This is a genomic window from Sphingomonas sp. 8AM (assembly GCF_902506455.1).
Lineage (GTDB): Bacteria > Pseudomonadota > Alphaproteobacteria > Sphingomonadales > Sphingomonadaceae > Sphingomonas.
Genome location: NZ_LR733844.1, coordinates 3,557,177 through 3,613,018 on the forward strand (window position 1 = coordinate 3,557,177; position 55,842 = coordinate 3,613,018).

The following is a 55,842-nucleotide window of genomic DNA, read 5'->3' on the forward strand; positions in this document are numbered from 1 at the left end:
AACGAGAAAGCGACCGACAGCCCGACATAGCCGGCGTAGAGCGTCGGTGGGTGGAAGGCGAGGCCGGGGTCCTGCAGCAGCGGGTTGAGCCCTGCGCCATCGGCGGGCGTGGGATTGAGCCGCGCGAACGGGTTGGAAGCGAACAGCAGGAAGGCGTAGAAGCCGAGCGCGATCGCCGCCTGCGCCGCCAGCGTCGCGACGAGGGTGGGCTGCGCGAGGCGATGCTCGAACTTCGCGACCGCCGCCCCGGCGACGCCGAGGATCGTCACCCACAGCAGCATCGAGCCTTCGTGATTGCCCCACGCCCCCGCGAATTTGTAGAGCCACGGCTTCATCGAATGGCTGTTGGCGGCAACCAGCGCGACCGACAGGTCGGTGTCGAGGAACGCGCGGATCAGCGCCGCCAGCGCGACCGCGGCGAGCGCGCCCTGCACTATTGCGACCGCGCGGATCGCGCCGACCGCCTGCGGCATGTCGCGCCGCAGCGCGAGCACGCCGAGCAGCACCTGCAACGCGGCCAGCGCGGCGGCGAGCCACAGCGCGGCGAGGCCGGTCTCGGCGGTCATGCGGAAAAATGCCGTTGAATCACCTGCCCGCCTTACGCCGGTTCGCGGGCGCGCGTCGAGACATTCGCCACTGTCGCCCACATACCGTCATCCCGAATTCGATCCGGGATCCCGCTTCTTCATCGGCGGTGAGACGGAGCGCTGCTCCTAGTCCGTCATTGCGAGCGCAGGGAAGCAACCCAGGACGTCCTGATCCGGCACTGGATTGCGTCGCTGCGCTCGCAATGACGGGGTCGCCGGATGCAGGTCAGCGCAGCGAAGGAAGCGAAGTCCCGAATGAAGTTCGGGCGAAAGATAAGGACAGGCCCCTCCGTCTTTCCCGCGCAGGCGGGAATCCAGAACCTCCAGTGTGGCGGATCTTGCGAGGGCCTGCGCGTCTGAATCTCCGCCTTCGCGGGAATGACGCAAGAAGCCTCAAATCCGCCGGTGCTTCCCGCCGTAATGCTGGCCGATGTAATCCTTGATCCGCGCCATTTCGGTCGCGGCGGCGCGGGTCGCCTCGGCGCAGCACGGCAGCGGGTCGCGCTCTGCGGCGGAAGCGCGCATCGCGACGCGCTCGCACAGCGTCTCGACGTCGGCGCGCGACAGCACGTTCTTCTCGCGCAGCACGCACAACAAGCTCTGAAGAATCACCAGGCTTTCTTCGCCTGCATGCGCGTCCGGGGTGACCATGGCCTCGTCCTCTCCGTCGTTTTTCCACGACAGGGTACGCCGATCACCACCGGACGCAAGGGGCCTTAGCGATCGGCGGTCGCCGGCGCCTCGCCTGCCAAACCGCCGCCCAGCGCGCGGTACAGCTCGATCAGGTTGTTGGCCTGCGTCAGCCGGGTCGTCACCAGCTGCTGCTGCGCCGAATAGGCGGTACGCTGGGCGTCCAGCGAGGTCAGGAACGAATCGACCCCGGCGCGATAGCGTGCGTCGGATAGCCGCGCCGCCACCGACGCCGCGTTCGCCCGCGCGCCCTGCGCCGACAGCTGCTCCCCGATCGTGCCACGCTGCGCGAGCGCATCGGCAACCTCGCGGAAGGCGGTCTGGATCGCCTTTTCATAGGTCGCGACCGCCGCCTCGCGCGACGCCTTGGCATAGTCGAGGTTGCCGGCGTTGCGCCCGCCGTCGAACAGCGGCAGCTGCACCGACGGTGCGGCATTGTAGTTGAACGTCCCGCCGCCGAAGAGCCCCGACAGCGCCGAGGAGATCGTCCCGATCGTCGCGGTCAGCGAGATGCGCGGGAAGAACGCCGCACGCGCTGCGCCGATATTGGCGTTCTGCGCGATCAGCTGATGCTCGGCCTGCAACACATCGGGCCGCCGCAGCAGCACCGCCGACGACACGTCGCCGGGCAGCGCGTCACGCGTGAAAGCGACGGTGCCGATTGAAGCAGGCAGTTGCTCCGCGGCGATGGTGGTGCCCGCCAGCAGGTTGAGCGCATTCTGGTCGCGCGCGACCTGCGCGGTCAGCGTCGCGATGTCGTTGCGCGCCGCCTGATAGTTGGTCTCGGCCTGCCGCGCCTCCAACTCGGAGGCGACCCCGATGCGGAACTGCGCGCTGGTGAGACGAACCGTTTCCTCGAAGGTCTTGAGCGTCTCGCGGCTGAGCCGGAGCTGCTCCTGATCGGCGGCGAGCTGCAGCCATGCGCTCGCCACTTCGGCGATCAGGCTGATCCGCGTACTGCGCTGCGCTTCCTCGGTCGCGAAATATTGCTCGAGCGCGGCACGGTTGAGGTTGCGGACGCGCCCGAACAGGTCGAGCTCGAATGCCGAGAAGCCGACGTTCGCCGAGTAGAACTGGATGTTCGACGAGCTTTCGCCGACCGCCCCTCCGGCTGCTGCGCCCGTGCCGCCGCCGGTGCTGCCAGTACCAGTGCCGGTGCCGACCCCTGCGCCGGTGCCCGTACCCGTACCCGTCCCGGTGCCACCACCGGCGCCGCCGCCGGCCGCGCCGATCGCGCCAAACAGATTGTTGGTATAGGTCGCCGAGCCGGTGACGCCGGTGGTCGGCACGATTGCCGACCGCTGGACGCGATATTGCGCGCGTGCCTGCAACACATTGGCCGCCGCGACGCGCAGGTCGCGGTTGTTGGCGAGCGACGTCTCGATCACCTGCCGCAGCCGGGGGTCGAGGAAGAAGTCGCGCCAGCCGATCTGCGTCACGTCGGGCGCGTCGCTGGCGGCGCGCGGGTACACGCCACCCTTCGGCAGGGCGAGCGGCACCGCGCCGGTCGGGCGTTCGTATTTGGGTGCCATGTTGCACCCGGCGAGCGCGCTGGTCAGCGCCAGCGCGGCGAGGATTGAACTACTCTTCACGTCAGGCCCCCTGATGGGCGGTGTCGCCCGTGGGATGATCGTCATGGGCGGGCGCGTCGTCGTGCGGCTTCTTCTCGTCCTTGCCGTGCCCGAACAGGCGCAGCACGACGACGAAGAACATCGGCACGAAGAAGATCGCCAGCACCGTCGCGGACAACATGCCCCCGACCACGGCGCGGCCGATCGCATTCTGGCCACCCGCACCCGCGCCGGTCGAGATCGCGAGCGGCATCACGCCGAACACGAAGGCGAGGCTGGTCATCAGGATCGGACGCAGGCGCAGCTTGGCCGCTTCCACCGCCGCGTCGAAGGCGCTCATCCCCTCGGCGATCCGCTCTTCGGCGAATTCGACGATCAGGATCGCGTTCTTGGCGGACACGCCGATCGTGGTGATGAGCCCAACCTGCAGGTAGATGTCCTTGTTCAGCCCGGTCAGCCACGCCGCGAGCACCGCACCGATGATGCCGAGCGGCACGACCAGCAGCACCGAGATCGGCACCGACCAGCTTTCGTAGAGCGCCGCGAGGCAGAGGAAGACGATCAGCAGCGACAGCCCGTAGAGCGCCGGCGCCTGCCCGCCCGACAGCCGTTCCTCATAGGAAAGGCCGGTCCATTCCAGCGTCGTGCCCGGAGGCAGCTTGGCGTGAATCTCCTGCAACGCGTCCATCGCGACGCCGGTGCTCTGCCCCGGTCCCGGCGAGCCCTGCAGCTGCATCGCCGGCTGCCCGTTGTAACGGGTTAGCGAGACGGGGGCATTGGCCCATTCGAGCGTCGAGAAGGCGGTGAACGGCGCCATCTGCCCGTTCGCGCCGCGGACGTACAGCTCACCGACATTCTCGGGCGACATGCGATACGGCGCGTCGTTCTGGACATAGACGCGCTTCACGCGACCGCGATCGATGAAGTCGTTGATGTAGCCGCCGCCCCAGGCGGTCGCGATCGTCGAATTGACCGCCGACAGATCGAGGCCGAGCGCACGCGCCTTGTCCTCGTCGATCTTGACCTTGAGCTGCGGTGCGTCCTCGAGGCTGAGCGGGCGGACCTGAGCCAGCCGCGGATCCTGCGCGGCCATGCCGAGCATCATGTTGCGCGCCTGCACCAGCTTTTCGTGCCCGATGCCGCCCGTATCCACCAGCTGCACGTCGAAGCCGGTGGCATTGCCCAGCTCCTGCACCGCCGGCGGGATCAGCGCGAAGATCAGCCCGTCCTTATATTGCGAGAGCGCCCCCATCGCACGGCCGACGATCGCCTGTGCACGATTGTCGCCGCCCGACCGGTCTTCCCACGGCTTCAGGTTGACGAAGACGAGGCCGGTGTTCTGGCCCTGACCCGCGAAGCTGAAACCGTTGATCGTGAAGACGCCCTGGACGTTCTTGCCCTCCTGTTTCAGGAAGTGTTCGCGGGTGAGCGCCAACCCCTTTTCGGTGCGTGCAGTGCTCGCACCCGCCGGCCCCTGAACCAAAGCGAGGACGAAGCCCTGGTCCTCGTCCGGCAGGAAGCCCGAAGGCAGCCGGATGAAGATCAGCGCCATGCCCGCGACGATCAGCAGATAGACGAACAGCGAGCGCTTCCAGTGGCGCGCAGTGCTCTTCACCCCGCCCTCGTAGCGATGCTGCGCACGATCGAACTTGTCGTTGAACCAGCGGAAGAAGCGCGCCAGCGGGCCGGTGCCTTCCTGCTTGTTCGGGTCGTGCGGCTTGAGGATCGTCGCGCAGAGCGCCGGTGTCAGGATCAACGCGACCAGCACCGAGAGCACCATCGCCGAGACGATCGTGATCGAGAACTGGCGATAGATCACGCCGGTCGACCCGCCGAAGAACGCCATCGGCAGGAACACCGCCGACAGCACGAGGCCGATGCCGACCAGCGCGCTGCTGATCTCGTCCATCGACTTGCGCGCGGCTTCCTTCGGGCTGAGATGCTCGGTGACGATCAGGCGCTCGACGTTCTCGACGACGACGATTGCGTCGTCGACGAGCAGGCCGATCGCCAACACCATGCCGAACAAAGTCAGCGTGTTGATCGTATAGCCGGCCAACGCCATCACCGCGAAGGTGCCGAGCAGCACGACCGGCACTGCGATCGTCGGGATCAGCGTCGCGCGCCAGTTCTGGAGGAACAGGAACATGACGAGGAAGACGAGCACCACCGCCTCGATCAGCGTGTGGATCACCTGTTCCACCGACAGCCGCACGAACGGCGTGATGTCGTAGGGATAGATGACCTTCACGTCGGGCGGCAGCGTCTTGCCGATGTCCGCCACGCGCGCCTTGAGCAGGTCGACGGTATCGAGTGCGTTAGCGCCCGCCGCCAGCCTTACGCCGAAACCCGATGCCGGCTTGCCGTTATACTGCACGTCGAAGCCGTAATTCTCGGCGCCGATCTCGATCCGCGCGACGTCGCGCAGGCGAACCACCGACCCGTCCGTCCCGGTCTTCAACCGGATGTTGCCGAACTGCTCGGGGGTCTGGAGCCGCGACTGCACTGAGACGGTCGCGTTGAGCATCTGCTCCTTGGGCGCCGGTTGCGCACCAATCTGACCGGCGGAAACCTGCGCGTTCTGCGCCTGCACCGCGGAGGTAACATCGGCGACGGTCAGCGCGTAATTGTTGAGCTTGAGCGGATCGAGCCAGATACGCATCGCATATTGCGATCCGAACACCTGAAGCTCGCCGACGCCGTTGATGCGGCTGACGGGATCCTGGAACTTCGACACGACCATGTCGGCCAGATCGTTGTTGCTGTGCGAGCCATCGGTGGAGACGAGCCCGACGACAGCGAGGAAGCTGGCCGCCGACTTGGTCACCTGAATGCCCTGCCGCTGCACTTCCTGCGGCAACAGCGGGGTCGCCGCCTGCAACTTGTTCTGAACCTGCACCTGCGCGATGTCAGGATCGGTGCCCTGTTCGAAGGTCAGCGTGATCGTGACCACGCCCGCCGACGAGGACGACGACGAGAAATAGCGCAGGTTGTCGATGCCGCGCAGCTGCTGCTCGATGATCTGCGTGGTGGTGCGCTCGAGCGTTTCGGCGTCTGCGCCCGGATAGCTGGCGGCGATCGCGACCGCCGGGGGCGCGATCTCGGGGAACTGGGCGATCGGCAGGCTGCGGATCGCGATGATCCCCGCCAGCATGAGCACCATGGCGATGACCCATGCGAAGATGGGCCGGTCGATGAAAAAGCGCGACATGCGGGGTTACTTTCCCTGGGCCGGCTGGCCCTGCGCCGCGCCGCCCGGCGCACCGGGCTGGGCGGGCTTGGCATTCGGATTGTACGGAACGGCCTTCACCGGCATGCCGGGGCGCAGCATCATCGCGCCCTCCATGACCACCTTGTCACCGGGGTTGAGCCCGGCGGTGACCAGCCAGTCGTCACCGATCGTGCGCGGTGCCGTCAGCGAACGCGGTTGAAGCTTGCCGTCGGCACCGACGACCAGCACGCCGGGATTGCCGCGCTCGTCGCGCGTCACGGCGCGCTGCGGCACCAGGATCGCGTTGTTCTTCGTCCCCTCGACCAGCTCGGCGCGGACGTACATGCCCGGCAGCAGCAGCCCCTTCGGGTTCGGGAACAAGGCGCGGATCGTCTGGGTGCCGGTGTTCGGATCAACGCTGACGTCGGCGAACTGCAGCTTGCCCTCGATCGGATAGATCGACCCATCCTCCAACCGGAGCCGGACGCGCGCCGCGGTGCCGCCGCGTGCCAGATCGCCCGCGGCGATCTGCTGGCGCAGCTTGAGCAAATCGGCGCTCGACTGCGAAACGTCGACATAGATCGGGTCGAGCCGCTGGATTGTCGTCAGCGGGTTGGTCTGCGCGGCGCTGACCAGCGCGCCGGTGGTCGTCACCGAGCGGCCGATCCGTCCCGAGATCGGCGCGCGGATCGTGGTGCGCGCGAGATCGATCTGCGCCGAGCGCAGCGCCGCCTGCTGCGCGGCGACGTCCGCCTGCGCCTGCGCGGCGGTGGTGACGGCGTTCTCGTAATCCTGTCGCGCGATCGCGTTGATCTTGACCAGCTCGCCATAGCGGCGCTGGAGCGCGGCGCTCGACGCGATTGCGGCGCGGGCACGCGCTACCGCGGCGCGCGCGCTGGCGACCTGCGCCTGATAGGGCTGCGAGTCGATGCGATAGAGTGGCTGCCCGGCGCGGACCAGATCGCCCTCGGTAAAGAGCCGCGCAGTGACGAGGCCGTTCACCTGCGGACGCACCTCCGACGTTTCGAAGGCGGTGGTCCGCCCCGGCAACGTCGAGGTCAGCGTCACCGATTGCGGCTGCACCGCCAGTACGCTCACTTGCGGCGGCCCGGCCTGCGCCTGCTGCTGTTGCTGCTTTTCCGCGTCGTTTCCGCCGCCGCAGGCCGCGAGCGGCACCAGCATCATCGCGGCAACCGCGAACCCCGTTTTCGGCCCCATTTTCGGCATGGACATCTCTTATGAAGTGTGTGAGTGATCGCTCACTCACGAATGCTGCTACTGCGAAGAGCTGGCACCGTCAAGCTGGGAAGAACATGGTCGGCGCGAATTGATACAGCATTGTAAAGAAGGGTGTCCCGATACCGACACCGCCTTCCCCCGCGACCGGAGCGGGAAAGCAAACGCACGTCGCACGAAAATAGTTCAGGCGGCGCGGGAACTTTTTGCCGAGCACGGCTTCCACGCCACCAGCATGGCGAAACTGTCGGAGCGGTCGGGTGTGCTGGTCGGGCAGATCTATCGCGACTTCGCCAACAAGGAGGCGATCGTCGCCGCCTTGGTCGAGCACGATCTCGACGAGTTTCTCGCCGGTGACGAACTGTGTGCGGCGCGCTGCACCGCCGACCGCACGATGGTGCGTGACTGGATTGCGCGCTTCATCGCCTGCAACGACCTCAACGACACGCGCCTGATCGCCGAAATCATGGCCGAGGCGAACCGCAACCAGCGGATCGCCGAAATCTTCGACGCGATGGACGACCGGCTGCGCGGACAATTGGTACGCGCGCTGAGGATCATCGCACCGGGTGCGACCGACGAGGGCCGCATCGCCCGACTCGGCGAGTCGATCCTCATCATGGCCGGTGGCATGTGCCAGCGGCGACTGATGAACGCGCGGTGCACCGATCCTGCCGTGCTGAACCTGCTGATGGACTTCATCGACAGCGAGATCGCCGCGATCGAGCGCGAACAGCGCTGATCGCGCGAACTGCGACCATGACCTGCATTGCAGCGCAGCGCCGACCGCTTATGAAGAACTCGAACAAAGCGGGGACATGACGCGGTGGCGACGGCGATGAAGCTGGCCGATCTGGCCGTAATGGCAGGGGTTTCGACGGCGACCGTCTCGCGGGCGCTGTCGGGACACCCGTCCGTCAGCAAGACGACGCAGGAGCGGATCCGCGCGATGGCCCGCGAACATGGCGTCCGCCCGAACCAGCTGGCGCGCAACCTGCGGCTGCGCAGCACCGGCGCGATCGCGCTTGCCATGCCGCTCGGTCATGCGCGCACCCAGCATCTGACCGACCCGTTCTTCCTCAGCCTGCTTGGCTTCCTTGCCGACCTGCTCGTCGATCGCGGATATGACATCCTGTTGTCGCGGGTGTTGCCGGAGAATGACGAATGGCTCGACCGGCTGGTCGATAGCGGCCGGGTCGATGGCGTGCTGCTGGTGGGCCAGTCCGATCAATATGCTACGATCGAGCACGTCGCGGGACGTTACGCGCCGCTGGTCGTCTGGGGCGTCAACCGTCCCGGGCAACGGCATCTGACGATCGGCTCCGACAATATCCTTGGAGGACGGATCGCCGCCGAGCATCTGCGCGGTCTGGGGCGCCAGCGCCTGCTGTTCCTCGGCGACCCTGCGCCGCCCGAGTTTGCCGACCGGCTTGCGGGCTTCCGCGCGGCAGCCGATACGCAGCCGGTCGAGGTCCTCGCTTGCGAAATGGACCCGGATGCGGTCCACGTTGCGGTGCGGGAGCGGCTGGCGGCGGGCACCCCACCCGACGCAATCTTCGCTGCGTCCGACGTCGCGGCGATGAGCGCATTGCGCGCGCTGACCGAGGCCGGGCTGGACGTACCCGGCGACGTCGCCGTGATCGGCTACGACGACGTGACGCTTGCGGCGCATACTTCCCCCCCGCTCACCACCATCCGGCAGGATCTGGTGACCGGCACCCGCCTGATGGTCGACACCCTGCTGCGCCGGATCGCGGGTGAGCCCGCAACCAGCGCGATCGTCCCGCCCGAATTGATCGTACGCAGCTCCGCCTGATCATCCGACACCCGCGCCGCCGAGTGCCTTGCAATCGATTGCGGAGATGCTATGCCTCCGTCGGCGCTCGAAGAAGCGATGCGGCAGAGGGATCGGCGGACAATGACGATGGAGCAGCGCCTCGCGGCGGTCGGACCGCGACTTCGCCGCCAGCTCGCGCGATTGTACCCCGGTCATGATGGCCTTGCGCTGTGGCGACAGATCGAAACGCTCCTCCATGCCCGTGCGGCCGAGCGGTCCGAGGCGATGCAGGCGCTCGACGCGGCACGTGTTGCCGATCCTGAGTGGTTCGTGCGCGCCGACATGCTCGGCTATTCGACCTATGTCGATCGCTTCGGCGGGACGGTCGACGGTCTCGCCGCTCATGTCGACCATCTCGAAGCACTCGGGGTTCGCTACCTCCATGTCCTCGCGCTGCTCAAGGCGCGCGCGGGCGACAGCGACGGCGGATTCGCGGTCGCCGATTACCTGAGCATCGAGCCGTTGCTGGGCACGATGGCGGATGTCGAGCGGCTGACCGAACGGCTGCGTGCGGCGAAGATCAGCCTGTGCGTCGACCTTGCGCTAAACCACACCGCCGACGACCACGAATGGGCGAAGGCGGCGCGGGCGGGTGATCCGTTTTACCGCGATTTTTATATGGTCGTCGACGATGCCGAAGCGGCGGCGCGCGACGCCGAGCTGCCGCAGGTCTTCCCGACCACCGCGCCGGGCAATTTCACGTATGTGCCAGAGATGGGCGGAAACGTCTGGACGACCTTCTATCCGTTCCAGTGGGATCTGAACTGGCGCAACCCGCAGGTGTTCGTCGCGATCCTCGACGCCGCGCTGCGGCTCGCCAATCACGGGTTCGAGGCGTTCCGGCTCGACAGCACCGCCTTCCTGTGGAAGCAGCCGGGCACGACCTGCCGCAACCTTCCGCAGGCGCATTTTATCGTCCGGGCCTTGCGCGCCGCGCTCGACATCGTCGCGCCCGCCACCTTGCTGAAGGCGGAGGCGATCGTGCCGACCGCGTTCGTCCCGCCCTATTTCGGGATGGACGAAGGCGACGGTTTCGAGCCCGAATGCCATTTGGTCTACAACAATTCGCTGATGGTGGCGGGCTGGGTCGGGCTTGCCGAGCGATCCGCGCAACTGCCCGCCGCAATCGTCGCGGCGAGCGGCGGGCTGCCGGCGGGGGCGAACTGGCTGAGCTATGCGCGATGCCACGACGATATCGGCTGGGGCGCGGTGCTGGGCGACCTGCGCGCGATCGATCCGGCCCCCGAGACCCGGCTGCGGGCCGCCGCCGCCTTCCTGCACGGCACGGGCGATAGCTGGGCGCGGGGGGTGCCATTCCAGTCGGACGGTGCGGCGCTCCACGGCACCAACGGCACGCTCGCCTCGCTGGCCGGGCTGGAAGCGGCGAAGGACGATGCGGCGCGCGAGGCGGCGTTGCGCCGGATCGCGCTGCTCAACACGCTGTCGATCGCCAGCGGCGGGCTCGCCACTACCTATATGGGCGACGAGGCCGGGCTGCTGAACGATTACGACTATGCCGGCGAGCCCGAGCTGGCGCATGAAGGGCGCTGGGTGCATCGGCCCGCGATGGACTGGTGGGCGCTGGAGACCCCGGCGGCCCTGCGGATCAGCGCCGATCTCGTCGCGCTGCGCGATGCGCGGATCGCGAGCGGGGGTGCGGGGGCGCCGACCTTGATCGAGACGGGGGACGGGGCGTTGCTGGGGATTGCGTGCGGGAGCGACCGGGTGTTCCTCAACTTCGCCGATCGCGAAATGGCGCTGCCTGACGCGGGACGTGACCGGCTGACGGACGCTGCTGTCGAAGCTGTGCCGGCATGGGGAGTCGTATGGCTGGAAGGCGGCGCATGACTAACGCCCACCCGTCATTCCCGCGCAAGCGGGAATCCAGACGCGCGACGGTTGCGCTTCCTGCCGTGAGGTCGGAGGTTCTGGATTTCCGCCTTCGCGGGAATGGCGGGAGGGATGTGGCGGGCGCTCCGGGCTTTTCCGCATCCGCCCAGGCAGGAGCCGTGCGATGAGCAAACCGCGCCTGTCGCTGGCCCGGATCGTCGAGATGAACCTCGGCTTCCTCGGGCTGCAATTCTCGTTCGGGCTGCAACAGGCCAATATGGCGCCGATCTACGGCTATCTCGGCGCCGACGAGGCCACCCTGCCGCTGCTCTGGCTCGCCGGTCCGGTAACGGGGCTGCTCGTCCAGCCGCTGATCGGCGCGATGAGCGACCGGACCAATACGCGGCTCGGCCGTCGCACGCCCTATTTCCTGATCGGTGCGGTGCTGTGCAGCCTGTGTCTGTTCGCGATGCCGTACAGCCGCGCACTGTGGATCGCGGCCAGCCTGCTCTGGATCCTCGACGCGGCCAACAACGTCACGATGGAGCCGTATCGCGCCTATGTCGGCGACCGGCTGGCGGAGGATCAGCGCGCGACCGGGTTCCTGACCCAATCGGCGTTCACCGGGCTGGCGCAGACATTGTCGTATCTCGCGCCGTCGCTGCTGGTGTGGATCGGGTTCGACAAGGATGCGGTCGACGCCAACGGCATCCCCGATATCACGCGCATCGCGTTCCTGATCGGCGCGGTGCTGTCGCTGTCGACGATCCTGTGGTCGGTGTGGCGCGTCCCCGAGCTGCCCTTGCCGCCGGAGGAACAAGCGCGGCTGGCGGCCGAGCCACTGACGCTGCGCGCGACGCTGGCCGATCTGAAGTCGGCCCTGGTCGAGATGCCGAAGCCGATGCGGCAGCTCGCGCTGGCCATGCTGTGCCAATGGTATGCGATGTTCGCGTACTGGCAATTCATCACCTTCTCACTGGCGCGTTCGCTGCACGGCACCGTCGAGGCCGGCAGCACCGCGTTCCGCGACACCGTGCTGACGGTCGGGCAACTCGGCGCGTTCTACAATGCGGTCGCGTTCGTCGCGGCGCTGGCGTTAATGCCGCTGGCGAGGCGCCATGGCGCGAAGGCGGTCCATGCCTGTTGCCTCGCCGCCTCGGGCGCGGCGATGCTGGCGATCCCGGCCTTGCCGTCGGAGGGCTGGTTGTTTGTCGCGATGATCGGCATCGGGATCGGCTGGGCGGGGATGATGGGCAATCCGTACATCATGCTGACGAGCATGATCCCGCCCGCGCGCAACGGCGTCTATATGGGCATCTTCAACATGTTCATCGTTATCCCGATGATGATCGAGAGCCTGTCGATCCCGCTGTTCTACAAGAGCCTGCTCGGCGGCGATGCGCGCGGGGTGATCGTGCTCGGCGGGGTGCTGATGCTCGTCGGCGCGGTCGCTACGGTGATGGTCGGGCGGGGCGCGCGGGAGCGGGTGGTGGCGTAGGCGCGTCCTCCAAACCCGTCATTGCGAGCGTAGCGAAGCAATCCAGCGCGTCCTGGTCCGGCTCTGGATTGCTTCGCTACGCTCGCAATGACGAATACGGCTCACTCCGCATCCGGCTGTCGCTCCGGCGCGGCGGCGGCGAAGGCCGGCAGCGCGAGACACGCCGCTTCGACCGCCAGCAAGCGCGGCCAGACCAGCTCGACCCCGAACCGCCGCGCGTTAAACAATTGCGGGACGAGGCACAGATCGGCGAGCGTCACCTGCGCGCCGAAGCAATACGGCCCTTGCCCGTCCGCGATCAGTGCCTCGCACGCGACGAGCCCATCGGAGATCGTGTCGCGCGCCCACGCATTCACCGCCGGCTCGTCCAGCCCGGCGCTACGCAGCCGTCGCAGCACGCGCAGATTCTGCACCGGGTGGGTGTCGCACGCGATCACCTGCGCGAACGCCCGCACCTGCGCGCGCGCGACCGGATCGGCGGGGAGCAGCGGCGGTGCGGGGATGCGCTCGTCGAGATATTCGCAGATCGCGAGGCTCTGCGTCAGCACCGCGCCATCCCACTCCAGCGCCGGCACCAGCCCCTGCGGGTTGAGCCGCAGGTAATCGGGCGCGCGCTGTTCGCCGTGACGCAAATGGTGGAAGGCGTCGCGCCATGCCACCTGCTTGAGATTGAGCGCGATCCGCACGCGGCAGGCAGCGGTCGAGCGGAAATAGCCGTGAAGCACCGGCCGGTCGGCTGTCGCGGTCATCCATCCTCCCCTGTGTTCGGGGCAGTCTAGGCGCGTCGCGTCAGTTGCGCAGCAACGGAATGATCCGCCTGCGCCGCCCCTCGCCATCGGCCGCCGCGCGCAACGCCGCGGCTTCCGCCGCCAGCCGCTGCGCCTCGCCGAGCGATAGCGCGTCGCGCGCCTTCGCCTCCAGCGCCGCCGCCCGCTCGCGCGCAATCACGCGATGGTCCGCCCACCAGCCACGCCAGCGACGCCAGAGCATCGACGCGACGGAGCGGTAGCGGGACGGAGCCTTCATTCCTCCCCAACGCGCAACGGCGTTATCGGTGGCGTGCCAATACCGCCGAAATGGCGGAATAGATTCGGTCGAGATCGTCGGCGGTGATGCAATAGGGCGGCATGACGTACAGCGTGTCGCCGAGCGGACGCAGCAGCACGTCGCGCTCGCGGAACGCCGCCATCAGGCGCGGTGCGCGGTCGGAAAGATAGCCCTCGCCAGCGCCGATCTCAAACGCCGCGATCGTGCCCAGCACGCGCGGGTTGTGGATGCCGTCGAGCCTCGCCAGCCGCGCCGCCTGCGCCGCGCCGAGCCGTGCGACCCGCTCCAGCACCGGCTCTTCGCGCCAGATCGCGAGATTGGCCGCAGCGGCGGCGCACGCGATCGGGTTGGCGGTGTAGCTTGACGAGTGGAAGAACATCGTCGCGCGGTCGGTCGACCAATGCGCGGCGAAGATCGGCTCGCTCGCCATCGTCACCGCCAGCGGCAGCGCCCCACCGGTCAGCCCCTTGGACAGACAAAGAATGTCCGGCGCCACGCCCGCCTGTTCGCACGCCAGCAACGTGCCGGTGCGGCCCCAGCCGGTCATCACCTCATCGGCGATGAACAGCACGCCGTGCCGCGTGCAGATGTCGCGCATCTGCCGGAGGATTTCGGGCGTGTAGAACAGCATCCCGCCCGCGCCGAGCACCAGCGGCTCGACGATGAACGCCGCCGCGCCCGCCGCACAGGCACGGTCGAGCGCGTCGAGCGTCGCCTGCTCCGCGCCGGCGGCAGGAAAGGGGATCGTCTCGACATCGAACAGCAGCGGCGCATAGGCGCGGTTGAATACGCCGCGCTGCCCGACCGACATCGCGCCGATCGTGTCGCCGTGATAGCCATGCTCCATGACGAGGATGCGGTGGCGCGCCTCGCCCCGCGCCGGCCAGTACCCCAGCGCCATTTTCAGCGCGACCTCGACACTGGTCGATCCCGAATCGGAGAAGAACACCCGCGTCAGCGATGGCGGCATGATCGCGCGCAACCCGGCGGCGACCTCCTCGGCGGGCTCGTGCGTCCAGCCGGCGAAGATCATCTGGTCGAGCCGTTCGGCCTGCGCGCGGATCGCGGCGGCGATCCTGGGGTGCGCATGGCCGTGCGTCGTCACCCACCACGACGAGATCGCGTCGATCACGCGCCGCCCGTCGGCGGTGTGCAGCACCGCGCCCTCGCCGCGTACGACGCACGGGATCGGTTCCTGAAGCCCGTGCTGGGTGAAGGGATGCCAGACCGAACTCACCGGAAATCCTCGACATCGAAATGCGCGGCGAAGGCGGCGGCGAGCGTCACGGCGTTCAGGTCGGCGAGGCGTGGCAGCCGCCCGAGCCGACGCACCTTGCCGATCTCGGCGATCACCGCCTCGCTGTCCTCGACCGCGTCACCGATGAACGCGACGCCGAGCAGCGGCACGCCGCGCGCGCGCAACGCCTCGATCGACAACAGGCTGTGGTTGATCGTGCCCAGAGCGGTGCGCGCGACCAGCACAACCGGCTGCCCCCAGGCGGCGGCCTGATCGCCGAACGACCACGCCCGGGTCAGCGGCACCAGCACCCCGCCCGCGCCCTCGACGACCAGCGGCCCGTCACCCGGCAACGCGAGCCGCGCCGGGTCGATCGTCACGCCATCGATCTCGGCGGCGCGGTGCGGCGAGCACGGCGTGTTCAACCGATACGCCTCGGGCACCACCTTCGCCGGATCGACGCCAAGTTCCACCACGCTGCCCGCGTCGCTGCCGTCCGCCAGCCCGGCCTGCACCGGCTTCCAGTAACGCGCGCCGAGCGCGACGGCCAGCGCGGCGGCGAACACGGTCTTGCCGACATCGGTGTCGGTCCCGGTGACGACGATCGTCCCGCTCATGGCAGCACCTCCTTCAACACATCCGCCAGCGCGGCAATTTCCGCCTCGGTGACGTGGAGCGTCAGCGCGATCCGCAGCCGCGCGGTGCCCGCCGGGACGGTCGGCGGGCGGATGCCGCGCACGTCGAACCCCGCCGCCCGCACCGCCGCCGCGACGCGCATCGTCTCGTGGTCGTCGCCGATCACCAGCGGCACGATCTGCGACTCGACGCGCGCGCCGAGCGGAGCCAGATGCCGCCGCGCCGCCTCGATCAGCGCGTGGAGGCTCGCGCGCCGTTCGGGCTCGTCGGCGACGATGCGCAGGCTCTCGCGCGCCACCGCCGCGCCGAGCGGCGACGGCGCGGTCGAAAAGATGAATGGCCGCGCGCGCGCCACCAGAAAGTCGCGAACGATCGCCGCGCCGCACAGTACCGCGCCCTCGCAGCCAAGCGCCTTGCCGAAGGTGTTGAGCGTCACGAGGTTTTCGCGCCCGTGCCACGCCTCCGCCACGCCGCGCCCGCGCGCGCCCCACACGCCGGTGGCGTGCGCTTCGTCGACGACCAGCATCGCCTCGTGCCGGTCGGCGACCGCCAGATAGGCGGCGACATCGGTGAGGTCGCCGTCCATGCTGTAGAGGCTCTCGACCGCGATCCATGGCGTGCCGGTGCCGCCACCCGCGCGCCACGCCGCAATCGCATCGTCGACGGCCTGCGCGTCGCCATGCGCCGCCGCAACGCAGGTCGCCCGCCCGAGCCGCATCCCGTCGTGCATGCTCGCGTGCACCAGCGCGTCATGGACGAGCAGGTCGCCGGGCTGCGGCACCGACGACAGCAGCGCGGTGTTCGCCGCATAGCCGGAGCCGAACGACAGTGCCGCCTCTGCGCCGAAGAACGCCGCCGCTTCCGCTTCCAGCGCCTCATGCTCGGCATCGTTGCCGCGCAACAGCCGCGACCCGCCCGAGCCGAGCGCGACGCCCTGCGCCAAGGCCGCCTGCGCCGCCGCCACCAGCCGCGGGGCGGTCGACAGCGCGAGATAGTCGTTCGAGGACAGATCGACGCCGTGCCGCGGCGCCAGCGTGCGCAGGCGGCCGGCATCGGCGAGCGCGGAGAGATGGGCGCGTTGGGCGACAAGCTGCATCGGCGCGGCTATGCCGTCGCGGGTGCCGCTTGGCCAGTATCCGTGCCACCGATCGCGCGGCTCGGGCGTTGGCAGCGCTCGATCGACGGACGCAGAGGGAGCTGACCGATGAACCGCAACACGAAGATCGCGCTGGGCGGCGCGGCGGTCGCCGCCGGCGCGGTCGCCTGGCTGGCGGCGCGCGAACGCAACAGCGATGCCCCCGCCAGCTACCCGCCGCTCGACGTGCTCAAGCCGTTCGGCAAGGATGTGTGGATCGTCGACAGCGGGCCGATGATCGCCTCCGGCTTGTCGCTGCCGATCCGCATGACGGTGCTGCGGCTCGCCGACCGCTCGCTGATGCTGCATTCGCCGACGCGCTTCACCCCGGCGCTGGCGGCGGCGCTCGCCGAGCTGGGCGTGGTGCGGCACCTGATCGCGCCGAACATCGCGCACTGGACGCGGCTGCCGGCGTGGCAGCGCGCCTATCCCAAGGCGCTGCTGTGGGCGGCGCCGGGGCTGGGCGAGCGGGGACAGGTGCAGCGCAGCGGGTTGCGGATCGACCGCGAACTCGGCGCGGTGCCGCCCCCCGAATGGGCCGAGGCGGTTGATCAGGGGCTGATCGCGGGCGCGGCGGGGTTCAGCGAAGTGTGGTTCCACCACCGCGCGTCGCGCACGCTCGTCCTCACCGACGTCGTCCAGCACATGGAGCCCGAGCGGCTGCCGCCGATCACCGCCTTCATCGCGCGGCTGAGCGGCGGGGCGTGGGGGACGACGCCGCGCTATCTGCGCCCGGTGCTGCGCTTCGGCGGGCGCGATCTGCGCGCGGCGGTGGCGACGCTGGTCGCGCTCGCGCCCGAGCGGGTGGTGTTCGCGCATGGCCGGCCGTTCACCGAGGATGCCACCGGGCAGTTGCGCCGCGCGCTCGCCTGGGCCGAGTAACCGCGGCTTGCTCCTGCCGCGCGCATCCGCCTAAGCTGCGGCATGACAGCGGGGGGCGTGGTGGAGAGAAGCGGGCGGCGCGGGCCGGCGCATGTGACGATCGCGCACGATCTGGGTGTCGCGATCGTCACCGGACGGCATCCGGCCAGCGTCACGCTGCCTGGTGAGCTGGAACTGGCCGAGCAGTTCGGCGTCTCGCGCAGCGTGATCCGCGAATCGCTCAGGATGCTCAGCGCCAAGGGGCTGGTCGAGAGCCGGCCGAAGGCGGGGACGCGGGTGCGCGACCGCGCGCACTGGAATCTGCTCGATCCCGACATGCTGGCGTGGATGTTCGAAGGCGCGCCGTCGCTCGATTTCGTGCGCAGCCTGTTCCAGCTGCGCCTGATCGTCGAGCCCGCCGCCGCCGAGCTGGCCGCGCTTCAGCGCAGCGCCGCCGAGCTGTCGCGAATGGGTCATGCGCTGGAGATCATGGCAATTCATGGCTTGCGGACGCAGGAGGGGCAGAGCGCCGACCAGCGTTTCCACGCGACGATCCTCCACGCGACGCGCAACGAGTTGCTGGTCAGCCTGTCGAGCAGCATCGCCGCAGCGGTGCGCTGGACGACCTTCTTCAAATACCGGACGCCCGCGCAATATCAGGACCCGATCCCGCTCCACCGCGCCCTGTTCGAGGCGATCGCGAATGGCGACGGCCCGGGCGCGCGCTCGGTGACCGAGCGGCTTATCGGGCAGGCACAGCGCGATACCGAGGTGGCGCTGGCGGCCTGACGGCAAGCGCGAGGCGTCGCCGCGGTAAGCGGTGCGGGTTGTTATGAAACGGAAAGGGCGGTCCTGCGGGGCCGCCCTTTTTTGTTCACGCGGAGGCGCGGAGGCGCGGAGCTGTTCCGCCCGGCGCCGCAGGCATGTTAAAAGTGAAGCCACATCCGTCATTGCGAGCGCAGCGAAGCAATCCAGAGCCGGATCAGGACGCCCTGGATTGCTTCGCTGCGCTCGCAATGACGAAATGGTGTTCGGCACGGCCCGGCAAGCGCGCCCGCTCTGCGCCTCCGCGTCTCTGCGCGAGATCAACCCACGCGAAGCCGCGAACAAAAAGATGTCGAGTAGGCAGCACCGTGCCACGTGCACCGCTTCTTCGCGGCTGCGCATGCAGCAGTTTTTGCGCGCAGAGACGCAGAGGCGCAGAGAGGTCGGGAGCGACGCATCGTTCAGGTCATCAAAGCAATGATAGAGGCTGCTGACGCAGCCGGGAGGGTCGCCACGAGCAACCCTCCGCGTCTCCGCGCCTCCGCATGAACCACGTCGTCAGTGGTTGTCGCGCGGCAGCCCCATCGTTTGCGCGATGCGCTGGTACTTCTCGGCCCCTTCGAGGATCGCTCCGGTGCTCATCTGCCCGACGGTCGCGCGCTGGATCTCCTGCCACGGCGTCTGCGAGGCCGGGTACGCAAATCCGCCTGCCGCCTCCAGCGCCGCACGCCGCTCGGCCAGTTCCGCCTCCGGGATCAGCACGTTGGCCGTGCCCTTCGACAGATCGACCCGCACCCGGTCGCCGGTCTTCAGCAGCGCCAGCCCGCCCATCGCCGCCGCCTCGGGGCTCGCATTGAGGATCGACGGCGAGCCGCTCGTCCCCGATTGCCGCCCGTCGCCGATGCACGGCAAGGCATGGACGCCTTCGGTGATGAGGTACGCCGGCGGCCGCATGTTGACGACCTNTCCGCGACCATTGCGCCTCGCTCAACTCGTACCGCTTAATCCCCATCACTCGCTCCGAGCCTCGACACGGATGCCTATGAATCAGCCTTCACGGCGTTTGGGAATCCTGAATGTCGATCCGGCCTAGGACGCGCGCGCCTTGGCGATGGCGTCCTGCAAGCGGTCGAGCGGGAGCGCGCCGCTCAGCAACTGGTCGCCGACCACCCAGGCGGGTGTGCCGGAAATGCCTAGCTTCTGGGCCAGTTCGAGGTTGGTGCGCAGCGTGTCGTCCGCGTCGGCGGGGGCCTTCGTCAGATCAACCCCGCTGGCGTGGGCGGCTTGCGCGATCGTCGCGTCGCTGACCGGGCCGGCGGCGTAGAGCGCGTCGTGGAAGCGCTTGAATTTGCCCTGCGATGCGGCGGCGAGCGAGGCGCGCGCGGCGGTGCGGCTGGTTTCCGCGAGCACCGGCAGTTCCTTGAAAACGACGCGCAGGTTCTTGTCGGCGGCGACCAGTTTCTCGATCGTGGGCAAGCTGGCGCGGCAGAAGCCGCAATTATAGTCGTAATATTCGACCAGGGTGACATCGGCGTTCGGATTTCCGATCCACGCGTTGCCATAGGGTGTCTCGATCGCGCCGCGATTAGCAGCGATCGCGCGGGTCGCGTCGCGCTGTTGCAGCCGTTCGATCGCCTCGGGGATCAGTTCGGGATGCGCCAGGACATATTCGCGCACGACGCGGCCGATCCGCGCCTCGTCCGTCGCACCGACCGGCGCCGCGCGATCCGCGAGCCACATGCCGCCGGCGCCGAACAACAGTCCGATCGCCACCAGACCCAACACCATCAAGCGGTTCAACGGCGCTTCTTCTTTCCATTCTTGTCGACGGCGTTCTGCGCGGTCATCGCAATGTCCTGCGCGCGGATCCAGTCGGGGGTGTTCCTGGGGATGCCTGCCATCGCGTAGCGGGCACGGTCGGCAGCGGTGCGATCGTCGCCGATCATGCTCGCGCGCTCGGCGCTGGCGAGCGCCGCCCGCGGCTCATCGCCGGTCAGTTCGTAGACGGTGCCGAGCTGGAACCACGCAAACGGGTTCTCGTCGTCACGTGCCACCGCCGTGCGCAGCACGCGCTTGGCCTCGTCATAATGCGTCGGATCTTCGGTGGCGATCAGCGCATGGCCATAGGTCGTCGCGATCAGCGGGTTGGCGCGCGAACCCTCGGTCGCCCGCTTGAGCGGGGCGAGCGCCAGCTTCGGCTTGCCGGCCTCAAGCAGGATCTGTCCCATGATCTCCTGGAAATAGGGATCGTCGGGTTCGTTCGCGACCAGCGCCTCGGCCTCGGCATCCGCCTTTTCGGGATAGCCGGCGCGGTGATAGGCATAGGCGCGCGCATAATGCGCATAGACCGTCTGGTCGCTGTCGGGATATTTCTGGAGCGCCTGCGGCGGCGGCATCAGATAGCCGTCGAGCTTGGCGCGGACACGCAGGAAGCGTTCCTGAAGCGCGCTGTTGGCGGGCTTGCTCCAGGCTTTCGACGCCTGCACGTCGGCCGTCAGCGTCTGGATGCGCGTGCCCGACAGCGGGTGCGACTGCATGAAAGGGTCGATGTTCTTCGTGCCGTAGCGATATTCCTGCTGTTGCAGTTTCTTGAAGAACTCGAGCATCCCCTTGCCGGTGATCCCGGCGGTATCGAGATAGCGCACCGCCGAGGCGTCGGCGGTCGCTTCCTGCACGCGGCTGAAGGCGAGATACTTGCCCATCGCCACCTGTTGCCCGGCGGCGAGAATGCCCGCGCCGGCCTCGCCGCCACCTGCCGCCATCGCCGCGAGCCCGAGCACCATCGAGAGCAGATAGACACCCATCGCCGGCTTTTGCGCCTGCGCGCCGGTGATGACATGGCCGTCGGCGATATGGCCGAGCTCGTGAGCGATGACGCCCTGCACCTGATTGGCGCTGTCGGCCTGCTGGAGCAGCCCGGTATGGATATAGACGGTCTGGCCGCCGGCCACGAAGGCGTTGATCGAATCGTCGTTGACCAGCGCGAACGACACGTCGGCGGGGCGGAGCCCGGCGGCAGTGACGAGCGGCGCGGACATGTCCTTGAGCAGTGCCTCGGTCTCGGCATCGCGCAGCAGCGACTGCGCCTGCGCGGGCTGCGCGAGGAGCAGGACGGTGGTGGCGACGGCGGCGATCAGGCGGCGCATGGGGTGGGTCTTAGGCCAGTTGGCGACGCTGTTGAACCCTGCGTCCGGTTCATACTGGGCTTGGCGAAGCGCGGGGCACGGAACACGCCCTTCGACAGGCTCAGGGCGAACGGGGTTGGAGGGCTGGCTTCGAAAGAGATGACTCGCGGCACGGCGGCGATCAGGCGACGGGTACTGGGGTGCGACGACATCGGCCCGGAGCCTCCGTTCTTCATTGCGAGCGTAGCGGAGCAATCGAGGGACGGATCAGGACGCCCTGGATTGCTTCGCTACGCGCGCAATGACGATGTGGGTGCAGGCAAATGCATGTCATCGGCCGGGCCTTGCGACGGTTCGACTGAACCGCCGCTGAAGCCCGGCCGATTGCATCACGCGCCGAACGTGCGCTGCCACCAGCCACGGCGCGGCTGCGCGCCGGACTGGTCGGCGTCCGCAGCCGGTTCATCGGCGGCAGGCGCCTCGTCCGCAGCGGCAGGCTCGTCCGCGGCCACCGGCTCGGGCGCGCTGTCCTCGGCGACCTTTTTGCGGCGCGTACGCTTCGGCTTGGCCGGGGCTTCCTCGGCAACCGGCTCGGGGGCGGGCAGGCCGTCGTTGACCGGCCCGGCATCGCCGGCCTCGATCACCGGTTCGGCGACCTTCTTGCGGCGGGTGCGCTTCGGCTTGGCCGGCGCCTCCTCGGCAACCGGTTCCGCGGGTGCGACCGGCTCTGGCGCCGGTTCGGCAGCAGGGGCCACCGCTGGCCTGCGACCACGCTTCGGCGCGGGCACAGGCGTCGGCTCGGCGGCGACGCGCGCGCGGGGACGGCGGCGCGTCTTGGGCGCAGCGGGCTCCTCGACCACCGGCGCTTCCACGACGACCTCGTCGGCCACGACAGGCTCGGGCTCGATCGTGGCGTCATCGACGACCTCGACCTCGGCGCCAGCCGTCGGCTCGGCCTGCTCGCCACCACGCTCACCATCACGACGGCGACCGCGGCGTCCGCGGCGACGACGGCGACCGCCTTCGCGCTCGGCTTCCTCGGTGGTCTCGGCGTCGACGGCGGTTTCCGCCTCGGCTTCGGCCGGTTCGGTTTCGTCAGCCTCGTCCTCGCCGGTCTCGTCCTCACCGGTCTCGTCGGCCTGATCCTCACCCTCGACACGATCGCGACCGCGACGCCCGCGACGGCGACGGCGACGACGCCCGCCGCGGCCACTGTCGCCCTCGGGTGCGGCAACCTGCTCGACGGTGTCCTCGTCCTCGGCCTCTTCCTCCTCGTCGATCTCGTCCTCGACCAGATCGTCCTCGGGCTCCTCGACGATCGGGCGATCGAACTTCGGCGGATGCGCGGGCGGCGGGCCGCTGGCCTCGACCGACATGCGCGCGCCTTCCTCCTCGCCATCGGGGATGATCTCGACGGTGACGCCGTAGCGGTCCTCGATCTCGGCGATATCGGCGCGCTTGCGGTTGAGCACGTAGAAGGCCGCTTCCTGGCTGCACCGCAGCGTCAGCACCGAGCCGCGCCCGCGTGCCGCTTCATCCTCCAGCAAGCGCAGCGCCGACAGACCCGACGACGAGGCGGTGCGGACGAAGCCGGTGCCTTCGCAATGCGGGCAGGGGCGCGTCGAGGCTTCGAGCACGCCGGTGCGCAGCCGCTGGCGGCTCATCTCCATGAGGCCGAAGCCCGAGATGCGGCCAACCTGGATGCGGGCGCGGTCGTTCTTGAGCGCCTCCTTCATCGCCTTCTCGACCTTACGGACGTTCGATCCGTTATCCATGTCGATGAAGTCGATGACGATCAGCCCGGCCATGTCGCGCAGGCGAAGCTGGCGCGCGATTTCCTGCGCCGCTTCGAGATTGGTCGCGGTGGCGGTCTGCTCGATATTGTGTTCGCGGGTCGAGCGGCCGGAGTTGATGTCGATCGACACCAAGGCCTCGGTCGGGTTGATGACCAGATATCCGCCCGACTTGAGCTGGACGACCGGGTGGTACATCGCGGCGAGCTGATCCTCGACGCCGGCGCGCTGGTAGAGCGGCACCGGGTCGCTGTAATGCTTCACCTTCTTGGCGTGCGTCGGCATCAGCAGGCGCATGAACTCGCGCGCCTGACGATAGCCGTCGTCGCCCTCGACGATGACCTCGTCGATGTCCTTGTTGTAGATGTCGCGGATCGCGCGCTTCATCAGGTCGCTGTCGCCATAGACCAGAGCAGGCGCACTCGACGTCAGCGTCTTCTCGCGGATCTCGTCCCACAGCCGGGCGAGATAGTCGAAGTCGCGCTTGATCTCGGTCTTGGTGCGCTGCAGCCCGGCGGTGCGGACGATGCAGCCCATCGACGACGGCAATTGCAGATCGGCCATGATCGTCTTGAGCCGCTTGCGGTCGGCGGCGTTGCTGATCTTCCGGCTGATCCCACCGCCATGCGACGTGTTGGGCATCAGCACGCAATAGCGGCCCGCCAGCGACAGATACGTGGTCAGCGCCGCGCCCTTGTTGCCGCGCTCCTCCTTGACGACCTGCACCAGCAACACCTGACGGCGATGGATGACGTCCTGAATCTTGTAGCGGCGGCGCAGGTTCATGCGACGCTGGCGCAGCGCCTCGACCTGATCGTCGTTGCTTCCCGACCGGCCGCGACGGCGCGGGGCGGGGGCGTCGCCCTCTTCCGCGTCGTGATCGTGCTCGTCATGGTCGTGATCGACGTCGTCGTGATCCTCGCCCTCGGCATCGTCGGCGAAGTCACCGTCGTCGATCGCATCCTGCTCGGCGCGCAGCGCAGCTTCCTCGGCGGCGTGCTCCGCCTCCTCGCGCAGCAGCGCCTCGCGATCCTCCTTGGGGATCTGGTAATAATCCGGGTGAATCTCGCTGAACGCCAGGAAGCCGTGGCGATTGCCGCCGTAATCGACGAACGCCGCCTGCAGCGACGGCTCGACGCGCGTCACCTTGGCGAGATAGATGTTACCCTTGAGTTGCTTGCGCTCGGCACTCTCGAAATCGAATTCCTCGATCCGGTTACCCTTGACGACCGCCACGCGGGTTTCTTCCCGGTGGCGTGCGTCGATCAGCATACGCGTGGTCATTGAAAACTCTCCACGCGCCGCCCTCCGCGAAAGGGGAAGGGGCGCGACGATAAGGCGCGGCCGACCGCCCGATGGGGTCTGCCGCGCGGATGATGATGATGTCTGCTGCGGTTCGCTTTGCCGCCCGCTCCATCGAGCGGGTAAGGCCGTCCGCGATCGTGCCGCCGCCGGCACGGGCCGGGCGGAACAGCGATCGGGCGGAATGCGGCATTGCGAACGTCAACCTGATGACCCCGGGGCCGGCACGTCGCCGGGCGGGGGGTGGCACCGAAAGCTGCGTCGCGCGACCTTCGCGCAACATTTCCGGTCATCGCGACACGTAGCATCGCTTCGCCCGCGCTTCAACCGGGTCGTTTTTATGATTCGAATACGTTAACCACGCGGGAACGCTGACACGGTAGCGCTACGATCACGGTGGCGCGCGAGCATGGGAAAGGGGCGATGAAGGGCAGGACGGGAGCGATGATCGCGGCGATGCTGCTGGCGTTGGTCGCGCCGGCCGCGAGCGGCGACCCGGTGCCGCAGCTCGACTTCCTGCCGTGGAAGTCGCACCGCGAGGCGGCGCCGCGCACGGTGACGGTGCGCGTGCCGCCGCCGGCGCGCGGGGTGCGGCTGCCGCGGATCGCCGGGCCGGCGGGACGTCCGTTGGTGGTGATCGACGCCGGGCATGGCGGGGGCGATCCCGGCGCGATCAACCCGGCCGCCGGGCTGCGCGAAAAGGATGTGACGCTGAAGATCGCGCGCGCGATCCGCGATGCGCTGGTCGACAGCGGCCGGGTGCGGGTGGCGCTGACGCGCGAGGACGATCGCTTCATCATTCTGCGCGAGCGGTTCGGGATCGCGCGGCGGCTGAAGGCGGACCTGTTCATCTCGGTCCATTGCGACAGCGTCGGCACGGGTACGCCGACCGGCGCGACAGCCTATACCTTGTCCGACGTTGCCTCCGATCGCGAGGCGGCGCGGCTGGCGGCGCGCGAGAACCGTGCCGACGTGATCGCCGGGGTGACGCTCGATCGCGACCCGGACGTGTCGTCGATCCTGATCGACCTGACGCAGCGGGAGACGATGAACGCCTCGGCCGGGTTCGCGCGGCTGCTGGGGCGCGAGGCGCGACCGCTGATCCCGATCAAGAGCAACTTCCACCGGACCGCCTCGCTGATGGTGCTCAAGGCGCCGGACATGCCGTCGATCCTGTTCGAGACGGGGTATATCTCGACCGCGTCGGATGCGGCGTTCCTCGACAGCAAGGAGGGGCGCGAGAAGATCGCCGAGAGCGTGCGGCGCGCGGTTGACGTCTATTTCGCCCGACGGATGGCAGAACGGTAGGGGTTCTGCTTCGAAGCGGGATGTCAGAGGTTCTGGATCCCGCCTCCGCGGGGATGACGGTTGGTTGTGACAAGGCGCGCGGGGTGGACTCGCGGGCGATCACCGCCTAACGGACCCGCCGCGCAAGCCTCTTACGGGTTTCCGGCCGCTGCGCTTTTCCGAACGAGCCCGCAATCAAGGAGATCCCCGCAATGGCGTGGCTCATCCTCGGCGTCGCCGTGGTTACCGAAATCGTCTGGGCGCTCAGCCTCAAATGGGCCGCCACGCAAGGATCGTGGCTGGCGTCCGCGATCCCGATCACGCTCAGCTTCGTCAACATGGGGCTGCTCGCGATGGCGATGCGCGGACTGCCGGCGGGGACCGCCTATGCGGTGTGGACCGGGCTGGGCGCGGTCGGCGTCACGATCTTCGGCGTTTTCCTCTTCGGCGAGAAGCTCGCGCCCGCGCAGATCGGGTTTATCGCGCTCATCATCGTCGGGGTCGTCGGCACGAAACTGTTCGCCCCCGCCTGAGCGAGTTGCCGTTTGGCGGGCGAGACCGTACACGCCGAAACCGACATGGCTTCCGATCCGACCGCTGCCGTGCCTGTTGGGCGTACTTCTCCCCGCGCGCTGTGGCGCCGCTGGTGGGTGCGCTGGGGCACCTATCTGCTGGGACTGCTGGCGGTGGCGCTCGGCGTCTTCTGGCTGGTGTTCGCGCGCGACCTGCCGTCGGTCGACAAGCTGAAGGCGTATGAGCCGCCACTGCCGACCAACGTGCGCGGCGCCGACGGTGCGCCGATCTATTCCTACGCCCGCGAACGTCGCGTCGAACTCGCCTTCAACGAATATCCGCCGCTGCTGGTGAAGGCGTTCCTCGCCGCCGAGGACAAGACCTTCTTCGAGCATCATGGTGTCGATTTCCCCGGGCTGGCGGGCGCGGTGTTCGATTATGCGCGAAAGTTCGGCAGCGGGCAGCGCGCGCGCGGCGGATCGACGATCACGCAGCAGGTCGCAAAGAACCTGCTGATCGGCAACGAATATTCCCCGACTCGCAAGATCCGCGAGGCGTTGCTGGCGTATAAGATCGAGGAGACGCTGACCAAGCCGCAGATCATCGAGCTGTACCTCAACCAGATCTTCCTCGGGCGTAACGCCTACGGCGTCGAAGCGGCGAGCCATGCCTATTTCGACAAGGAGTTGAGTGAGCTGACGCTGGGGCAGCTCGCCTATCTGGCGATCCTGCCCAAGGGCCCGTCGAACTACGACCCGTTCCGCGACACCGATCGCGCGCTCGAACGCCGCAACTACGTGCTGCGCGAGATGGTGAAGAACGGCTTCGTCACGGCGGCGCAGGCGCAGGTCGCCGCAGCCGAGCCGATCGGCGCGATCACGCACCGCACGCCGAAGTTCGAGCGCGTCGGCGGCTATTTCGTCGAGGAAGTGCGCCGCGACCTGATCGCGAAGTTCGGCGAGCAATCCGAGGACGGGCCGCACAGCGTCTATGCCGGCGGACTGTGGGTGCGGACCTCGCTCGACAGGAACATCCAGCAATATGCGGCCGAAGCGCTGCGCAACGGCCTGTTGCGCTTCGACGCCGGACGCGGCTGGTCGGGGCCGTTGCGCCACATCGATATCGAGGGTGACGCGTGGCAAGGGCCGCTGATCGGCACCAATATCATGATCGACCATGGAAACTGGCGCGCCGCGATCGCGATTGCGCGTGACGGTGATGCGTGGCGGCTGGGCTTCGCTGACGGATCGACGGGGACGATGGCGCGCGACGCGGCGCAGATGCCGGTCCGCAACCAGGGCGGCGCCGCCTTCGCCGCGATCAAGTCCGGGGACATCATCGCGGTCGCGCCGGCCGGGGCGGGGCGGTTCGCACTCCGCTCGGTCCCGCGCATCTCGGGCGGGTTCGTGGTGCAGGAGCCTGCGACCGGGCGCATCCTGGCGATGCAGGGCGGGTTCGAGGCGAGCGTCCAGTCGTTCAACCGCGCGACGCAGGCGTTTCGCCAGCCCGGTTCGACGATCAAGCCGATCGTCTATTCGGCGGCGCTGGAGAACGGCATGACCCCGGCGTCGATCATCGTCGACGGGCCGTTCTGCGTCGACCAGGGCGCACGGCTGGGGCAGAAATGCTTTCGCAACTTCGGCAACTCGCGCGGGGCGGGGCCGCATACGATGCGTTGGGGCATCGAGCAGTCGCGCAACCTGATGACGGTGCGCACCGCCGCGCAGACCGGCATGGGGCGCGTCGTCAAGCTGATCAAGGCGATGGGGGTCGGCGACTATTCGCCCTATCTCTCCTATGCGCTGGGCGCCGGCGAGACGACCGTGACGAAGATGGTCAACGCTTACGGCGTGCTCGCCAATTGGGGGCGCTGGCATGATCCGTCGCTGATCGACGTCGCGCAGGACCGGCACGGGCAGGTGATCTGGCCCGAGAACTGGCGCGCCTGTGACGGGTGCAACGCGCGCGACTGGAACGGCCGCGCGATGCCGCGACCGGCGACTGGCGGGCGGCAGGTGCTCGACGCGATGAGCGCCTATCAGATGGTGCATATCACCGAGGGCGTGATCCAGCGCGGTACCGCGACGGGCCTGCGCGATCTCAAGCGCCCGATGTTCGGCAAGACGGGCACCAACAATGGCCCGACCGATGTGTGGTTCATCGGCGGCACGCCGCAGATGATCGCCGGGCTCTACATGGGCTTCGACAGCCCGCGCAGCCTGGGCGGCTATGCGCAGGGCGGGACGGTGGCGGTGCCCGTGTTCAAGGAATGGGCGCAGAAGGCCTATGCGGGGATGCCGGCGATCCCGTTCCGTGCGCCGCCGGGCATCCGCATGGTACGGATCGACCGCGCGAGCGGGCGGCCGGTGTTCGGCACTTTCCCGACCGACAGTGATCCCAAGCCGGCGGTGATCTGGGAAGCGTTCAAGCCGCAAAGCGAGGCGCGCCGCGCGCGTCGCGCTGCCCCGACCGCCGCGCCCGCCGCCCGCCCGAGCGCGCGTGCGACCGGCACCACCGCCAGCGACAGCGACTTCTTGCAGAGGCAGGGGGGCATCTACTAAGTCGTCGCCAGAACGTTCTTTCGTCGTCCCAGCCAGTCGCCGGGATTCCCCGGTCACGCAGCTCCGCTCGTGCCGGTCGGGATTTCGCGCTGGTCGGCCTGACGTGACCTTGGAGTAAAGTTATGCGCGCCGAAGCGCAGGCCCATGTCGACAGCATCAACGAGGCGCTGGCGCTGCTGCGCCGTTTCCTCGACTGGGACCGCGCGTTGCGTCGCCTCGACGAACTCAACGCGCGCGTCGAGGATCAGGCGCTGTGGAACAACCCCAAGGAAGCGCAGGCGGTGATGCGCGAGCGTCGCCGGCTCGACGAGGCGATCACGGCGACGCGCGACATCGAGCGCGAACTGTCCGACACCGCCGAGCTGATCGAGATGGCCGACGCCGAGGGCGATACCGAGATGGCCGACGAGGGCGTCGCCGCGCTCAAGTCGCTCGCCGATCGCGCGCAGGCCGACAAGGTCAAGGCGCTGCTGGCGGGCGAGGCCGACGCCAACGACAGCTATATCGAGATCAACGCCGGAGCGGGCGGGACCGAGAGCCAGGATTGGGCCGGGATGCTCCAGCGCATGTACACGCGCTGGGCCGAGCGGCGCGGCATGAAGGTCGAGCTGGTCGACTATCACGCGGGCGAGCAGGCCGGGATCAAGAGCGCGACGCTGCTGGTCAAGGGCGAGAACGCCTATGGCTATGCGAAGGTTGAGTCCGGCGTGCACCGGCTGGTGCGGATCAGCCCGTACGACAGCGCCGCGCGCCGCCACACCAGCTTCTCCAGCGTGTGGGTGTATCCGGTGATCGACGACAATATCGAGGTCGAGATCAACGAAGGCGATCTGCGCATCGACACCTATCGCGCATCGGGCGCGGGCGGGCAGCACATCAACACAACCGACTCCGCAGTGCGGATCACGCACTTGCCGACCGGGATCGTCGTGCAGTGCCAGAACCAGCGGTCGCAGCACAAGAACAAGGCCGAGGCCTATAACCAGCTCCGCGCCCGCCTCTATGAGCGCGAACTGGCCGAGCGCGAGGCGGTTGCCAATGCCGAGAACGCCACCAAGACCGACATCGGCTGGGGCCATCAGATCCGCAGCTACGTGCTCCAGCCGTATCAGCTGGTGAAGGACCTTCGCACCGGCGCAACCAGCACTGCACCCGGCGATGTGCTGGATGGCGATCTCGACGACTTCATGGCCGCGGCGCTCTCGCAGCGCGTCAGCGGCGAGGCGGTGGTCGTGGAAGACGTCGACTAAGTGGCGACGCGCGCGCCCGTGCTCGTCCTGACGGCAGTGGCGTTGCTGCTGCTGGCGGCGTGCGACGGGTCCAAGCCGCTGATCGAGCACAAGGCCAAGGAGCCGGGGCCGTTCCCCGCCGCCGACCGCCCGATCGCGAACATCGTCTCCCCGCGCTGGTCGAACGAGGAGACGCGCGACCGGCTCGGCGAGGCCGGGCGGGTGATGGACCTCGCCGATATCCGCAAGGGGATGACCGTCGCCGATCTCGGCGCGGGCGAGGGCTATTACACGATCCGGCTGGCGGCGCGCGTCGGGGAAAATGGCCGCGTGCTCGCCGAGGATGTGGTGCCGGCGGTGCACGAGGCGCTGGCGGAACGTGTCGCGCGCGAGCGGCTGGACAATGTCAGCGTTCGGCTGGGGCAGTCCGCCGACCCGCGGCTGCCCGACAACAGCTTCGACCGGATCTTCATGGTGCATATGTATCATGAGATCGAGCAGCCCTATGAATTTCTGTGGCGGATGCGCCCGTCGCTGCGACGTGACGGGCTGGTGGTGGTGGTCGACGCCGACCGCCCGACCGAGCAGCACGGGACGCCACCAAGGCTGCTGCGCTGCGAGTTCGCAGCGGTGGGATATGCGCAGGTCGGGTTTCAGGAATTGCGGTCGGCGGGCGGGTATCTGGCGACGTTCCGTGCGGCCGGGCGGCGGCCCGATCCGGCGGAGATCGTTGCGTGCCGGATGAAGTGAGCGGCTGAAGTACCTTGGCTGGTCCCGGATTGATCGGGGCCAACTTCCTTCTCGTCGTACGCGACAGAAATGGAAGGTCGGGCGGCTTCCTCAGTCCGTCATTGCGAGCGGAGCGAAGCAATCCAGAGCCGGATCAGGACGCCCTAAATTGCTTCGCTCCGCTCGCAATGACGACTTACTCCTTGGGCATCGCCGCACCTGCGCCATCGTCAAGCGATGGCGGTCGTGCCGGCATTGGTTCGATCGCACCAGCGTCATCGCCACCGTCGCGCCAGCGGGGCCACCAGTCCAGCTCAGGGTTCAGGCGAACGAACAGCTCGAAGGTCAGCGCGATCTCGCGCGGGTTGCGGGGCGGCGGGCCTTTCAGATCCTTGACCGCCATCCGCACCTCCTCTTCATCAACGCGGCGTCATCCTTATCACCTGCCGCATGGTGGCGCGACCCGCCGTGTCGCGCTACCACCCGCAGCGTGCAGCAATATCTCGACCTCATGCGCCGCGTGCTCGATTCGGGCGTGCGGCAGGACGACCGGACCGGCACCGGTACGCTCAGCGTCTTCGGGCATCAGATGCGCTTCGATCTGGCGCAGGGCTTTCCGGTCCTCACCACCAAGAAGCTGCATCTGCGCTCGATCATCATCGAGCTGTTGTGGTTCCTGCGCGGCGACACCAACGTCGGCTGGTTGCAGGAGCGCAAGGTCAGCATCTGGGACGAATGGGCCGACGACAACGGCGATCTCGGCCCGGTCTATGGCAAGCAATGGCGCGACTGGGCGGCAGCGGACGGGCGGCACATCGACCAGATCGCCGCGCTGATCGACGAGATCCGCGCGCGCCCGGCGTCGCGACGACAGATCGTCACCGCGTGGAACCCCGGCGAGCTGCACGCGATGGCGCTCAGCCCGTGTCATTGCCTGTTCCAGACGCATGTCGCGAACGGCCGGCTGTCGTTGCAATTGTACCAGCGCTCGGCGGACATCTTCCTCGGCGTGCCGTTCAATATCGCCAGCTATGCGCTGCTGACGCATATGCTCGCGCAACAATGCGATCTGGAGGTCGGCGAGTTCATCTGGACCGGCGGCGATTGCCATTTGTATCTGAATCACCTCGAACAGGCCGAGACGCAGCTTGCGCGCACCCCGACCGCGCTACCGACGCTGACGCTTGCGCGCCGCCCGGCATCGATCGACGCGTACGGGCCCGAGGATTTTGCGCTGAACGGTTACGAGGCCCAGCCGCATATCAAGGCGGCCGTGTCCGTCTGATCGTCGCGCGCACGCGGCGGTGTGTCGCGGGCGTTTTGCGTTGCAACAATCGCTGGCCTAGCTTGTTTCGCAGCCATGACGATTATCAGCCGACGCGATGCGATGCTGGCGACGGGCGCTGCGGCGCTCTGGCCGGCGCTGGCCCGGGCGCAAGCGCGCGCGGGGACCTCGACGCCTTTCTCCTGGGCCGTGCTTCAGCAACGCGCGGAGGCGCTGGCAAAGCAACCCTATCGTGCAGTGCCGCCGGTGGCTGCCGCTGCGGCGCTCGATTACGACGCAGTGGGCGGGATCAGATACCGCGCCGACAAGACGCTGGCTGGTGGTATCCGCCCGTTCCCGCTCGGGAAATACGCACCCGTTCCGGTCACGCTGAACGTCGTCGCCGACGGTCGTGCAACGCGCGTCGATTATGCGCCGTCGCTGTTCGAGACCAAGCCGGGCGTCACGCCGGCGCCGGGGTTCGCGGGCTTCCGCGTGATGGAGCGGGGCAAGGACAGCGACTGGCTTGCCTATATGGGCGCGTCCTATTTCCGATCGGCGGGGGCGCTCGACCAATATGGCTTGTCGGCGCGCGGGATCGCGATCGATACCGGGCTGGAGAAGGAAGAATTCCCGGTCTTCACCGAATTCTGGATCGAGCCGCTCGGCGACGGTGGCTACACGATCTATGCACTGCTCGATGGCGAGAGCCTGACGGGCGCGTACCGCTTCGTGTCGCGTCACCCCAAGGCGGTCGTGCAGGACGTGTCGTCGGTGCTGTTCCTGCGCAAGCCGGTCGCGCGGCTCGGCATCGCGCCCGCGACCAGCATGTTCTGGTACGACGATCGCAGTCACCGCACGGCGGCCGACTGGCGCCCCGAGATCCACGATTCGGACGGGCTCGCGATGCGCACGGCCGGCGGCGAGCGGGTGTGGCGTCCGCTGCGCAACCCCGCGCAACCGACCACTGACAGCTTCGCCGCCGATGACGTGCGTGGCTTCGGGCTGCTCCAGCGCGACCGCAACTTCGACCATTATCAGGACGATGGCGCCTTCTACGATCGCCGCCCCAATCTGTGGATCGAGCCGCAGGGGAAATGGGGCAGCGGGCGCGTGATCCTCTACGCCTTCCCGACCGCGGGCGAGACGACCGACAATGTCGTGTGCTTCTGGACGCCGGGTGCGCCGGTGCGCGCCGGGCAGCGGCTTGCCTATGACTATCGTTTGACCTGGGGCGGTGACGACCCGACGCTCGACCGCGTCGCGCATGTCGTCGACACCTGGACCGGCAGCGCGGGGCGGCCTGGCGGCGAGCCGATCGCGGGCGCGGTGAAACTGGTCGCCGACTTCGTCGGCGATGGGCTCGCCGGACTGACGCGCGAGAGCAAGGTGAGCGTCGAGATTGGCGTGACGCGGGGCAAGCTGCTCGAAAGTGCGGCCTATCCCGTCGTCGGCCAGCGCAATCGCTGGCGCGTGACCGCTGACATCGCCCCCGACGCGGCCGGCCCCGCCGATGTGCGGCTGTTCCTGAAGCGCGGCAATGCGGCGCTCAGCGAGACGCTGCTGGTACCGCTCTACCGTCCATGAGCGATCCGCGCCCCCGCTTGCCCCCGCCCGCGCCGCTCGAAATGCCCGAGCAAAGGTTCGACGGACCGCCGCCGCGCGAGCGTGCGCCGGAGCCGTTCGATGGCACGATCGGCTCTGGCGCTGACGTTTTCGCGCGCCGCGCGCTGCTGGTGCTGCTGACGCTGGTGCTCGCGCTCGCGGCGTCGACGACGCTCAAGGAGTCGGTGCTGACCGACGGGCTGACGATCAGCGACATGCTGTTGCTGACGGTGTTCTTTCCGCTGTTCGCCTTGCTCGCCTTCGGGTTCATCAACACGGTGGTCGGGTATATCGTGCTGGCGACCGGGCTTCACCCCGGCTTCACGCCGATGCCGCGCTGGTCAGAGCCGCTGAAAGGGCGCACCGCGATCCTGATGCCGGTCCATAACGAGGATATCGGCGAGGTCTGCGGGCGGCTGGCCCAGATGGCCGATGCACTGGCGCGCACCGGCACGTGCGGCGCGTTCGACTTCTTCATCCTGAGCGACTCTGCCGCGGAAAACGAGGCTTCGGAAGTGGCGGCATGGCAGGCGCTGTCCGAGCGGTCCGACTGCGCGATCTATTATCGTCGCCGGGCCGAGAACGTCGGACGTAAGCCGGGCAACATCGCCGACTGGCTGCGCGCGCACGGCGCGGCCTATGATTACATGCTGATGCTCGACGCCGACAGCCTGATGGGGGGCGAGACGATCGTCGGCATGACGCAGATCATGGACCGCCGCCCCGGCGTTGCGCTGCTCCAGACCGTGCCGCAGGTGATCGGTGCGTCGACGCTTTTCCAGCGCTGGATGCAATTCTCCAGCCGCATCTACGGCCCCGCCGCGACCGCCGGGTTGGTCTGGTGGTCGGGCGCGGAGGCGACCTTCTGGGGGCATAACGCGCTGATCCGCGTGCGCGCGTTCGCGGACAGTTGCGGATTGCCGGTGCTGCCGGGCGCACCGCCATTCGGGGGCACGATCATGAGCCACGACGTCGTCGAGGCGGCGCTGCTGCGGCGGCGCGGCTGGCGCGTGCACATGGTGATGACCGAGGAGACGTTCGAGGAATATCCGCCGACGCTGATCGACGCCGGCGTGCGCGACCGGCGCTGGGCGCAGGGCAATCTCCAGCATCTCCAGTTGCTCGGCGCATCGGGGTTCCATTGGGTCAACCGTCTGCAATTGCTCTTGGGGGCGGCGGGGTATCTCGCCTCGCCGCTGTGGCTGCTGCTGATCGCGGTCAGCGTCGTGCAGGCGGTGCGTGGCGAGCCCGGGCTGATGTCGGGCGATCCGTCGGGAATGGTGCTCGAACTGACGCTGGCATTGCTGTTCGGGCCGAAGCTGCTCGGCATCGTCCATGCGCTGGGCGATGCGCAGCGCCGCCGCGCGCTGGGTGGGGCGGGCGGTATTCTGCGTTCGGTACTGGTCGATGTGCCGCTGTCGACGCTCGCCGCGCCGGGCATTGCGCTGACGCAGACGATCGATCTGCTCGGCGTCGCTACGCAGCGCAAAGCGGAGTGGCATGCGCAGAACCGCCGCGTCGACGGACTGCCGATGTCCGCCATTCTGCCGCGATATCGCTGGCATGTGTTGACCGGAGCGCTGTTGCTCGCGCTGTCACCATTGATGCCCGACGCGGCACTGTGGCTGGCGCCGGTCACCGCCGGGCTGCTGCTGTCGCCGCTGATCGTGCAATGGACCGCGAGCGAGCGCTGGGGCACGCGCGCGGCGCGGGTCGGGGTGTTCGTCACCGATGCCGGGGAACAGGCGCCGCCGCCAGTGCCGGTGGTGGCCGCCGGGTAGGCGGCCTCGGCGCACAAAAAAGGGGGAGCGGCGCTGGCGCCGCTCCCCCTTCCCATGTCGATGCAGCTTAGTTGCTGTCCGAATTGTCACCATCGTCCGCGATGATGATGATGCCAGCGATCACCGCCGCTGCAGCGACGGCTGCGACGATCAGACCGCCACCGACCAGCTCGTTCTTCTTGGCGGTCGGCGCCGACGCGCGTGCCGCCTTGGCAACCGACAGGCTCGCAGCCGAATTGACCGGAGCCGCAACCGCCGGAACGGTGGCGAGCGAAGCGACCGCAGCCGCCATCAAAAGCTTCTTCATACTACATCTCCCTCTGGGCCGACGGCTATTCTCACGCCGTACTGCATCATGCAACGGCAGTAATATTACAACACGACGAAAAGTCGCCGATCCGGGTTAGAAGAGACTCACGCGGCAAACTGGTTCATCGTATTGTGCGCGCCTCCGGCTTTGAGCGCAGCATCGCCGGCGAAATAGTCCTTGTGATCGTCGCCGATATCGCTCCCTGACATGTTCTGGTGGCGGACGCACGCGATGCTCTCGCGGATCTCGCGGCGTTGGACGTGCTGGACATAGCCGAGCATCCCCGCCGCCCCGAAAAAGTCGCGCGCGAGCAGATCGGTGCCGAGAGCGGCGGTGTGATAGGTCGGCAAGGTAATGAGATGGTGGAAGATACCGGCGCGCTGCGACGACTCGCGCTGGAAGGTGCGGATGCGGTCGTCGGCCTCAACCGCCAACGGGCTGTCGTCGATGGCAGCGTCCATCAGCCGGGCACGGTCATAGCCGGCCACGTCGCGACCTTCCGCGCGCCAGCGGTCGAACACTTGCTGGCGAAAGTTGAGCGTCCAGTTGAAGCTGGGCGAATTGTTGTAAACCAGTTTGGCGTCAGGCACCTCGGTACGGATGCGGTCGACTATGCCCGCGATCTGCGCGACGTCGGGGCGCTCGGTCTCGATCCACAGCAAATCGGCGCCGTGACGGAGCGCCGTGACGCAATCGAGCACGCACCGGTCCTCACCGGTGCCGGTGCGGAACTGGAACAGGTTCGATGCGAGCCGTTTCGGGCGCAGCAATTGCCCGTCGCGTTCGATCAGGACGTCGCCGCATTCCGGCTCGGCGACCGGTTCTGCATCGAGAAAGGCGTTATACTGATCGCCAAGATCGCCTCTCGTACGCGAAAAGGCGATCTGCTTGGTCAAACCGGCACCGAGCGAGTCGGTGCGTGCGACGATGATGCCGTCCTCGATCCCCAGTTCCATGAACGCGTAGCGACAGGCTCGAATCTTGGCGAGGAAGTCTTCATGCGGCACCGTCACCTTTCCGTCCTGGTGACCGCACTGCTTTTCGTCGGAAACCTGGTTCTCGATCTGGAGCGCGCAGGCGCCAGCCTCGATCATTTTGCGCGCAAGCAGGTAGGTCGCCTCGGCATTGCCGAAGCCAGCGTCGATGTCGGCGATGATCGGGACGACATGGCTTTCGTATTGATCGATAGCGTGGATCAGCCGCTGTGCCTCTACCGCATTACCCGCGCCGCGCGCCGCGTCGATGTCGCGGAACATCAGGCCCAGCTCGCGGGCGTCGGCCTGTTTGAGGAAGGCGTAGATCTCTTCGATCAGCGCCGGCACCGCGGTTTTCTCGTGCATCGATTGGTCGGGCAGTGGGCCGAATGCGCTGCGCAGGGCCGCGACCATCCAGCCCGACAGATAGAGGTACCGGCCCTTGGTGGTGCCGAAATGCTTGCGGATGCTGATGATCTTCTGCTGCGCGATGAAGCCGTGCCAGCAGCCGAGCGATTGGGTATAGGCGCCCGGATCCGCGTCATACGCTGCCATGTCGCGCCGCATCACCGCGGCGGTATGGCGCGCGATGTCGAGCCCGGTGTGGAAGCGGTTCTGCAAGCGCATCCGCGCCACCGCCTCGGGCTGGATGCCGTGCCAGCCGGGGCCAGCCTGCGTGATCGTACGGCCGGCGGCAGTGACGATGTCCTGATATGTCATGCTGATCCTTTCAGCCCAGCCGTCCGAGGCGATGGTACAGGTTGGAGAATTTCGACGAGCGCGGATCGTCGGCGATCTGCCGGACGTAATGCGCCACCGCTTCCTTCATCAACCCGAAGTCTTCGGTCGAGAAAACCGCGCGGCTGCGCTGCGGTTCGGCGTGCGGCATGATGATTGCTCCTTTGCTGGGGATGCGATCATCATGCCGTAAATCCGGCCACTTCCGTCAGCAATTCACATGTAATTCTTGTCTTGTCGTTTGACTCGCGCAGCTATGTTCCGTCATATTGTAAACAATTTACAGGAGGGCGGGTGAGCCGGGACAAGCTGCTGGCGGGGCATGCGGTACGCCGGCTGCGGCGGCGTCACGGACTGACGCAGGCGGCGATGGCCGAGATGCTCGCCATCTCCGCCAGCTATCTCAACCTCATCGAGCGCAACCAGCGGGCGGTGCCCGCGGGGTTGCTGGTGGCGCTCGCCGACCGCTTTGACTTCGATCCGCGTGAGCTTGTCGCGGGCGAGCCGGGCGGGGGAGCGGAGGCGATCCGGCGGCGGCTCGCCGATCCGCTGTTCGCCGATCTCGAAGTCGATCGCCGCGAGGTCGAGGAGTGGCTGGCCGCGGCACCGGGTGGTGCGGAAGCGTTCGCCCGCGCTTTCGACCGTGGGCAGGGTGGCGCTGGCGCCCCGGTACCCGATGACCCGGCACCCACGGTCCGGCGCGAAATCGAGCGTTGGCGCAACCACTTTCCCGATCTCGATGCTGCTGCCGAGACGCTCGCGGGCGAGCTGCGGCTGGTCGGCGCGGATCTGTATGGCGCGCTCGTCGAGCGGCTGCGCGTCCGCCACGGGCTCGCGATCCGCATCCTGCCGGTCGAGGCGCTGCCTGATCATCTCGTCCGGGTCGATCTTCATGCGCGGCAGCTGCAACTCGCCGAGCGGCTTGCGCCATGGTCGCGAACCTTTGCGCTGGCGGTGCAGTGCGGGCTTATCGAGGCACGGGCGGAGATCGATGCGCTGGTGCGCGGCGCTTCGCTCGATCGGGTGGCGGAGCGCTTGTTCCGGCGGCATCTGTCCAGCTACTTCGCGGCGGCGGTGATGATGCCGTACGCTCGGTTTGTCCGTGCGTGCGAGGCGAGCGGCTACGACCTGGAGCTGTTGCAGCGGCGCTTCGGTGCCGGGCCGGAGCAGGTGGCGCACCGATTGACGACCTTGCAGCGCGTGGGGGCACGCGGATTGCCGTTCTTCCTGCTGCGCGTCGACCGTGCCGGGCAGGTGTCGAAACGGCTTGCGGGCGCCAGCAACACGCAGCTGCTGGCCGGCGACACGCGCTGTCCGTTGTGGCGGGTCCACCATGCATTCGATCGGCCGGGGAGCGTCGTGCCGCAACTGCTGGAGCTGGAGGATGGCGCGCGCTGGTTCACGCTGGCGATGGCGGTGAACGGCGCGGCGGTGGGGGCGGGGGCGAACCGGGTCGAGAGCGCGTTCGCGATCGCACTGGGCGTGCCGGCGGAGGTGACGGCGGGGCTTGCTGCCGCGCGCGGGCTGGACCTGAATGGCGCGGCGACCCCGGTCGGGACGGGATGCCGCGTGTGCCACCGGGTGGCGTGCCCGCAGCGTTCAGCGCCTCCAGCCGGGCGCGCGTTGCTCATCAACGATCGCGAGCGGGCGATGACGGGGTGGACGTTCGCGGGGGACTGAGAGGGAACACCGTCTGGTTCCACGATTTGTCTGGTGACGTGCGGTCCGCGGGCTCCCGCCTCACGCTCGCGATGGAGAGTGCAGGGACATCAGGATCGGCCCAGCAACCGCTCGCGCGCGACACGGTATTCGGCGCTCAACTGCGCGACTCGTTCGGCGGCAGGGACGATCGTCTCGATCGCGCCGATTCCCTGGCCGGACCCCCAGATATCGCGCCATGCCTTGGTCGCGCCGCCCGATGCGAAGCTCATCGTCTTCAAATCGCCCTGCGGCAGATGGTCGGGATCGAGCCCGGCGGCGACGATCGAGCCGCGCAGGTAATTGCCGTGAACGCCGGTGAACAGGTCCGAATAGACGATGTCCGCGGCGCGTCCGTCGACGATCGCCTGCTTGTAGCGCGCGTCGGCGTTCGCCTCTTCGGTGGCGATGAAGGCGGAGCCGATGTAGGCGAAGTCCGCGCCCATCGCCTGCGCTGCCAGCACCGCATCGCCGGTGGCGATCGCGCCCGACAGCGCGAGCGGGCCGTCGAACCAGCTGCGGATTTCCTGCACCAGCGCGAACGGGGACAGGCGACCGGCATGGCCGCCCGCGCCCGCCGCAACCGCGATCAGCCCGTCGGCGCCCTTTTCGATCGCCTTGCGCGCGAAGCGATCGTCGATGACGTCGTGAAGCGTGATCCCGCCCCACGCGTGCACCGCCTGATTGAGTTCCTCGCGCGCGCCGAGCGAGGTGATCGTGATCGGCACCTTCCACTTGGCGCAGACCGCGAGATCGGCCTCCAGCCGGTCGTTGGACTTGTGGACGATCTGGTTGACCGCGAACGGTGCGGCGGGCGCATCGGGGTGCGCGCGGTCGTGTGCGGCGAGTTCCTCGGTGATGCGGTGCAGCCACTCGTCGAGCATTGCGGCGGGGCGCGCGTTGAGCGCCGGGAACGAGCCGACGATCCCCGCCTTGCACTGCGCGATCACCAAATCCGGGTTGGAAATGATGAACAGCGGCGACCCGATGACGGGAAGACGCAGGCGCGACAGGAGCGGGGGGATCGACATGGCGGCGACTATGTGGGGCCGGCAGGGGTGTGGCAAGATTGACGCCACGTCACGCAAGGGAGGTTTTTTCTTCGTCATTCCCGCGGAGGCGGGAAACCAGAACCTCTTACGTTGCGGCTCTTGCGAAGACCTGCGCGTCTGGATTCCCGCCTGCGCGGGAATGACGTAGGGCGTGTTATTCCACCCGTTCCAGCCCCTCGGCTGCGGCTCGCGCGTTGGCGACGTAATGCGCCGCCGACATCCTGAGCCCCGCGACGGTTGCATCATCCAGCTCGCGCACCGCGCGCGCCGGGCTGCCGACGATCAGCGAGCGGGGCGGGAAGACCTTGCCTTCGGTGACCAGCGCGCCGGCGCCGACGATACAATCCGCCCCGATGACGGCGCGGTTGAGAACGATGGCCCCCATGCCGATCAGCACGCGGTCGCCGATCGTGCAGCCGTGGAGCACCGCATGATGGCCGATCGTGCATTGGGTGCCGATCGTCAGCGGCGTGCCGGGGTCGGAATGGAGCATCGCGCCTTCCTGCACGTTGCTGCGCGCGCCAATCGTGATCGTGGTGTTGTCACCGCGGATCACCGCGCCGAACCACACGCCGACCTCGTCGCCAAGCACGACGTCGCCGATAACGTCGGCGCTAGGGGCGACCCATGCGGAGGGCGCGCGGGTCGGGCGCTGACCCTTGAAGGCGTAGAGCGGCATCGCTTCTCTCCCTGCTGTCCCGCCGCGACACAGGCGCGCGTACGGTCGATGGTAGCCGAAATCGTAAACAGCGCGTTAAGACATGGCTATGCAACGCCGACTGGTCCTGACGAACGAGGGTGCGGGACACCCATTCCGCCGCACCCTGCCGCCGCCCCCCGCCATGCCATCGGCGCAGGCAGGCGACAATGACGTGCGATTGTTCGTACTCAGCTTCGCCGCCTTCTTCATCAGCTTTTCGACGATGATCTTCTGACAGGTCAGTCGCAGGCGCGGTGAAGCCGCTGCGCGATCAAGGCGGAGATCACACACATGCCGACGACCACCAGCAACAGCTGGAAAGGTGTAACGCCCAGCGCGGTGATTCCCGCCACCGCGATCGAGCCGAAGGTCATTGCCCCGGCGTTGACGACATTGTTCGCGGCGACCGTGCGGGCGGTATGGTCCTTGGTCACGGTGGTGGTCAGGAACGCGTAGAGCGGCACGACGAACATCCCGCCGAAGATCGCAACGCCCAGCAACGCGAGCAGCACCGGCACCGCATGCGGCTGTCGAATGAACGAGGCCATGTCGAAGAAGTGGCCGGCAGGCGCGGGGGTCCACAGCCCGACCACCCACCAGAAAGCGAGCACCGCCAGCCCCATCGCAATCACCGACACGGGCGAGAAGCGCGCCGAGATCTGACCGCGCAGCATCAGGTTGATGACCACCGACCCGATCGCGACCCCGATCGAAAAGACCGCGAGCACGAGGCTGGCGACGCTGGCATCAGCAGTTAGCACATTCTTCACCAGTGGCGGGAAGACGATGATGAGCACCGATCCGATCGTCCAGAAGAAGCTGATCGCGCAGATCGCGAGGAACAACCGCGGGATGTGCATCGTCTCCGCGATCAGCCGCCACGAAGCGCGGATCGGGTTATAGTCGAGCACCAGCTTCGGCCCGAGCCGCGGCGCGGGCGGGACCGCGCGGGCGGTGAGCCAGCCGAGCAGCGCGACCGCGAGCGTCAGCAGGGTGACGAGCAAAGGCGACTTGTAGACGAAGCCGGCGAGGATCGTGCCGAGCAGGATCGACAGATACGTTCCCGCCTCGACCAGCCCGGTGCCGCCGAGCACGTCCTCCTCCTCCAGATGCTGCGGCAGGATCGCATATTTGATCGGTCCGAAGAACGTTGAATGGACCCCGAGCCCGGTGACCGCGGCGAGCATCAGCACCAGCGGCAGCGTCACCGCGCCGGTGCGCGCGAGCATCAGCCCGGCACCGCCCACGGTCATGATCGCGATCTCGACCGTCTTCACCAGCCGGATGATCCGCGCCTTGTCGGTCGAATCGGCGAGTTGCCCGGACAATGCGGACAGCACGAAGAACGGCAGGATGAACAGCGCCGCGGTCAGCGCGTTGAAAAAGCTCTCCTGCGTTTCATCGGCAAAGATCTCGTAGGTGGCGAACAGCACCATCGAGGTCTTGAACAGATTGTCGTTGAAGGCGCCGAGAAACTGGGTGGTGAACAGCGGCAGGAAGCGCCGCTGCTTGAGAAGCCCGAGGGCATTGATCATGACGCGGGACCGGGCCCCCGGATAGTTGGCAATTCGCCGAGCCATAGCGGCTGGGCCGCTGCGATCCAACGGCGATTTTCGCTCGACAGGCGCTTGCGCTGCCCGCGTCGCGGGTCCACGTCGCACCCATGCTGTCCCTGCCCAACATCCTGACGCTGTCGCGGATCGTCGCGGTGCCGCTGCTGGTGGCGTTCCTCTGGTGGCCGAGCTGGCGGTTCGGGTTCGGGGTCGCGTTCGGCCTGTACTGCCTAATGGGGATCACCGATTATTTCGACGGCTACCTTGCGCGTGCGCAAGGGACGGTGTCGAAGCTGGGCGTCTTCCTCGATCCGATCGCCGACAAGATCATGGTCGCGGCGGTGATCCTGATGCTGGTCGGCACGCGGCACGACGATGTGGCGGCGATCACGGGTGTGCATATCATCGCCGCGCTGGTGATCCTGTTGCGCGAGATCGCGGTCAGTGGGTTGCGCGAGTTTCTGGCCGGGTTGCAGGTGTCGTTGCCGGTGTCGCGGCTGGCGAAGTGGAAGACGACGTTGCAACTCGTCTCGCTGGGTGGGCTGATCCTGTCGGGGGCGCTGCCGGGCGAGGCGTGGATCAAGGTCGCCAGCCTCGCCAGCCTGTGGGGCGCGGCGGCGCTGACGATCGTGACCGGCTGGGATTACCTGCGGGTCGGCTTGAAGCATATGGATTGAGGGGGCGGGAACCCTTCGCCGTTCGTCCTGGAGGACCCGTGCTTCGAGACGGCATGTCGCCTTCGCTCAATGCCTCCTCAGCACGAACGGGGCCGTGTCAGGAATGCGTATGAAACTGCTGTATTTCGCCTGGGTGCGTGAACGGATCGGTGTGGCCGAGGAAGACGTCATTCCGCCCGCTGACGTCGACACGGTCGCCGATCTGGTCGCATGGCTCGCGCCGCGCAGTCCGGGCCATGCCGCCGCCTTTGCCGATCCGGCGCGGCTGCGCGCGGCGGTCGATCAGGCGTTCGTGCCCCTCGACACGTCGATCGCGGGCGCGCGCGAAGTCGCGATCTTCCCGCCGGTGACGGGCGGATGATCCGCGTCATCGTTGCGCGCGACCCGATCGATATCGCCGACGAGTTCGCGCGGCTGGAGCAGGGCGGGGCAGTCGCGACCTTTACCGGGCTGGTGCGCGCCGACGACGGTGTCGCGACGCTGGAGCTGGAGCATTATCCCGGCGCGACCGAGGCGGCGCTGACGCGGCTGGCGGAGGATGCGACCGCACGCTGGTCGCTGACCGCCGCGACGATCGTCCACCGCGTCGGGCCGATGGCGCCGGGTGAGCGGATCGTGTTCGTCGGCACCTGTTCCGCGCATCGCGCCGCCGCGCTCGACGCCTGTGCGTATCTGATCGATCGGCTCAAGACCGATGCGCCGTTCTGGAAGCGCGAGACGGTCGGTGGTGCGTCGCGCTGGGTGGAAACGCGCGCCGCCGACGATGATGCGGCGGCGCGCTGGTCCTGATTACCGCGGCAGCTGCCACCGGATGCGATCGGTGAAGGTGCCGGCGATCGCCGTACCCGCATCGTCGCGCGCCGGGGTGAAGCGCGCGCGACGCTGGTAGAGGCGGCACGTCGCCTGATCGAGCGAGGCATGGCCGCTGGGTGCGGTGACCGCGCAGGATTCGACGCGGCCGTCGGCACCGATCCGCATCGAGATGCCGACGACGCCTTCTTCCTCGGCGCGCAACGCCGAGGGCGGGTAATCGTCAGTGCTGATCCAGTCGTTGCGGTTGCCGCGCGCGAGCACGCCGCTCGCCTTGCTGATCGTCGCGGGCTGCGCGGGCGGATCGACCGTGACGGTGCCGGTGCCGAACTCGACCGGCTGCATCGGGGGCGTGATGACGACCACGTTGTCGCTGTTCGCCTCGCTGGGAACGATCGGCGTGACGGTGGTGAGGGGCGGCATCGTCGTCGTCGGCTGTTGCGGCGTCACCTTCTCCAGCTTGGGCGGCATGATGTCGGGCGGCGCCGGCGTTTCGATCGGGATGTTGGTGGTGATGAACGGCGTCGACACCGTCTGCACGAAGCTGGCCGCCATGCCGCTGATGAAGACATAGCCGATCAGGCCGTGGATCGCGGCCACGCCCGCGATCGTGGTGAACCGCCGCGAATTGTCGATCCGATTTGCATAAGCCATGCGACCAACCTCCCGACCGGAGGCGCCACGACGGACGAATTGCCCGACGAACGACGAGCTCCAGATCACGATGCTGCGCCGATTGCGACTGCGCGTCAATCGCGGTGGTGGCCCGGTTTGGGCGGCAAATTTGCTGTCAGATTATGATGACATGAGGTCGAATTCCCGTTCGTCATTGCGAGCGTAGCGAAGCAATCCAGGGCGTCGCGGTCCGGCCCTGGATTGCTTCGCTACGCTCGCAATGACGGATCAAATCGACGTCGTTACGCGCTAGGCCGCCGCCTTCAACACCTCGCCGAGCAGATGGAAGTCGCGTTCGCGCGGGGAGGCGCGGCGCCAGACCAGCGCCAGCGTGCGGACCGGCGCGGCGGCGTCGAGCGGGCGCGCGACCACCCTGGTATGGTCGAGGATGCCGGCGTCGAGCGCGATTTTGGGGAGGATCGTCACGCCCAGGCCATTGTCGACCATCTGCACCATCGTGTGCAGCGAGGTGCCGAGCATCGTCGCCTCGGCGCGCAATTCGGCGCGATTGCATGCCGCCAGCGCGTGTTCCTTGAGGCAATGGCCGTCCTCGAGCAGCAAGAGCCGCGTCTCGTCGATCTCGTCGGGGCGAACCGACGAGAGTTCGGCCGGCATCTCGCCCTCCGGGAAGGCGAGGAACAGCCGATCGTCGAACAGCTTGAGCACCGTCACCTCACCGCAGGCATAGGGCAGCGCCAGCAGGACGCAATCGGTGCGGCCGTTGTGGAGCGCCTCGCACGCCGGACCGCTGGGTTCCTCGCGCAGATACAGCTTCAGGTCGGGATAGTCGCGTCGCAGGCGCGGCAGGATGCGCGGGAGCAGGAACGGCGCGATCGTCGGGATCACGCTCAGCCGCATCTCGCCCGACAAGGGGCGACCGGCGGCGCGGGCGAGATCGCCCAGTTCCTCCGCCTCGCGCAATACGACCCGCGCCTTTGTCGCGATCTGCTCGCCGAGGGGGGTGAAGCGCACCACGCGGCGGGTGCGCTCGACCAGCGTAACGCCGATCAGCGTCTCCAGTTCGCGCAAGCCTGCCGACAGGGTCGACTGGGTGACGAAACACGCTTCGGCGGCGCGGCCGAAATGGCCGTGATCCTTCAGAGCAACCAGATATTGCAATTGCTTAAGCGTCGGGAGGTAGGTTGCGGCCATTCATCGTCTCCGTCGATCACCGGGGAAGGAATAGACGATTTGCTCGATCACGCGAAGCCCCCTATATCGGTGTGGCAACGAGAGGCGGCGCAGGGACGCGGCCCCGGCAGAGAGGATGACTGGAACTCCGCATTCGTTTCACAGGAGCCAGACATGCTGACCATCGGCGACACCTTTCCCGCCATCACCGTCCCCGTCCAGCAGGGCACCAACGCGCTGCCGAACGGCGAGACGCTCGACCTGACCACTGCCTATCCGGGCAAGTGGAAGGTGCTGTTCTACTGGCCCAAGGACTTCACGTTCGTGTGCCCGACCGAGATCGTCGGCTACAGCCAGATCAAGGGCGATTTCGAGGATCGCGACGCGGTGCTGATCGGCGCCTCGACCGACACCGCGCACGTCCACCTCGCGTGGCGCAAGTCGGACCCGGATCTGGCCGCCGCCGACTTCCCGTGGCTGGCGGACAACGGCCGCACGCTGGCCGACGCGCTGGGCATCGTCGACAAGAACGAGCATGTCGCGTTCCGCGCCACGTTCATCGTCGATCCCGACAACGTCATCCAGGCGGTGCAGGTCAACGGCCTGAACGTCGGCCGCAACCCGGCCGAGACGCTGCGCGTGCTCGACGCGCTGCAGACCGACGAACTGTGCCCGTGCAACTGGAACAAGGGCGACGACGTCCTGCAGGTCGCGGCCTGATCTACTTGAGGGCGGGGCCGTTCGGTCCCGCCCTCTTCCTCTTAAAATCTGTCGCCCGCCCGTCATTGCGAGCGCAGCGAAGCACTTCCGGGCGTCACATCTCTGGGGCCGGATTGCTTCGCCGCGCTCGCAATGACGGGCCGTGGCGTCGCACGTCTGGAGACTCCACATGGCTCTCAAGGAATTCGCGGGCACGCTGCCCGATTTCGCCAAGGACATCCGCCTCAACGTCGGCTCGCTGCTGAACGAGACGGTGCTCAACGACCAGCGCAAGTACGGCACGTTGCTCGCCTGTGCGCATGGTTCGGGCTACAAGCCGCTGGTCGAGGCAACCGAGGCCGAGGTTGCGGACAAGCTGTCGCCGGAAGCTGCGACCGCGGCGCGCGCGGCGGCAGCGGTTATGGCGATGAACAACGTCTATTATCGCTTCACGCACCTCTCCAGCAACGAGGAATACGCCCGGATGCCGGCCAAGCTGCGCATGAACGTGATCGGCGCGCCCGGGATCGACAAGGTCGATTTCGAGCTGTTCAGCCTGGCGGTCAGCGCGATGAACGGATGTGGCATGTGCATCGACAGTCACGAGCAGGTGCTCAAGAAGGCGGGCGTCACCGCCGAGGTGATCCAGACCGCTGCGCGCATCGCCTCGGTGATGAAGGCGGTTGCGACGGTGCACGCTGTTAGCGCGTAATCAACTCCGTCAGCCCCGCGAAGGCGGGAACCCAGATGCGCGGGTTCTCGTGCGAGCCGCGGGGACCGGGATGACCGCTCCTTCGGGACTGACAAGAGTTGCAGCTACATCAGCACGGCGCGGACGAAGCCGTAGGTGCTGGTAATCGTCAGCACCGTGCCGACCATCACCAGCATCACCTTCATCGGAATACGCTTGGCGAAAAATGCGCCGAGCGGCGCGGCCAAGACGCCGCCGATCAGCAGCCCGACAGTCGCGGTCGCGAAATCCTTGATGCCGAGATGATAGATGAAGGTCGCCGAGACGACCGCGGTGAGGAAGAACTCGACCGCGCTGACCGTGCCGACGACCTTGCGCGGCTCGACGCCCTGCACGAGCAGGTTGGAGGTGACGATCGGCCCCCAGCCACCGCCCCCCGCCGCGTCCATGAACCCGCCGAGCAGCCCGAGCGGCTCGACCACCTTCGGCTTGCTGACCTTGGGCGGGAACATCAGCCCGCGCACCAGCAGATAGACGCCGATGATGACCAGATAGGCGAGCACGAAAGGCTTCACGACCGCGCCGTCGATATTGGTCAGGACATAGGCACCCGCCACGCCGCCGACCACGCCGGGGACCAACAACCGCAGGAACAGCCCCTTGTCGATGTTGCCGGTGATTGCGTGACTAATTCCGGAGATCGCGGTGGTGAAGGTCTCGACGATATGAACGTTTGCGGACGCGCGTGCCGGGGGTAGCCCGATCACCGCAACGAGCAACGTATTGCAGATCACCCCGAACGCCATGCCGAGCGCCCCGTCGACCAATTGCGCGCCGAATCCGACGGCGATGAACGGCCACAAGGCGGAAAAATCGAGTTGCGTCAGCGCCTGCATCCGGTCTCCCCTGCGCCATCGGACCGATCGCGCCGTGTTCTCATCGGTCATATCCGAGAAAGGCGATAGGAAAATACGGTTTCTCGCCCGATAGCGCTGCTTATGGAAACAGGCGCGACGACGCTCTATCTTGCGGGCAAAGAAAGGGGACGCGGATGTCGCGACTGACCACGTATCTGGATTCGATTCGCGCCCGCGATCCGGCGCCGCATTCGCGTCTGGAGGTACTGACTTACCCGGGGGTATGGGCGCTGGCGTGGCATCGCGTTGCGAACCGGCTGTATCGCAGCGGCTTCTACCTGCCGGCGCGGATCGTGAACCATTTCTCACGCGCGCTGACCGCGATCGACATCCATCCCGGCGCGACGATCGGGCGCAATTTCTTCATCGACCATGGCTTTGTGGTGATCGGCGAGACTGCGGAGATCGGTGACGACGTCACGATCTACCAATGCGTGACGCTTGGCGGCACCAGCCCCGACAATGGTGTCGCGGGCAAGCGCCACCCGACGATCGCCGACGGCGCGATCATCGGCTCGGGCGCGCAGGTGCTGGGGCCGATCACGGTCGGGCCGCGGGCGCGGGTCGGCGCCAACGCGGTCGTGACGCGCGACGTACCGGCGGGTGCGGTGATGGTCGGTATTCCGGCACGCCCGACGGTCGTCGAAGGCGGTGCTGCGCCCGAGCCGCGCTTCGTCCCTTACGGCACTCCGTGTCGCGAGATGTTCGATCCGGCGACGCAGAAGGTCGAGATCCTGCGCTGCGAACTGGAGGCGATGAAGAAGCGGCTCGACGCGCTGATCGAAGAGCAGGACCCTGCGATCCGACAGGAGCGTGACCGCGCCTGATGGGGATCGTCACGCCATTTCCCGCCGGTGCCGGGCATTTGCGGCAGGTGGCGTTCGACCGCGCCGAACTGATGCGGATCCTCGATCTCTACGGGCGGATGGTTGCGGCCGGGCACTGGCGCGATTACGCGCTCGATCTGGGGCGCGAGGCGGCGGTGTTCTCGGCCTTCCGCCGCGCGACCGAGCGCCCTGAATTCCGCGTCGAGAAGCGGCCGTCGTTGCGCAACCGCCAGGGAATGTGGGCGCTGGTCGGCGAAGCGGGGCAGGTGATACGGCGCGGGCATGAACTCGGCCCGGTGCTGGCGCCGGTCGAGCGACGGTTGATGAAGCTGGTCGAGGAGTGACGGCTGAACGCGCGCGGCTCGTCATCCTGCCGTTTGCGCGGGCGGCAGCCGCTCGCCCCATCGTCCCAGCCGAGCGACGACGCCCGCGCGGATTGGTTGCCAGAACGCCGACAGCGACAGCAGCGCCGATCCGATCACGAGCGAGGTAAACGCGAGCGACAATTCGGTCGAGCCGGCGGTGCGGATCAACACCGACATGGCATACAGCACATAGACGAGGCTGGAGACCAGCAGTGCACGCCGGTCGACCACGAGCGCGACCAGCGCGAAAGCGATATACAGCAGCAGCACCAGCAATGCCTTGCCCAGACCCATGTCGCCCGCGAACACGCCCATCATCTGAAACGTCGAATGCGCGATCATCGGGGCCGCGATCAGATGCAGCCAGAAGGCGACATCGGACCGGCGCGTCCGGCGAGCGCGATCCGACAGGTCCCAATGCATCGCGTAGGCGAAGACGGCAATCCCGCCCGCGAATAGTAGCGGCCATGCCAGCTGCAGCGATTCGGGCAGGATCGTCAACAGCAGGCTGACGACCACCGCTACCGCCGCCGCCGCGCCTGCCGCCGGGGTGATCGGTACCATGAAGCGCCGCCAGTGTACCCATGCCGCAAAGGCGGCCACGCCAGCCGCGACTGCGCTGATGCCGGCGACGCGTCGCTCGTCCGGCTCTGCGAAGAGCGACAGACCGAGCGACACGATCATGGCGGCGATACCGCCTACGAACGCCAGTAACAGCACGATGCTCGGCAACGCCATCCGTCGTCGCGCGGTAAAATAGGTAGCCAGCAACCACGCGACGGCTGCGACCGCACCGGCGCCAGCGGGCGCGGCGGCCTTGGCGCCGATGTTGGCGACCGCCACCAGCAGCAAGGCGATGGCGATCGTGACGAAGATGTCGTTAAAGCCGGTCAGGAAGCGGAAATCCTCTTCGTCGACCGCCGGCGTCGCGCGGAGAGCGGCGACATGGTGGCGGAAATCGCTTGCGACCTGCTCGGGCATCACCCCGGCCGCGACCGCCTGGTCGATATCGCTCTCGCTGTACATCGTCACTCCCCCGTCCGCTGGCAAGGCTATCGCGGGGTCGTGCGCGGCTCAACCGCCTTGCAAGGTCCGCGCGATCGATATGGGTTGCTCGGCGCCTGTCGACGGCACGATCTCACCGGCGCGATCGGTGATCGCTGCCCAATGGCGCGCGACGCCCTCGGGGGAGAGGTCGTCGCCGTTCAGGGCAACGCCGGGGGTGAGCGTGATGTAGCTGGCCTGCACGACGCCCGCTCCCGCACCCAGGATCTGCCCCGAAGGCGCGTCCTTGCTGACCAGATACAACGCGGCCGGGGCAACCTTTTCGGGAGCGAAGGCAGCAAAGGCGGCGTCGGGAAACAGACCCTCGGTCATGCGGGTGCCGGCGGTGGGCGCGATCGTGTTGACGCGGATGTCGTGCCGCGCGCCCTCAAGATGCAGCGTTCGCGCCAGCCCGGCGATGCCGAGTTTTGCGGCGGCGTAATTGGCTTGTCCAAAATTGCCGAACAGCCCGGAAGATGACGAGGTCATCAGTACCCGACCATAATTCTGGGCGCGAAACGTGTCCCAGCATGCCTTCGTCGCGTACGCGCTGCCAAGCAGATGGACCTGCACCACAAAGGCAAAGTCCGCCGGGTCCATTCTGGCGAAGGTCTTGTCGCGCAGCACGCCGGCATTGTTGATCAGGATGTGAACGCCGCCCCACGCCTCGGTGGCGCGCGCGACCATTTCGACCATTTGATCGTAGTCGGCGACGCTGCCGCCGTTCGCGATCGCAACGCCGCCGAACGCCCGGATTTCCTCGACGACCCCCAGTGCTGCGTCGGAGGCGCCCTGACCGCTGCGATCGCCGCCGAGATCATTGACGACGACGCGCGCGCCGCGCTTCGCGAGTTCGAGCGCATAGTGCCGACCGAGACCGCCACCCGCGCCGGTGACGATGGCGACGCGATCGTCGAACCGGATCGACATGGAAAAGGCGCTCCCTCCAGACCGGATGAAGCGCCTTCCATACCTGGTCTTCGAACGGGCGCAATGCCCGCCCGGTCGTCACATTCTTAGCGACGGCGACGCGTGGTTTTACGCGCGTCGCTGGCCTGCATGCAGCCGTCATACTGGCCCTTCTTGCAGATCGGATAGCTTTCCTTGGCGGCGGGCGCCGGGAAGGCCTGCGACGGCGAGGGGGCGGGCTGGAAGCGAACGGTCGCGCCCGGCTGCGGCGTGCCCGAAACGGCCGGTTGCGACGGCTGATAACCGCCGGCGCTCTCGGTGCCCATGCCGCCACCCGATTGCGGGGTCATCGCGCCGCCAGCCGGCGGGGTCATCGGCGCATTTGCCTCTGGCGCGGGCGCGGCGGGATCGGCCTGGGTGGTCGGTGCCGGCATCGTGCTGTCGGTCTGCGGCGCGGCGGCCGGGTCCGCGGACATGCCGGGGTCGGCAGTGGTCGCCGGTGCAGCGCCGGTGTCGGGCGCGGTCGTCGTGGTCTGCGGCGTGTCCTGTGCAATCGCCGTCGCGGGAATGGCGATCACGGCCGCTGCCGCGAGAAGAATGGCCTTCATCTTATCTTTCTCCTGCCGTGTGCGTTCGGTCAGAAACGCGTTGTTATCACGCGGTCCGGGCAACGCCCCACGGCAGAAAAAAGGTCCCTCGTTGCGAGAGCGGAAAGATTCAGTGTCCGGTGTCGAGCGCATAACCCGCTGATCTGACAGTCCGGATGATGTCCGGCCGTCCGCCTTCATTGATCGCCTTTCGCAGTCGGCGAATATGAACGTCGACGGTGCGGCTCTCGATGTCGCTGTCATGCCCCCAGACACTGTCGAGCAAGCGCTCGCGGGAGAAGACATGGCCGGGATGTTCAAGGAAGTGCTTGAGCAAACGGAATTCCGTCGGCCCGAGCGCGACGACGTCGCCGCCGCGGCGGACCTTGTGGCCGACCGTATCCATCTCGAGATCCGCATAGGTGAGCTGCTCGCCGGCCAGCGCCGGGCGCACCCGCCGCAGCACCGCGCCGACGCGCGCGACCAGTTCGCGCGGCGAGAACGGCTTGGTGACATAATCGTCGGCGCCGGTTTCGAGCCCGCGCACGCGATCCTCCTCCTCGCCGCGCGCGGTGAGCATGATGATCGGCACGTTCTGCGTCTCGGCGGCGCGGCGCAGGCGGCGGCACACCTCGATCCCCGAAATGCCCTCGACCATCCAGTCGAGCAGGACGATGTCCGGCGGCGTCTCCCGCGCAAGCAGCAACGCTTCCTCGCCGTCGATCGTGTGCTGGACGTCGAAATGCTCGCGGGTGAAATGCCACACCAGCAGCTCGGCGAGGCTGGCGTCATCCTCCACCAGCAACATGCGGGCCTTGGCCATCAATCGACTCCTCTTTCACGTTCCACGAGCCGCACCCCGGTTGCGGCGAAATAGACCATCTCGGCGACATTGGTGGCGTGGTCGCCGATCCGCTCGAGATTCTTCGCGACGAACAGCAATTGCGCGCACTCGCTGATCGTCTTCGGGTTCTCGACCATGAAGGTGACCAGGGTGCGGAAGATGCTGTCGTAGAAATCATCGAGCGCATTGTCGCGCTCGCATACCGCCAGCGCGGCGTCCGGATCGCGCGCGGCAAAAGCATTGAGCACGTCGTGCACCATCGCGGCGGCCATCCGCCCCATCGCGGGCAGGATCGACAGCGGCTCGATGCGATGCTCGCTCGCGATCCGCGGGACACGGCGCGCGATGTTCTTGGCATAATCGGCAATCCGCTCGATCACACTGGCGATCTTGAGCGCGGCGACCACCTCACGCAGGTCGTCGGCCATCGGCGCGCGCAGTGCGATGATGCGGACTGCGGTGCGCTCGACCTCTGCCTCCATCGCATCGATGCGCTTGTCATCGGCCGTGATCCGCTCGGCCAGCGCGGCGTCGCCGCGTTGTAGCGCGATCATCGCATCGGCAATCGCGCTTTCTGCCAGCCCGCCCATTTGCGAGATCAGCCCGCGCAACTGCCCGATGTCCTGATCGAAGGCCTTGACGGTATGTTCCTGTGTCTGCGGCATATCTGCGATCCTCAGCCGTACCGGCCCGTGATATAGTCTTTGGTGCGATCCTGCCGCGGGTTCGTGAAGATGTCCGACGTGTCGCCATATTCGACCAGCTGGCCGAGGTGGAAGAAGGCGGTGCGCTGGCTGACGCGTGCCGCCTGCTGCATGTTGTGGGTGACGATCACGATCGCGTAGCGGCCGCGCAGTTCGTGGATCAGCTCCTCGATCCTCGCGGTGGCGATCGGGTCGAGCGCCGAGCAGGGCTCGTCCATCAGGATCACCTCGGGATCGACCGCGATCGCGCGCGCGATGCACAGCCGCTGTTGCTGTCCGCCCGACAGCGCCGTGCCGCTTTCGGACAGGCGGTCCTTGACCTCGGCCCAGAGCCCGGCGCGGGTAAGCGAGCGTTCGACGATCTGCGCGAGATCGGACTTGGAGCGGGCGAGGCCGTGGATGCGGGGGCCGTAGGCGACGTTCTCGAAAATCGATTTCGGGAAGGGATTCGGCTTCTGGAAGACCATGCCGACACGTGCGCGGAGCTGCACGACGTCCATCGCCTTGGCATAGATATCCTCTCCATCCAGCCGGATGTCGCCCTCGACCCGCGCGCCGGGGATTGTGTCGTTCATGCGGTTGAGCGTACGCAGGAACGTCGACTTGCCGCAGCCCGACGGGCCGATAAAGGCGGTGACGTCCTCACGACGGACGTCGATCGACACGTCGCGGATCGCCTGCTTGCGCCCGTAGAAGACATTGACGCCGGTGGCGGTCATTTTCGGCGCGGCGTTGCTCATTTCCAGCGGGTCTCAAAACGATTGCGAAGATAGATGGCGAACCCGTTCATGGCGAGCAGCACGACCAGCAGCACGATGATCGCGGCGGATGTCTTCTCGACGAAGCCGGTCTGGACGTCGTCGGACCACAAGAAGATCTGCACCGGCAGCACGGTGGCGGGATCGGTCAGCCGGTCGGGGGGTGCGGCGATGAACGCGCGCATCCCGATCATCAGCAGCGGCGCGGTCTCTCCCAGCGCGCGCGCCATGCCGATGATCGTGCCCGTCAGTATGCCGGGCAGCGCGAGCGGCAGGACGTGGTGGAAGACGACCTGGATCGGCGAGGCGCCGAGCGCGCGCGCGGCATCGCGGATCGACGGCGGTACCGCGGTAATCGCATTGCGTCCGGCGATCACGATCACCGGCATCGTCATCAACGCCAACGTCAGCCCGCCGACGATCGCGCCCGAGCGCGGCATGTGGAAGGTGCCGAGGAACACGGCGAGCCCGAGCAATCCGAAGATAATCGACGGAACCGCGGCGAGATTGTTGATCGAAACCTCGATCAGGTCGGTCCAGCGGTTCCGCGGCGCATATTCCTCGAGGTACAGCGCCGAAAGCACGCCGATCGGGAAGGCGAGCCCAAGCGTGACGATCATCGTCAGCAGCGAGCCCTTGAGCGCGCCCCAAATGCCGGCGCGGGTCGGGTCGGTGGCGTCGGCGCCGGTGAAGAAGCTGATGTTGAGCCCGCGCGACAGCTGCGGATCGAGCGCGGCGACGATCGCCTCGCTCTCACGCGCGCCGTTTCCCTTGTACGCCATGTCGATCTCGGTCGCTACGGGAAGGTCGAGCGTCGTTGGCGTCAGGAGCAGCTGCGGGTCGTGCTCGATCGCGTCACGGACACGCAGCCAAGCGCCGTCCGACAGCAGCGCCGCGCCGCCCTGCGCGCCGAAGGCGGTGTCCGCCGCGGCATCGACCGCATTCTCAAGCCCGGCCCCGGCCAGTGCGAGATCGGCGGCCGACCCGCGCATCTGCGCCGGCGTGACCATGACGCGACCCCGTAGATCGAGCGGCAGCGCGATCCGCGTTTCCGTGAACCCGCCCGCACCCTGCGCGATCATCGTGGCGAGCAGGTATACCAGGAACGCGGCCGAGGCAAAGACCGCCGCCACGCCCATCAGGCGGAAGCGTCGCTCCGCGGCATAGCGGCGGCGGACGCGGCGCTGCATCGCGGGCGTTTGCCAGTCGGTCGGCTGGCGTTCGACAGGAGCGGCGCGCTTAGTCATAGGCTTCGCGGTAGCGCCGCACGACGATCAGCGCGACGACGTTGAGCAGCAGGGTGATGACGAACAGCGTCAGCCCGAGCGCGAAGGCAGCGAGCGTCTTGGCCGAGTCAAATTCGGCTTCGCCCGTGAGGAGGTCGACGATTTGCTTGGTGACCGTGGTCGTGCTCGCGAACGGGTTGAGCGTCAGCGACGCGACGCCCGAAGCGGCCATCACGACGATCATCGTTTCACCGATCGCTCGGCTGACTGCGAGCAGCACCCCGCCGACCACGCCCGGCAGCGCCGCGGGGACGAGGACGCGGCGGATCGTCTCCGAGCTGGTCGCGCCCATTGCAAGGCTGCCGTCGCGCATCGCGGCCGGAACGGCGGAGAGCGAGTCGTCGGCCATCGAGGAGACGAACGGGATGATCATTACGCCCATCACCACGCCGGCGGCGAGCGCGCTCTCGGAAGACGCCCAGCGTACGCCCAGCGCGACGCCGAGATCCCGCACCGCCGGCGCGACGGTCAGCGCGGCGAAATAACCATAGACGACGGTCGGCACACCCGCGAGGATCTCCAGCATCGGCTTCATCCAGCGCCGGGTGGTCTGGTGCGCATAT

53 protein-coding genes and 2 pseudogenes (2 of these 55 only partly in view) are annotated in these 55,842 nt (G+C 67.7%); 23 read left to right on the top strand and 32 right to left on the bottom strand.

Annotation, left to right across the window (positions count from 1 at the left end; all coding sequences use genetic code 11):
- From BACI71_RS16670 to BACI71_RS16690, 5 genes are all read right to left on the bottom strand, one after another.
- On the bottom strand, positions 1-566 hold the beginning of the coding sequence (locus BACI71_RS16670) for a heme lyase CcmF/NrfE family subunit (protein ID WP_159760502.1). The gene continues 1,360 nt to the left of window position 1, outside the view; only the first 566 of its 1,926 coding nucleotides appear in the window; its start codon is at positions 564-566; its stop codon lies off the left edge, out of view.
- A 414-nt stretch (positions 567-980) separates the two neighbouring features.
- Positions 981-1,238: a hypothetical protein gene (locus BACI71_RS16675; protein WP_159760504.1), complete on the bottom strand. Its 258-nt coding sequence runs from the start codon at positions 1,236-1,238 to the stop codon at positions 981-983.
- Between the two features lie 65 nt (positions 1,239-1,303).
- On the bottom strand, positions 1,304-2,809 hold the full coding sequence (locus tag BACI71_RS16680) for an efflux transporter outer membrane subunit (protein ID WP_159761312.1): 1,506 nt from the start codon (positions 2,807-2,809) through the stop codon (positions 1,304-1,306).
- Between the two features lie 61 nt (positions 2,810-2,870).
- Complete coding sequence (locus BACI71_RS16685; protein WP_159760506.1) at positions 2,871-6,059, bottom strand: efflux RND transporter permease subunit; 3,189 nt, start codon at positions 6,057-6,059, stop codon at positions 2,871-2,873.
- A 6-nt stretch (positions 6,060-6,065) separates the two neighbouring features.
- Positions 6,066-7,277, bottom strand: a complete 1,212-nt coding sequence (locus tag BACI71_RS16690) for an efflux RND transporter periplasmic adaptor subunit (RefSeq protein WP_443018513.1) — start codon at positions 7,275-7,277, stop codon at positions 6,066-6,068.
- 109 nt (positions 7,278-7,386) lie between these two features.
- On the opposite strand from BACI71_RS16690, the gene BACI71_RS16695 reads away from it, so the two are divergent.
- The 4 genes from BACI71_RS16695 to BACI71_RS16710 all read left to right on the top strand — a co-directional run bounded on the left by BACI71_RS16695 (position 7,387) and on the right by BACI71_RS16710 (position 12,460).
- Positions 7,387-8,037 (top strand): TetR/AcrR family transcriptional regulator, encoded by a 651-nt coding sequence (locus BACI71_RS16695; RefSeq protein ID WP_159760508.1) that lies wholly within the window; start codon positions 7,387-7,389, stop codon positions 8,035-8,037.
- Between the two features lie 96 nt (positions 8,038-8,133).
- Positions 8,134-9,111, top strand: a complete 978-nt coding sequence (locus tag BACI71_RS16700; RefSeq protein ID WP_159760510.1) for a substrate-binding domain-containing protein — start codon at positions 8,134-8,136, stop codon at positions 9,109-9,111.
- A 102-nt stretch (positions 9,112-9,213) separates the two neighbouring features.
- On the top strand, positions 9,214-10,980 hold the full coding sequence (locus BACI71_RS16705; RefSeq protein ID WP_159760512.1) for an alpha-amylase family glycosyl hydrolase: 1,767 nt from the start codon (positions 9,214-9,216) through the stop codon (positions 10,978-10,980).
- A gap of 166 nt (positions 10,981-11,146) precedes the next feature.
- A complete protein-coding gene (locus BACI71_RS16710; RefSeq protein WP_159760514.1) occupies positions 11,147-12,460 on the top strand; it encodes an MFS transporter in 1,314 nt (437 codons plus the stop codon).
- A gap of 101 nt (positions 12,461-12,561) precedes the next feature.
- Here the strand turns inward: BACI71_RS16710 and maiA are convergent, their stop codons facing one another.
- Genes maiA through BACI71_RS16735 form a run of 5 tightly spaced genes read right to left on the bottom strand, consistent with a single transcriptional unit; the run spans position 12,562 to position 16,476 of the window.
- Positions 12,562-13,209: a maleylacetoacetate isomerase gene (gene maiA / locus BACI71_RS16715; RefSeq protein WP_159760516.1), complete on the bottom strand. Its 648-nt coding sequence runs from the start codon at positions 13,207-13,209 to the stop codon at positions 12,562-12,564.
- Between the two features lie 40 nt (positions 13,210-13,249).
- Complete coding sequence (locus BACI71_RS16720) at positions 13,250-13,486, bottom strand: hypothetical protein (RefSeq protein WP_159760518.1); 237 nt, start codon at positions 13,484-13,486, stop codon at positions 13,250-13,252.
- 22 nt (positions 13,487-13,508) lie between these two features.
- Positions 13,509-14,744 carry an adenosylmethionine--8-amino-7-oxononanoate transaminase gene (locus BACI71_RS16725; protein ID WP_159760520.1) on the bottom strand — a complete coding sequence of 412 codons (1,236 nt, stop codon included), beginning with the start codon at positions 14,742-14,744 and terminating at the stop codon, positions 13,509-13,511.
- Complete coding sequence (gene bioD, locus BACI71_RS16730) at positions 14,741-15,361, bottom strand: dethiobiotin synthase (RefSeq protein WP_159760522.1); 621 nt, start codon at positions 15,359-15,361, stop codon at positions 14,741-14,743. The genes BACI71_RS16725 and bioD overlap by 4 nt, the downstream gene beginning before the upstream one ends.
- Positions 15,358-16,476, bottom strand: coding sequence for an 8-amino-7-oxononanoate synthase (locus BACI71_RS16735; RefSeq protein ID WP_159760524.1), 1,119 nt, complete (start codon positions 16,474-16,476; stop codon positions 15,358-15,360). Before BACI71_RS16735 ends, bioD begins: the two co-directional genes overlap by 4 nt.
- Positions 16,477-16,584: 108 nt before the next feature.
- On the opposite strand from BACI71_RS16735, the gene BACI71_RS16740 reads away from it, so the two are divergent.
- Together BACI71_RS16740 and BACI71_RS16745 are read left to right on the top strand one after the other, a co-directional pair.
- The gene (locus tag BACI71_RS16740; RefSeq protein ID WP_159760526.1) at positions 16,585-17,397 is read left to right on the top strand and encodes a DUF4336 domain-containing protein; all 813 of its coding nucleotides are present in this window, start codon (positions 16,585-16,587) and stop codon (positions 17,395-17,397) included.
- A gap of 42 nt (positions 17,398-17,439) precedes the next feature.
- Positions 17,440-18,165: a FadR/GntR family transcriptional regulator gene (locus BACI71_RS16745; RefSeq protein ID WP_236553034.1), complete on the top strand. Its 726-nt coding sequence runs from the start codon at positions 17,440-17,442 to the stop codon at positions 18,163-18,165.
- A 534-nt stretch (positions 18,166-18,699) separates the two neighbouring features.
- Here BACI71_RS16745 and BACI71_RS16750 read toward each other — a convergent pair.
- From BACI71_RS16750 to BACI71_RS16765, 4 genes and pseudogenes are all read right to left on the bottom strand, one after another.
- Positions 18,700-19,106: pseudogene (locus tag BACI71_RS16750) on the bottom strand (dihydroxy-acid dehydratase domain-containing protein); the annotation flags it as partial.
- A gap of 124 nt (positions 19,107-19,230) precedes the next feature.
- Complete coding sequence (locus BACI71_RS16755) at positions 19,231-19,941, bottom strand: DsbA family protein (protein WP_236553036.1); 711 nt, start codon at positions 19,939-19,941, stop codon at positions 19,231-19,233.
- Positions 19,938-21,287: a M48 family metalloprotease gene (locus BACI71_RS16760; RefSeq protein ID WP_159760528.1), complete on the bottom strand. Its 1,350-nt coding sequence runs from the start codon at positions 21,285-21,287 to the stop codon at positions 19,938-19,940. The genes BACI71_RS16755 and BACI71_RS16760 overlap by 4 nt, the downstream gene beginning before the upstream one ends.
- A 368-nt stretch (positions 21,288-21,655) precedes the next feature.
- Complete coding sequence (locus BACI71_RS16765; protein ID WP_159761320.1) at positions 21,656-24,331, bottom strand: Rne/Rng family ribonuclease; 2,676 nt, start codon at positions 24,329-24,331, stop codon at positions 21,656-21,658.
- A gap of 582 nt (positions 24,332-24,913) precedes the next feature.
- On the opposite strand from BACI71_RS16765, the pseudogene BACI71_RS16770 reads away from it, so the two are divergent.
- The 5 genes and pseudogenes from BACI71_RS16770 to BACI71_RS16790 all read left to right on the top strand — a co-directional run.
- Positions 24,914-25,669: pseudogene (locus BACI71_RS16770) on the top strand (N-acetylmuramoyl-L-alanine amidase family protein); the annotation flags it as partial.
- 191 nt (positions 25,670-25,860) lie between these two features.
- On the top strand, positions 25,861-26,181 hold the full coding sequence (locus BACI71_RS16775; protein WP_159760532.1) for a DMT family transporter: 321 nt from the start codon (positions 25,861-25,863) through the stop codon (positions 26,179-26,181).
- 45 nt (positions 26,182-26,226) lie between these two features.
- A complete protein-coding gene (locus BACI71_RS16780) occupies positions 26,227-28,722 on the top strand; it encodes a penicillin-binding protein 1A (RefSeq protein WP_159760534.1) in 2,496 nt (831 codons plus the stop codon).
- Between the two features lie 122 nt (positions 28,723-28,844).
- Positions 28,845-29,972 (top strand): peptide chain release factor 2, encoded by a 1,128-nt coding sequence (gene prfB / locus BACI71_RS16785; protein WP_159760536.1) that lies wholly within the window; start codon positions 28,845-28,847, stop codon positions 29,970-29,972.
- On the top strand, positions 29,973-30,701 hold the full coding sequence (locus tag BACI71_RS16790; protein ID WP_159760538.1) for a class I SAM-dependent methyltransferase: 729 nt from the start codon (positions 29,973-29,975) through the stop codon (positions 30,699-30,701).
- Positions 30,702-30,876: 175 nt separating this feature from the next.
- On the opposite strand, the gene BACI71_RS16795 is transcribed toward BACI71_RS16790, so the two are convergent.
- Positions 30,877-31,083 carry a hypothetical protein gene (locus BACI71_RS16795; protein ID WP_159760540.1) on the bottom strand — a complete coding sequence of 69 codons (207 nt, stop codon included), beginning with the start codon at positions 31,081-31,083 and terminating at the stop codon, positions 30,877-30,879.
- An 87-nt stretch (positions 31,084-31,170) separates the two neighbouring features.
- Between BACI71_RS16795 and BACI71_RS16800 the strand changes: the two genes are divergently transcribed.
- The 3 genes from BACI71_RS16800 (at position 31,171) to mdoH (ending at position 35,330) form a co-directional block, all read left to right on the top strand.
- A complete protein-coding gene (locus tag BACI71_RS16800) occupies positions 31,171-31,965 on the top strand; it encodes a thymidylate synthase (RefSeq protein ID WP_159760542.1) in 795 nt (264 codons plus the stop codon).
- A 75-nt stretch (positions 31,966-32,040) separates the two neighbouring features.
- The gene (locus tag BACI71_RS16805; protein WP_159760544.1) at positions 32,041-33,531 is read left to right on the top strand and encodes a glucan biosynthesis protein; all 1,491 of its coding nucleotides are present in this window, start codon (positions 32,041-32,043) and stop codon (positions 33,529-33,531) included.
- The gene (mdoH, locus tag BACI71_RS16810) at positions 33,528-35,330 is read left to right on the top strand and encodes a glucans biosynthesis glucosyltransferase MdoH (protein WP_159760546.1); all 1,803 of its coding nucleotides are present in this window, start codon (positions 33,528-33,530) and stop codon (positions 35,328-35,330) included. Before BACI71_RS16805 ends, mdoH begins: the two co-directional genes overlap by 4 nt.
- Before the next feature lie 67 nt (positions 35,331-35,397).
- Here the strand turns inward: mdoH and BACI71_RS16815 are convergent, their stop codons facing one another.
- From BACI71_RS16815 to BACI71_RS16825, 3 genes are all read right to left on the bottom strand, one after another.
- Entirely contained in the window at positions 35,398-35,637 is a 240-nt protein-coding gene (locus BACI71_RS16815) for a hypothetical protein (RefSeq protein WP_236553037.1), read from the bottom strand.
- Positions 35,638-35,744: 107 nt separating this feature from the next.
- Entirely contained in the window at positions 35,745-37,334 is a 1,590-nt protein-coding gene (locus BACI71_RS16820) for an isocitrate lyase (RefSeq protein ID WP_159760548.1), read from the bottom strand.
- Positions 37,335-37,344: 10 nt separating this feature from the next.
- A complete protein-coding gene (locus tag BACI71_RS16825) occupies positions 37,345-37,503 on the bottom strand; it encodes a hypothetical protein (RefSeq protein ID WP_201297404.1) in 159 nt (52 codons plus the stop codon).
- Between the two features lie 143 nt (positions 37,504-37,646).
- Here BACI71_RS16825 and BACI71_RS16830 point away from each other — a divergent pair, with 143 nt between their 5' ends.
- The gene (locus BACI71_RS16830; RefSeq protein ID WP_159760550.1) at positions 37,647-39,032 is read left to right on the top strand and encodes a helix-turn-helix domain-containing protein; all 1,386 of its coding nucleotides are present in this window, start codon (positions 37,647-37,649) and stop codon (positions 39,030-39,032) included.
- An 89-nt stretch (positions 39,033-39,121) separates the two neighbouring features.
- On the opposite strand, the gene BACI71_RS16835 is transcribed toward BACI71_RS16830, so the two are convergent.
- Positions 39,122-40,081 carry an NAD(P)H-dependent flavin oxidoreductase gene (locus BACI71_RS16835; RefSeq protein ID WP_159760552.1) on the bottom strand — a complete coding sequence of 320 codons (960 nt, stop codon included), beginning with the start codon at positions 40,079-40,081 and terminating at the stop codon, positions 39,122-39,124.
- A 175-nt stretch (positions 40,082-40,256) separates the two neighbouring features.
- Complete coding sequence (locus tag BACI71_RS16840) at positions 40,257-40,781, bottom strand: gamma carbonic anhydrase family protein (protein ID WP_159760554.1); 525 nt, start codon at positions 40,779-40,781, stop codon at positions 40,257-40,259.
- A gap of 82 nt (positions 40,782-40,863) precedes the next feature.
- Between BACI71_RS16840 and BACI71_RS16845 the strand changes: the two genes are divergently transcribed.
- Complete coding sequence (locus BACI71_RS16845; protein ID WP_159760556.1) at positions 40,864-41,037, top strand: hypothetical protein; 174 nt, start codon at positions 40,864-40,866, stop codon at positions 41,035-41,037.
- A 4-nt stretch (positions 41,038-41,041) separates the two neighbouring features.
- Here BACI71_RS16845 and BACI71_RS16850 read toward each other — a convergent pair whose 3' ends face one another.
- Positions 41,042-42,337, bottom strand: coding sequence for an MFS transporter (locus tag BACI71_RS16850; protein WP_159760558.1), 1,296 nt, complete (start codon positions 42,335-42,337; stop codon positions 41,042-41,044).
- Positions 42,338-42,465: 128 nt separating this feature from the next.
- Here BACI71_RS16850 and pgsA point away from each other — a divergent pair, with 128 nt between their 5' ends.
- The 3 genes from pgsA to BACI71_RS16865 all read left to right on the top strand — a co-directional run bounded on the left by pgsA (position 42,466) and on the right by BACI71_RS16865 (position 43,821).
- Positions 42,466-43,032, top strand: a complete 567-nt coding sequence (gene pgsA, locus BACI71_RS16855) for a CDP-diacylglycerol--glycerol-3-phosphate 3-phosphatidyltransferase (protein ID WP_028965618.1) — start codon at positions 42,466-42,468, stop codon at positions 43,030-43,032.
- 103 nt (positions 43,033-43,135) lie between these two features.
- Entirely contained in the window at positions 43,136-43,393 is a 258-nt protein-coding gene (gene moaD, locus BACI71_RS16860; protein WP_159760560.1) for a molybdopterin converting factor subunit 1, read from the top strand.
- On the top strand, positions 43,390-43,821 hold the full coding sequence (locus tag BACI71_RS16865) for a molybdenum cofactor biosynthesis protein MoaE (RefSeq protein ID WP_159760562.1): 432 nt from the start codon (positions 43,390-43,392) through the stop codon (positions 43,819-43,821). Before moaD ends, BACI71_RS16865 begins: the two co-directional genes overlap by 4 nt.
- Here BACI71_RS16865 and BACI71_RS16870 read toward each other — a convergent pair whose 3' ends face one another.
- Together BACI71_RS16870 and BACI71_RS16875 are read right to left on the bottom strand one after the other, a co-directional pair.
- Complete coding sequence (locus tag BACI71_RS16870) at positions 43,822-44,496, bottom strand: energy transducer TonB (protein ID WP_159760564.1); 675 nt, start codon at positions 44,494-44,496, stop codon at positions 43,822-43,824.
- A gap of 270 nt (positions 44,497-44,766) precedes the next feature.
- A complete protein-coding gene (locus BACI71_RS16875) occupies positions 44,767-45,669 on the bottom strand; it encodes a hydrogen peroxide-inducible genes activator (RefSeq protein ID WP_159760566.1) in 903 nt (300 codons plus the stop codon).
- A 153-nt stretch (positions 45,670-45,822) separates the two neighbouring features.
- Here BACI71_RS16875 and BACI71_RS16880 point away from each other — a divergent pair, with 153 nt between their 5' ends.
- Together BACI71_RS16880 and BACI71_RS16885 are read left to right on the top strand one after the other, a co-directional pair.
- Positions 45,823-46,368 (top strand): peroxiredoxin, encoded by a 546-nt coding sequence (locus tag BACI71_RS16880; protein WP_159760568.1) that lies wholly within the window; start codon positions 45,823-45,825, stop codon positions 46,366-46,368.
- A 169-nt stretch (positions 46,369-46,537) separates the two neighbouring features.
- On the top strand, positions 46,538-47,059 hold the full coding sequence (locus BACI71_RS16885) for a carboxymuconolactone decarboxylase family protein (RefSeq protein ID WP_159760570.1): 522 nt from the start codon (positions 46,538-46,540) through the stop codon (positions 47,057-47,059).
- Between the two features lie 104 nt (positions 47,060-47,163).
- Here the strand turns inward: BACI71_RS16885 and BACI71_RS16890 are convergent, their stop codons facing one another.
- On the bottom strand, positions 47,164-47,934 hold the full coding sequence (locus BACI71_RS16890; protein WP_159760572.1) for a sulfite exporter TauE/SafE family protein: 771 nt from the start codon (positions 47,932-47,934) through the stop codon (positions 47,164-47,166).
- A gap of 155 nt (positions 47,935-48,089) precedes the next feature.
- Between BACI71_RS16890 and epsC the strand changes: the two genes are divergently transcribed.
- Positions 48,090-48,782, top strand: coding sequence for a serine O-acetyltransferase EpsC (gene epsC, locus BACI71_RS16895; RefSeq protein WP_159760574.1), 693 nt, complete (start codon positions 48,090-48,092; stop codon positions 48,780-48,782).
- Positions 48,782-49,126 (top strand): DUF2794 domain-containing protein, encoded by a 345-nt coding sequence (locus tag BACI71_RS16900; RefSeq protein WP_159760576.1) that lies wholly within the window; start codon positions 48,782-48,784, stop codon positions 49,124-49,126. Before epsC ends, BACI71_RS16900 begins: the two co-directional genes overlap by 1 nt.
- A 21-nt stretch (positions 49,127-49,147) precedes the next feature.
- Here BACI71_RS16900 and BACI71_RS16905 read toward each other — a convergent pair whose 3' ends face one another.
- The 8 genes from BACI71_RS16905 to pstC all read right to left on the bottom strand — a co-directional run.
- On the bottom strand, positions 49,148-50,173 hold the full coding sequence (locus BACI71_RS16905) for a hypothetical protein (RefSeq protein ID WP_159760578.1): 1,026 nt from the start codon (positions 50,171-50,173) through the stop codon (positions 49,148-49,150).
- 48 nt (positions 50,174-50,221) lie between these two features.
- Positions 50,222-51,121, bottom strand: a complete 900-nt coding sequence (locus BACI71_RS16910; protein ID WP_159760580.1) for an SDR family NAD(P)-dependent oxidoreductase — start codon at positions 51,119-51,121, stop codon at positions 50,222-50,224.
- A gap of 86 nt (positions 51,122-51,207) precedes the next feature.
- The gene (locus BACI71_RS16915) at positions 51,208-51,708 is read right to left on the bottom strand and encodes a hypothetical protein (protein WP_159760582.1); all 501 of its coding nucleotides are present in this window, start codon (positions 51,706-51,708) and stop codon (positions 51,208-51,210) included.
- A gap of 109 nt (positions 51,709-51,817) precedes the next feature.
- Positions 51,818-52,510: a phosphate regulon transcriptional regulator PhoB gene (phoB, locus tag BACI71_RS16920; protein ID WP_022686745.1), complete on the bottom strand. Its 693-nt coding sequence runs from the start codon at positions 52,508-52,510 to the stop codon at positions 51,818-51,820.
- Positions 52,510-53,196 carry a phosphate signaling complex protein PhoU gene (phoU, locus tag BACI71_RS16925; RefSeq protein WP_159760584.1) on the bottom strand — a complete coding sequence of 229 codons (687 nt, stop codon included), beginning with the start codon at positions 53,194-53,196 and terminating at the stop codon, positions 52,510-52,512. Before phoU ends, phoB begins: the two co-directional genes overlap by 1 nt.
- Positions 53,197-53,207: 11 nt before the next feature.
- Positions 53,208-53,975, bottom strand: coding sequence for a phosphate ABC transporter ATP-binding protein PstB (pstB, locus tag BACI71_RS16930; RefSeq protein WP_159760586.1), 768 nt, complete (start codon positions 53,973-53,975; stop codon positions 53,208-53,210).
- On the bottom strand, positions 53,972-55,240 hold the full coding sequence (gene pstA, locus BACI71_RS16935) for a phosphate ABC transporter permease PstA (RefSeq protein ID WP_236553038.1): 1,269 nt from the start codon (positions 55,238-55,240) through the stop codon (positions 53,972-53,974). Before pstA ends, pstB begins: the two co-directional genes overlap by 4 nt.
- Positions 55,233-55,842 carry the 3' end of a phosphate ABC transporter permease subunit PstC gene (pstC, locus tag BACI71_RS16940; RefSeq protein WP_159760588.1) on the bottom strand. 767 nt of this gene lie beyond the right edge of the window, so only the last 610 of its 1,377 coding nucleotides appear in the window; its start codon lies beyond the right edge, outside the window — the gene reads right to left on this strand; the stop codon is at positions 55,233-55,235. Before pstC ends, pstA begins: the two co-directional genes overlap by 8 nt.

What these genes read in the sequence shown, in the direction of transcription:
- BACI71_RS16675 (WP_159760504.1), bottom strand. Translation starts at nt 1,238, where the DNA reads ATGGTCACCCCGGACGCGCATGCAGGCGAAGAAAGCCTGGTGATTCTT.
- BACI71_RS16680 (WP_159761312.1), bottom strand. Translation starts at nt 2,809, where the DNA reads ATGGCACCCAAATACGAACGCCCGACCGGCGCGGTGCCGCTCGCCCTG.
- BACI71_RS16685 (WP_159760506.1), bottom strand. Translation starts at nt 6,059, where the DNA reads ATGTCGCGCTTTTTCATCGACCGGCCCATCTTCGCATGGGTCATCGCC.
- BACI71_RS16690 (WP_443018513.1), bottom strand. Translation starts at nt 7,277, where the DNA reads ATGGGGCCGAAAACGGGGTTCGCGGTTGCCGCGATGATGCTGGTGCCG.
- BACI71_RS16700 (WP_159760510.1), top strand. Translation starts at nt 8,134, where the DNA reads ATGAAGCTGGCCGATCTGGCCGTAATGGCAGGGGTTTCGACGGCGACC.
- BACI71_RS16705 (WP_159760512.1), top strand. Translation starts at nt 9,214, where the DNA reads ATGACGATGGAGCAGCGCCTCGCGGCGGTCGGACCGCGACTTCGCCGC.
- BACI71_RS16710 (WP_159760514.1), top strand. Translation starts at nt 11,147, where the DNA reads ATGAGCAAACCGCGCCTGTCGCTGGCCCGGATCGTCGAGATGAACCTC.
- maiA (WP_159760516.1), bottom strand. Translation starts at nt 13,209, where the DNA reads ATGACCGCGACAGCCGACCGGCCGGTGCTTCACGGCTATTTCCGCTCG.
- BACI71_RS16720 (WP_159760518.1), bottom strand. Translation starts at nt 13,486, where the DNA reads ATGAAGGCTCCGTCCCGCTACCGCTCCGTCGCGTCGATGCTCTGGCGT.
- bioD (WP_159760522.1), bottom strand. Translation starts at nt 15,361, where the DNA reads ATGAGCGGGACGATCGTCGTCACCGGGACCGACACCGATGTCGGCAAG.
- BACI71_RS16735 (WP_159760524.1), bottom strand. Translation starts at nt 16,476, where the DNA reads ATGCAGCTTGTCGCCCAACGCGCCCATCTCTCCGCGCTCGCCGATGCC.
- BACI71_RS16740 (WP_159760526.1), top strand. Translation starts at nt 16,585, where the DNA reads ATGAACCGCAACACGAAGATCGCGCTGGGCGGCGCGGCGGTCGCCGCC.
- BACI71_RS16745 (WP_236553034.1), top strand. Translation starts at nt 17,440, where the DNA reads ATGACAGCGGGGGGCGTGGTGGAGAGAAGCGGGCGGCGCGGGCCGGCG.
- BACI71_RS16760 (WP_159760528.1), bottom strand. Translation starts at nt 21,287, where the DNA reads ATGCGCCGCCTGATCGCCGCCGTCGCCACCACCGTCCTGCTCCTCGCG.
- BACI71_RS16765 (WP_159761320.1), bottom strand. Translation starts at nt 24,331, where the DNA reads ATGCTGATCGACGCACGCCACCGGGAAGAAACCCGCGTGGCGGTCGTC.
- BACI71_RS16775 (WP_159760532.1), top strand. Translation starts at nt 25,861, where the DNA reads ATGGCGTGGCTCATCCTCGGCGTCGCCGTGGTTACCGAAATCGTCTGG.
- BACI71_RS16780 (WP_159760534.1), top strand. Translation starts at nt 26,227, where the DNA reads ATGGCTTCCGATCCGACCGCTGCCGTGCCTGTTGGGCGTACTTCTCCC.
- prfB (WP_159760536.1), top strand. Translation starts at nt 28,845, where the DNA reads ATGCGCGCCGAAGCGCAGGCCCATGTCGACAGCATCAACGAGGCGCTG.
- BACI71_RS16795 (WP_159760540.1), bottom strand. Translation starts at nt 31,083, where the DNA reads ATGGCGGTCAAGGATCTGAAAGGCCCGCCGCCCCGCAACCCGCGCGAG.
- BACI71_RS16805 (WP_159760544.1), top strand. Translation starts at nt 32,041, where the DNA reads ATGACGATTATCAGCCGACGCGATGCGATGCTGGCGACGGGCGCTGCG.
- mdoH (WP_159760546.1), top strand. Translation starts at nt 33,528, where the DNA reads ATGAGCGATCCGCGCCCCCGCTTGCCCCCGCCCGCGCCGCTCGAAATG.
- BACI71_RS16815 (WP_236553037.1), bottom strand. Translation starts at nt 35,637, where the DNA reads ATGAAGAAGCTTTTGATGGCGGCTGCGGTCGCTTCGCTCGCCACCGTT.
- BACI71_RS16820 (WP_159760548.1), bottom strand. Translation starts at nt 37,334, where the DNA reads ATGACATATCAGGACATCGTCACTGCCGCCGGCCGTACGATCACGCAG.
- BACI71_RS16825 (WP_201297404.1), bottom strand. Translation starts at nt 37,503, where the DNA reads ATGCCGCACGCCGAACCGCAGCGCAGCCGCGCGGTTTTCTCGACCGAA.
- BACI71_RS16835 (WP_159760552.1), bottom strand. Translation starts at nt 40,081, where the DNA reads ATGTCGATCCCCCCGCTCCTGTCGCGCCTGCGTCTTCCCGTCATCGGG.
- BACI71_RS16840 (WP_159760554.1), bottom strand. Translation starts at nt 40,781, where the DNA reads ATGCCGCTCTACGCCTTCAAGGGTCAGCGCCCGACCCGCGCGCCCTCC.
- BACI71_RS16845 (WP_159760556.1), top strand. Translation starts at nt 40,864, where the DNA reads ATGGCTATGCAACGCCGACTGGTCCTGACGAACGAGGGTGCGGGACAC.
- BACI71_RS16850 (WP_159760558.1), bottom strand. Translation starts at nt 42,337, where the DNA reads ATGATCAATGCCCTCGGGCTTCTCAAGCAGCGGCGCTTCCTGCCGCTG.
- pgsA (WP_028965618.1), top strand. Translation starts at nt 42,466, where the DNA reads ATGCTGTCCCTGCCCAACATCCTGACGCTGTCGCGGATCGTCGCGGTG.
- moaD (WP_159760560.1), top strand. Translation starts at nt 43,136, where the DNA reads ATGCGTATGAAACTGCTGTATTTCGCCTGGGTGCGTGAACGGATCGGT.
- BACI71_RS16865 (WP_159760562.1), top strand. Translation starts at nt 43,390, where the DNA reads ATGATCCGCGTCATCGTTGCGCGCGACCCGATCGATATCGCCGACGAG.
- BACI71_RS16870 (WP_159760564.1), bottom strand. Translation starts at nt 44,496, where the DNA reads ATGGCTTATGCAAATCGGATCGACAATTCGCGGCGGTTCACCACGATC.
- BACI71_RS16875 (WP_159760566.1), bottom strand. Translation starts at nt 45,669, where the DNA reads ATGGCCGCAACCTACCTCCCGACGCTTAAGCAATTGCAATATCTGGTT.
- BACI71_RS16880 (WP_159760568.1), top strand. Translation starts at nt 45,823, where the DNA reads ATGCTGACCATCGGCGACACCTTTCCCGCCATCACCGTCCCCGTCCAG.
- BACI71_RS16885 (WP_159760570.1), top strand. Translation starts at nt 46,538, where the DNA reads ATGGCTCTCAAGGAATTCGCGGGCACGCTGCCCGATTTCGCCAAGGAC.
- BACI71_RS16890 (WP_159760572.1), bottom strand. Translation starts at nt 47,934, where the DNA reads ATGCAGGCGCTGACGCAACTCGATTTTTCCGCCTTGTGGCCGTTCATC.
- epsC (WP_159760574.1), top strand. Translation starts at nt 48,090, where the DNA reads ATGTCGCGACTGACCACGTATCTGGATTCGATTCGCGCCCGCGATCCG.
- BACI71_RS16900 (WP_159760576.1), top strand. Translation starts at nt 48,782, where the DNA reads ATGGGGATCGTCACGCCATTTCCCGCCGGTGCCGGGCATTTGCGGCAG.
- BACI71_RS16905 (WP_159760578.1), bottom strand. Translation starts at nt 50,173, where the DNA reads ATGTACAGCGAGAGCGATATCGACCAGGCGGTCGCGGCCGGGGTGATG.
- BACI71_RS16910 (WP_159760580.1), bottom strand. Translation starts at nt 51,121, where the DNA reads ATGTCGATCCGGTTCGACGATCGCGTCGCCATCGTCACCGGCGCGGGT.
- BACI71_RS16915 (WP_159760582.1), bottom strand. Translation starts at nt 51,708, where the DNA reads ATGAAGGCCATTCTTCTCGCGGCAGCGGCCGTGATCGCCATTCCCGCG.
- phoB (WP_022686745.1), bottom strand. Translation starts at nt 52,510, where the DNA reads ATGGCCAAGGCCCGCATGTTGCTGGTGGAGGATGACGCCAGCCTCGCC.
- phoU (WP_159760584.1), bottom strand. Translation starts at nt 53,196, where the DNA reads ATGCCGCAGACACAGGAACATACCGTCAAGGCCTTCGATCAGGACATC.
- pstB (WP_159760586.1), bottom strand. Translation starts at nt 53,975, where the DNA reads ATGAGCAACGCCGCGCCGAAAATGACCGCCACCGGCGTCAATGTCTTC.
- pstA (WP_236553038.1), bottom strand. Translation starts at nt 55,240, where the DNA reads ATGACTAAGCGCGCCGCTCCTGTCGAACGCCAGCCGACCGACTGGCAA.